General features: G+C 61.1%; 53 protein-coding genes and 1 pseudogene (2 of these 54 only partly in view). 27 read left to right on the top strand and 27 right to left on the bottom strand.

Annotation, left to right across the window (positions count from 1 at the left end):
• Positions 1-429: the 5' portion of a DoxX family protein gene (locus ACLEJU_RS08535; RefSeq protein WP_435421840.1), read on the bottom strand. The gene continues 6 nt to the left of window position 1, outside the view; only the first 429 of its 435 coding nucleotides appear in the window; the start codon lies at positions 427-429; its stop codon lies off the left edge, out of view.
• 327 nt (positions 430-756) lie between these two features.
• On the opposite strand from ACLEJU_RS08535, the gene ACLEJU_RS08530 reads away from it, so the two are divergent.
• Both ACLEJU_RS08530 and ACLEJU_RS08525 read left to right on the top strand, forming a co-directional pair.
• Positions 757-2,055, top strand: coding sequence for an MFS transporter (locus ACLEJU_RS08530; RefSeq protein ID WP_435421839.1), 1,299 nt, complete (start codon positions 757-759; stop codon positions 2,053-2,055).
• Positions 2,052-2,822, top strand: a complete 771-nt coding sequence (locus tag ACLEJU_RS08525; protein ID WP_435421838.1) for a substrate-binding domain-containing protein — start codon at positions 2,052-2,054, stop codon at positions 2,820-2,822. The genes ACLEJU_RS08530 and ACLEJU_RS08525 overlap by 4 nt, the downstream gene beginning before the upstream one ends.
• Here ACLEJU_RS08525 and ACLEJU_RS08520 read toward each other — a convergent pair.
• Together ACLEJU_RS08520 and lpdA are read right to left on the bottom strand one after the other, a co-directional pair.
• Positions 2,808-3,716, bottom strand: coding sequence for a LysR family transcriptional regulator (locus ACLEJU_RS08520; RefSeq protein WP_435421837.1), 909 nt, complete (start codon positions 3,714-3,716; stop codon positions 2,808-2,810). The genes ACLEJU_RS08525 and ACLEJU_RS08520 overlap by 15 nt on opposite strands.
• Before the next feature lie 73 nt (positions 3,717-3,789).
• Positions 3,790-5,190, bottom strand: a complete 1,401-nt coding sequence (gene lpdA, locus ACLEJU_RS08515) for a dihydrolipoyl dehydrogenase (protein WP_435421836.1) — start codon at positions 5,188-5,190, stop codon at positions 3,790-3,792.
• A 219-nt stretch (positions 5,191-5,409) separates the two neighbouring features.
• Here lpdA and cfaB point away from each other — a divergent pair, with 219 nt between their 5' ends.
• The gene (gene cfaB / locus ACLEJU_RS08510; RefSeq protein WP_435421835.1) at positions 5,410-6,594 is read left to right on the top strand and encodes a C17 cyclopropane fatty acid synthase CfaB; all 1,185 of its coding nucleotides are present in this window, start codon (positions 5,410-5,412) and stop codon (positions 6,592-6,594) included.
• A gap of 47 nt (positions 6,595-6,641) precedes the next feature.
• Here the strand turns inward: cfaB and cls are convergent, their stop codons facing one another.
• Positions 6,642-8,081: a cardiolipin synthase gene (gene cls, locus ACLEJU_RS08505; RefSeq protein WP_435421834.1), complete on the bottom strand. Its 1,440-nt coding sequence runs from the start codon at positions 8,079-8,081 to the stop codon at positions 6,642-6,644.
• Between the two features lie 130 nt (positions 8,082-8,211).
• Between cls and ACLEJU_RS08500 the strand changes: the two genes are divergently transcribed.
• Positions 8,212-8,739: a DUF3617 domain-containing protein gene (locus ACLEJU_RS08500; protein WP_435421833.1), complete on the top strand. Its 528-nt coding sequence runs from the start codon at positions 8,212-8,214 to the stop codon at positions 8,737-8,739.
• 3 nt (positions 8,740-8,742) lie between these two features.
• Here the strand turns inward: ACLEJU_RS08500 and folE2 are convergent, their stop codons facing one another.
• Both folE2 and ACLEJU_RS08490 read right to left on the bottom strand, forming a co-directional pair.
• Positions 8,743-9,630: a GTP cyclohydrolase FolE2 gene (folE2, locus tag ACLEJU_RS08495; protein WP_435421832.1), complete on the bottom strand. Its 888-nt coding sequence runs from the start codon at positions 9,628-9,630 to the stop codon at positions 8,743-8,745.
• A 21-nt stretch (positions 9,631-9,651) separates the two neighbouring features.
• Positions 9,652-10,029, bottom strand: coding sequence for a glutamine synthetase (locus ACLEJU_RS08490; protein WP_435421831.1), 378 nt, complete (start codon positions 10,027-10,029; stop codon positions 9,652-9,654).
• A 112-nt stretch (positions 10,030-10,141) separates the two neighbouring features.
• Here ACLEJU_RS08490 and zigA point away from each other — a divergent pair, with 112 nt between their 5' ends.
• The 3 genes from zigA to ACLEJU_RS08475 are packed head-to-tail and all read left to right on the top strand — an operon-like array spanning position 10,142 to position 12,984.
• The gene (gene zigA / locus ACLEJU_RS08485; protein ID WP_435421830.1) at positions 10,142-11,350 is read left to right on the top strand and encodes a zinc metallochaperone GTPase ZigA; all 1,209 of its coding nucleotides are present in this window, start codon (positions 10,142-10,144) and stop codon (positions 11,348-11,350) included.
• The gene (locus ACLEJU_RS08480; protein WP_435421829.1) at positions 11,347-11,973 is read left to right on the top strand and encodes a DUF1826 domain-containing protein; all 627 of its coding nucleotides are present in this window, start codon (positions 11,347-11,349) and stop codon (positions 11,971-11,973) included. Before zigA ends, ACLEJU_RS08480 begins: the two co-directional genes overlap by 4 nt.
• Positions 11,974-12,012: 39 nt before the next feature.
• Positions 12,013-12,984, top strand: a complete 972-nt coding sequence (locus tag ACLEJU_RS08475) for a CobW family GTP-binding protein (protein WP_435421828.1) — start codon at positions 12,013-12,015, stop codon at positions 12,982-12,984.
• Positions 12,985-13,125: 141 nt separating this feature from the next.
• On the opposite strand, the gene ACLEJU_RS08470 is transcribed toward ACLEJU_RS08475, so the two are convergent.
• Entirely contained in the window at positions 13,126-13,518 is a 393-nt protein-coding gene (locus tag ACLEJU_RS08470; protein ID WP_435421827.1) for a DUF3301 domain-containing protein, read from the bottom strand.
• A 120-nt stretch (positions 13,519-13,638) separates the two neighbouring features.
• Between ACLEJU_RS08470 and pdxY the strand changes: the two genes are divergently transcribed.
• Complete coding sequence (gene pdxY, locus ACLEJU_RS08465; RefSeq protein ID WP_435421826.1) at positions 13,639-14,511, top strand: pyridoxal kinase PdxY; 873 nt, start codon at positions 13,639-13,641, stop codon at positions 14,509-14,511.
• Here the strand turns inward: pdxY and ACLEJU_RS08460 are convergent.
• The gene (locus ACLEJU_RS08460) at positions 14,508-14,993 is read right to left on the bottom strand and encodes an acyl-CoA thioesterase (RefSeq protein WP_103448418.1); all 486 of its coding nucleotides are present in this window, start codon (positions 14,991-14,993) and stop codon (positions 14,508-14,510) included. The genes pdxY and ACLEJU_RS08460 overlap by 4 nt on opposite strands.
• A gap of 333 nt (positions 14,994-15,326) precedes the next feature.
• Here ACLEJU_RS08460 and ACLEJU_RS08455 point away from each other — a divergent pair, with 333 nt between their 5' ends.
• Positions 15,327-17,087 carry a cation:proton antiporter gene (locus ACLEJU_RS08455; protein ID WP_435421825.1) on the top strand — a complete coding sequence of 587 codons (1,761 nt, stop codon included), beginning with the start codon at positions 15,327-15,329 and terminating at the stop codon, positions 17,085-17,087.
• Between the two features lie 130 nt (positions 17,088-17,217).
• On the opposite strand, the gene ACLEJU_RS08450 is transcribed toward ACLEJU_RS08455, so the two are convergent.
• The 4 genes from ACLEJU_RS08450 to ACLEJU_RS08435 form a co-directional block, all read right to left on the bottom strand.
• Positions 17,218-17,625: an SMI1/KNR4 family protein gene (locus ACLEJU_RS08450; RefSeq protein WP_103448421.1), complete on the bottom strand. Its 408-nt coding sequence runs from the start codon at positions 17,623-17,625 to the stop codon at positions 17,218-17,220.
• A 114-nt stretch (positions 17,626-17,739) separates the two neighbouring features.
• A complete protein-coding gene (locus ACLEJU_RS08445) occupies positions 17,740-18,603 on the bottom strand; it encodes a Tim44 domain-containing protein (protein ID WP_435421824.1) in 864 nt (287 codons plus the stop codon).
• Positions 18,604-18,712: 109 nt separating this feature from the next.
• Positions 18,713-20,899: a DNA helicase II gene (uvrD, locus tag ACLEJU_RS08440; RefSeq protein WP_435421823.1), complete on the bottom strand. Its 2,187-nt coding sequence runs from the start codon at positions 20,897-20,899 to the stop codon at positions 18,713-18,715.
• Positions 20,900-21,035: 136 nt separating this feature from the next.
• Complete coding sequence (locus tag ACLEJU_RS08435; protein ID WP_435421822.1) at positions 21,036-21,359, bottom strand: hypothetical protein; 324 nt, start codon at positions 21,357-21,359, stop codon at positions 21,036-21,038.
• A 414-nt stretch (positions 21,360-21,773) separates the two neighbouring features.
• Between ACLEJU_RS08435 and ACLEJU_RS08430 the strand changes: the two genes are divergently transcribed.
• A complete protein-coding gene (locus ACLEJU_RS08430) occupies positions 21,774-23,942 on the top strand; it encodes a putative bifunctional diguanylate cyclase/phosphodiesterase (RefSeq protein WP_435421886.1) in 2,169 nt (722 codons plus the stop codon).
• 12 nt (positions 23,943-23,954) lie between these two features.
• On the opposite strand, the gene zwf is transcribed toward ACLEJU_RS08430, so the two are convergent.
• Positions 23,955-25,397 carry a glucose-6-phosphate dehydrogenase gene (zwf, locus tag ACLEJU_RS08425; protein WP_103448425.1) on the bottom strand — a complete coding sequence of 481 codons (1,443 nt, stop codon included), beginning with the start codon at positions 25,395-25,397 and terminating at the stop codon, positions 23,955-23,957.
• A 103-nt stretch (positions 25,398-25,500) separates the two neighbouring features.
• Between zwf and hexR the strand changes: the two genes are divergently transcribed.
• Entirely contained in the window at positions 25,501-26,367 is an 867-nt protein-coding gene (gene hexR, locus ACLEJU_RS08420; protein WP_027917078.1) for a transcriptional regulator HexR, read from the top strand.
• Between the two features lie 213 nt (positions 26,368-26,580).
• A complete protein-coding gene (locus tag ACLEJU_RS08415) occupies positions 26,581-26,799 on the top strand; it encodes a PA3496 family putative envelope integrity protein (RefSeq protein ID WP_103448427.1) in 219 nt (72 codons plus the stop codon).
• On the opposite strand, the gene ACLEJU_RS08410 is transcribed toward ACLEJU_RS08415, so the two are convergent.
• On the bottom strand, positions 26,741-27,688 hold the full coding sequence (locus ACLEJU_RS08410; RefSeq protein WP_435421885.1) for a LysR family transcriptional regulator: 948 nt from the start codon (positions 27,686-27,688) through the stop codon (positions 26,741-26,743). The two genes, ACLEJU_RS08415 and ACLEJU_RS08410, sit on opposite strands and share 59 nt — an antisense overlap.
• 204 nt (positions 27,689-27,892) lie before the next feature.
• Here ACLEJU_RS08410 and ACLEJU_RS08405 point away from each other — a divergent pair, with 204 nt between their 5' ends.
• The 3 genes and pseudogenes from ACLEJU_RS08405 to ACLEJU_RS08395 form a co-directional block, all read left to right on the top strand.
• A complete protein-coding gene (locus ACLEJU_RS08405) occupies positions 27,893-29,308 on the top strand; it encodes an acetyl-CoA carboxylase biotin carboxylase subunit (RefSeq protein ID WP_435421821.1) in 1,416 nt (471 codons plus the stop codon).
• Positions 29,309-29,319: 11 nt separating this feature from the next.
• Positions 29,320-31,128 (top strand): sodium-extruding oxaloacetate decarboxylase subunit alpha, encoded by a 1,809-nt coding sequence (gene oadA, locus ACLEJU_RS08400; RefSeq protein WP_435421820.1) that lies wholly within the window; start codon positions 29,320-29,322, stop codon positions 31,126-31,128.
• 75 nt (positions 31,129-31,203) lie between these two features.
• A pseudogene (locus ACLEJU_RS08395) lies at positions 31,204-31,332 on the top strand (transcriptional regulator); the annotation flags it as partial.
• Positions 31,333-31,381: 49 nt separating this feature from the next.
• Here ACLEJU_RS08395 and ACLEJU_RS08390 read toward each other — a convergent pair.
• The 3 genes from ACLEJU_RS08390 to ACLEJU_RS08380 are packed head-to-tail and all read right to left on the bottom strand — an operon-like array spanning position 31,382 to position 33,147.
• Complete coding sequence (locus tag ACLEJU_RS08390; protein ID WP_435421819.1) at positions 31,382-32,053, bottom strand: GNAT family N-acetyltransferase; 672 nt, start codon at positions 32,051-32,053, stop codon at positions 31,382-31,384.
• Positions 32,054-32,058: 5 nt separating this feature from the next.
• Positions 32,059-32,505, bottom strand: coding sequence for an N-acetyltransferase family protein (locus ACLEJU_RS08385; protein WP_435421818.1), 447 nt, complete (start codon positions 32,503-32,505; stop codon positions 32,059-32,061).
• Positions 32,506-32,517: 12 nt separating this feature from the next.
• A complete protein-coding gene (locus ACLEJU_RS08380; RefSeq protein WP_435421817.1) occupies positions 32,518-33,147 on the bottom strand; it encodes an FMN-binding negative transcriptional regulator in 630 nt (209 codons plus the stop codon).
• 90 nt (positions 33,148-33,237) lie between these two features.
• On the opposite strand from ACLEJU_RS08380, the gene pdxR reads away from it, so the two are divergent.
• Positions 33,238-34,767 (top strand): MocR-like pyridoxine biosynthesis transcription factor PdxR, encoded by a 1,530-nt coding sequence (gene pdxR, locus ACLEJU_RS08375; RefSeq protein ID WP_435421816.1) that lies wholly within the window; start codon positions 33,238-33,240, stop codon positions 34,765-34,767.
• Positions 34,768-34,797: 30 nt separating this feature from the next.
• On the opposite strand, the gene ACLEJU_RS08370 is transcribed toward pdxR, so the two are convergent.
• From ACLEJU_RS08370 to aspA, 4 genes are all read right to left on the bottom strand, one after another.
• Complete coding sequence (locus ACLEJU_RS08370; protein ID WP_103448436.1) at positions 34,798-35,901, bottom strand: polyamine ABC transporter substrate-binding protein; 1,104 nt, start codon at positions 35,899-35,901, stop codon at positions 34,798-34,800.
• 2 nt (positions 35,902-35,903) lie between these two features.
• Positions 35,904-36,944, bottom strand: a complete 1,041-nt coding sequence (locus ACLEJU_RS08365; RefSeq protein ID WP_435421815.1) for a histone deacetylase family protein — start codon at positions 36,942-36,944, stop codon at positions 35,904-35,906.
• A gap of 116 nt (positions 36,945-37,060) precedes the next feature.
• Positions 37,061-38,053, bottom strand: coding sequence for an AraC family transcriptional regulator (locus ACLEJU_RS08360; protein WP_435421814.1), 993 nt, complete (start codon positions 38,051-38,053; stop codon positions 37,061-37,063).
• Between the two features lie 182 nt (positions 38,054-38,235).
• Complete coding sequence (aspA, locus tag ACLEJU_RS08355; RefSeq protein ID WP_435421813.1) at positions 38,236-39,660, bottom strand: aspartate ammonia-lyase; 1,425 nt, start codon at positions 39,658-39,660, stop codon at positions 38,236-38,238.
• A 182-nt stretch (positions 39,661-39,842) separates the two neighbouring features.
• Here aspA and ACLEJU_RS08350 point away from each other — a divergent pair, with 182 nt between their 5' ends.
• On the top strand, positions 39,843-40,754 hold the full coding sequence (locus tag ACLEJU_RS08350; RefSeq protein ID WP_435421812.1) for a LysR substrate-binding domain-containing protein: 912 nt from the start codon (positions 39,843-39,845) through the stop codon (positions 40,752-40,754).
• Between the two features lie 3 nt (positions 40,755-40,757).
• Here ACLEJU_RS08350 and ACLEJU_RS08345 read toward each other — a convergent pair whose 3' ends face one another.
• Positions 40,758-41,399, bottom strand: a complete 642-nt coding sequence (locus tag ACLEJU_RS08345; RefSeq protein WP_435421811.1) for a hypothetical protein — start codon at positions 41,397-41,399, stop codon at positions 40,758-40,760.
• A gap of 292 nt (positions 41,400-41,691) precedes the next feature.
• Here ACLEJU_RS08345 and purE point away from each other — a divergent pair, with 292 nt between their 5' ends.
• From purE to ACLEJU_RS08325, 4 genes are all read left to right on the top strand, one after another.
• Positions 41,692-42,183: a 5-(carboxyamino)imidazole ribonucleotide mutase gene (purE, locus tag ACLEJU_RS08340; protein ID WP_003253304.1), complete on the top strand. Its 492-nt coding sequence runs from the start codon at positions 41,692-41,694 to the stop codon at positions 42,181-42,183.
• A gap of 10 nt (positions 42,184-42,193) precedes the next feature.
• Entirely contained in the window at positions 42,194-43,276 is a 1,083-nt protein-coding gene (locus ACLEJU_RS08335) for a 5-(carboxyamino)imidazole ribonucleotide synthase (protein ID WP_435421810.1), read from the top strand.
• A gap of 97 nt (positions 43,277-43,373) precedes the next feature.
• Positions 43,374-43,619 (top strand): GlsB/YeaQ/YmgE family stress response membrane protein, encoded by a 246-nt coding sequence (locus tag ACLEJU_RS08330; RefSeq protein ID WP_201199533.1) that lies wholly within the window; start codon positions 43,374-43,376, stop codon positions 43,617-43,619.
• 49 nt (positions 43,620-43,668) lie between these two features.
• Positions 43,669-44,202 carry a DUF3299 domain-containing protein gene (locus ACLEJU_RS08325; protein ID WP_435421809.1) on the top strand — a complete coding sequence of 178 codons (534 nt, stop codon included), beginning with the start codon at positions 43,669-43,671 and terminating at the stop codon, positions 44,200-44,202.
• Between the two features lie 57 nt (positions 44,203-44,259).
• Here ACLEJU_RS08325 and ACLEJU_RS08320 read toward each other — a convergent pair whose 3' ends face one another.
• Both ACLEJU_RS08320 and ACLEJU_RS08315 read right to left on the bottom strand, forming a co-directional pair.
• Positions 44,260-45,156: a D-hexose-6-phosphate mutarotase gene (locus ACLEJU_RS08320; protein ID WP_435421808.1), complete on the bottom strand. Its 897-nt coding sequence runs from the start codon at positions 45,154-45,156 to the stop codon at positions 44,260-44,262.
• 72 nt (positions 45,157-45,228) lie between these two features.
• Complete coding sequence (locus ACLEJU_RS08315; RefSeq protein ID WP_027917060.1) at positions 45,229-45,627, bottom strand: acyl-CoA thioesterase; 399 nt, start codon at positions 45,625-45,627, stop codon at positions 45,229-45,231.
• A 359-nt stretch (positions 45,628-45,986) separates the two neighbouring features.
• On the opposite strand from ACLEJU_RS08315, the gene ACLEJU_RS08310 reads away from it, so the two are divergent.
• Positions 45,987-47,276, top strand: a complete 1,290-nt coding sequence (locus ACLEJU_RS08310) for an MFS transporter (RefSeq protein ID WP_435421807.1) — start codon at positions 45,987-45,989, stop codon at positions 47,274-47,276.
• On the opposite strand, the gene ACLEJU_RS08305 is transcribed toward ACLEJU_RS08310, so the two are convergent.
• From ACLEJU_RS08305 to ACLEJU_RS08295, 3 genes are all read right to left on the bottom strand, one after another.
• The gene (locus ACLEJU_RS08305) at positions 47,252-47,761 is read right to left on the bottom strand and encodes a hypothetical protein (protein ID WP_435421806.1); all 510 of its coding nucleotides are present in this window, start codon (positions 47,759-47,761) and stop codon (positions 47,252-47,254) included. The two genes, ACLEJU_RS08310 and ACLEJU_RS08305, sit on opposite strands and share 25 nt — an antisense overlap.
• On the bottom strand, positions 47,749-48,105 hold the full coding sequence (locus ACLEJU_RS08300) for a hypothetical protein (RefSeq protein ID WP_435421805.1): 357 nt from the start codon (positions 48,103-48,105) through the stop codon (positions 47,749-47,751). The genes ACLEJU_RS08305 and ACLEJU_RS08300 overlap by 13 nt, the downstream gene beginning before the upstream one ends.
• A 334-nt stretch (positions 48,106-48,439) precedes the next feature.
• Entirely contained in the window at positions 48,440-48,739 is a 300-nt protein-coding gene (locus tag ACLEJU_RS08295) for a hypothetical protein (protein WP_435421804.1), read from the bottom strand.
• Here ACLEJU_RS08295 and ACLEJU_RS08290 point away from each other — a divergent pair.
• The 5 genes from ACLEJU_RS08290 to ACLEJU_RS08270 form a co-directional block, all read left to right on the top strand.
• Entirely contained in the window at positions 48,722-50,962 is a 2,241-nt protein-coding gene (locus ACLEJU_RS08290) for an S-type pyocin domain-containing protein (RefSeq protein ID WP_435421803.1), read from the top strand. The two genes, ACLEJU_RS08295 and ACLEJU_RS08290, sit on opposite strands and share 18 nt — an antisense overlap.
• On the top strand, positions 50,959-51,471 hold the full coding sequence (locus tag ACLEJU_RS08285; protein WP_435421802.1) for a DUF6392 family protein: 513 nt from the start codon (positions 50,959-50,961) through the stop codon (positions 51,469-51,471). The genes ACLEJU_RS08290 and ACLEJU_RS08285 overlap by 4 nt, the downstream gene beginning before the upstream one ends.
• 53 nt (positions 51,472-51,524) lie before the next feature.
• A complete protein-coding gene (locus ACLEJU_RS08280) occupies positions 51,525-53,024 on the top strand; it encodes an S-type pyocin domain-containing protein (protein WP_435421801.1) in 1,500 nt (499 codons plus the stop codon).
• Between the two features lie 151 nt (positions 53,025-53,175).
• On the top strand, positions 53,176-54,174 hold the full coding sequence (locus ACLEJU_RS08275) for a phosphate ABC transporter substrate-binding protein PstS (RefSeq protein ID WP_435421800.1): 999 nt from the start codon (positions 53,176-53,178) through the stop codon (positions 54,172-54,174).
• Positions 54,175-54,314: 140 nt separating this feature from the next.
• A protein-coding gene (locus ACLEJU_RS08270) for an ABC transporter permease subunit (RefSeq protein WP_435421799.1) crosses the window boundary here: on the top strand, positions 54,315-55,023 show its start. The gene runs 1,580 nt beyond the window's last position; only the first 709 of its 2,289 coding nucleotides appear in the window; the start codon lies at positions 54,315-54,317; its stop codon lies beyond the right edge, outside the window.

Below are 55,023 nucleotides of genomic sequence, written 5' to 3'. Positions count from 1 at the left end.
TGCTTTCAGTACAGTCTTCCCTGCCGCCCGCGCTTTGCTGTTGCCGATCAGCGCATCCACGCTCAGTGCACCACCGCCAAACGCTGCAATCTGCAAAAGGCCGCCTGCAATCGAGATGTTCTTGAAGAAGTTGATGAACTGCCCTTGGTCCGCCAGGTTGTTGTGGAAGGCGAAGGCGGCCATCACGGTGAACAGCGCCATGACCACCGCGACGATGCGGGTCTGAAAGCCGATGATCAGCAGTGCCGCGAGGCCGAGTTCAACACCCAGTGCCGCCAGGTAGCTCAGTACCGGGAAGGGCAGGCCGCTCGATTCGATGTAGGCGATGGTGCCCTCTGGCGAAGTCAGCTTGCTGAAGCCGCTGAGCAGGAACAGCACGGCCAGCAATACACGACCGACGGCTGCAGTTGTACCTTTGAAATTGTTCATCTTGTAGCTCCTGATGCTTGAGTTCGAATGGCTCACCGCGCTGTGCTCGGTGGCGTTGTCTGCGGTATGGAGGCCATTCTGAAGCGGAAGATAGGTCAAGACAATTAGGCTAAAAAGTGAATAATTGTTCCGTTGGTTGGGACAATTCATAAAGCCATCAAAGCGCCGAATTGTGCGTACTCCTTGCTCATGAAGCCGTAATACGCACTTCATTGATCGCATCCGTGCATCAATTAATGAAAAATGAACGATTATCTCCAGCCCCGCTTTCGACGATCATTCCAGAAATAAGCACTTACAATTATTAAGAAACGCTGGAGATCCACCATGAGTCTGCCGTCACGCTCGGTGCCCGAGGGCAAGTCCAAGGCCGGTATGGTCTTCCGGGTTACGTCCGGAAACTTCCTCGAACAGTTCGACTTTTTCCTGTTCGGCTTCTACGCCACGCACATCGCGGGGGCCTTCTTCCCCGCGTCCAATGAATTCGCCTCATTGATGATGACCTTCGCCGTGTTTGGCGCAGGCTTCCTCATGCGCCCGCTGGGTGCGGTGATCCTGGGTGCGTACATTGATGACGTAGGCCGACGCAAAGGACTGATCGTCACCCTGGCGATCATGGCCAGCGGGACCTTGCTGATCGTGCTGGTGCCCGGCTACGCCAGCATCGGGCTATTGGCCCCGGCGCTGGTGCTGATCGGGCGCTTGCTGCAAGGCTTCTCGGCGGGTGCTGAGCTGGGCGGTGTATCGGTCTACCTGGCCGAAATGGCAACGCCTGGACACAAGGGCTTCTACGCCAGCTGGCAGTCCGCCAGCCAGCAGGTTGCGATCGTCGTCGCCGCCGCGCTGGGCTTTGCGCTGAACGAATGGCTGTCTGCCGCCGAGATTGCCCAGTGGGGCTGGCGCGTGCCGTTCGGTGTGGGCTGCATGATCATCCCGGTGATCTTCCTGCTGCGGCGCAACCTGCAGGAAACCGAGGAGTTCGCCGCCCGCGAGCATCGCCCTACCATGAAGCAGGTGCTGGCGACGCTGGCAGCCAACTCCGGCGTAGTGCTGTTCGGCATGCTGATGGTGGCCATGACCACCACGGCCTTCTACATGATCACCGTGTACGCTCCGACCTTTGGCAAGACAGTGCTTCAGTTGAGTACCGGTGATGCACTGCTGGTGACCTTGCTGACGGCGGTGTCGAACTTCATCTGGCTGCCCATCGGCGGCACGCTCAGCGACCGCCTCGGGCGCAAGCCGCTGCTGCTGGCCATGTCGCTGATGACCGTGATCACCGCTTATCCTGCGCTGACCTATCTGGCCCAGTCGCCGACCTTTGGCCACATGCTCGAAGTGCTGCTGTGGTTCTCGTTCCTGTACGGCATGTACAACGGTGCGATGATCCCGGCGCTGACCGAAATCATGCCGGTGGAAGTGCGGGTGGCAGGTTTCTCGCTGGCCTATAGCCTGGCGACCGCACTGTTCGGTGGTTTCACCCCGGCGATCTCTACCTGGATGATCCACGTCACCAATGACAAGGCCGCACCGGCCTACTGGATGATGTTTGCCGCGCTCTGTGCATTCGTCGCCACCTGGATGCTCTATCGCCGCCTGGCCAACCGCGCAGCGGTGGCCGCATGAGGGCTGCGTTGAAAGCGTTGCTGGCAGCTACGTTGCTCGCTGGCTGCAGCCTTGCCCAGGCTGCCGAACTGACCGTGATGACCTCGGGCGGCTTCACCGCCGCCTACAAGCAGCTGGCGCCGCAGTATGCGGCGCAGAGCGGCGATACCCTGGTCACCGTACTGGGTCCGTCCATGGGCAAGGCCCCCGAGGCGATCCCCAATCGCCTCGCTCGTGGCGAGCACGCGGATGTGGTGATCATGGTCGGCTATGCACTGGACGAGCTGATCCGTCAGGGCAAGGTCGACCCGGCATCGCGGGTGGAGCTGGCGGACTCGCGCATTGGCCTGGTGGTCCGGGAAGGGCAGGCCAAACCTGCCATCGGCACTGCTGACGAATTGAAGCAGACCTTGCTGGCGGCACAGTCGGTGGCCTACTCCGACAGCGCCAGCGGCGTGTACATCGAGAAGGAGCTGTACAAGAAGCTGGGTATCCAGGACCAGCTGATCGGCAAGAGCACCATGGTGGAGCGTATTCCGGTGGCCTCGCAGGTAGCCAAGGGCACCTATCAGCTTGGCTTCCAGCAGGTTGCCGAGCTGCTGCCTGTGCCGGGTGTCACTTACGTTGGCAAGATCCCGGAAAGCCTGCAGTCGGTGACTCGCTTTGCCGCTGGCATCCCGAAAACCGCCGAGCACCCGGCCGAGGCGAAGCAGCTGCTGAACTACCTCGCGTCGCCCGATGTGCAGCCTGCCGTGCGCGCCACCGGGCTGGATTCAGTCGCCCGGTAATACGCCTGGCAGTTCGCGAATCAACCTGACCATCTCAAGTGCCGCCGGTGTCAGTGTGCGGCCGCGGCGCTTGAGCAGGCCCATCTTGCGGCTGACCTCCGGTTCCACCAGTGCAATGCTGGCCAGGATCGGATGCGGGGTCATCGGCAGTGCGATCGATGGCACCGCCGCGATACCCAGGCCCGCTTCGATCAGGCCGAGCAGGGTGGTCACATGCCTGGCTTCGCACACACTCTCCTTGCTGACCTGCATCCCAGCCAGCGCCCGATCCAGTACCAGACGGTTGCCTGACGATTTGCCCAGGGTGATGTAGTCATGCTCGTAGGCTTGTGCCCAGGTCACCTTGTCCAGTTTGGCAAGCGGGTGATCCTGGCGGCAGGCGATGACATAGCGCTCCTCGAGCAGGACGCTGAACTCGATCTCCGGGGCGAGGTTGCCAGTGAAGCTCAGGCCAAAGTCCGCTTCACCGGAGGCAACGGCGGCGCTGACTTCGTTGGCGGAGGCGTCGTACAGGTTGATCCGAACTTTCGGATACTGCGAATGGAAGGCGCGGATCGCGTGGGGCATGAAGTAGTAGGCAGCTGACGGCACGCAAGCGATGGTCAGGGTGCCGGTGCGCAGCGAGCCTCCATCACCGACGCTGAGCAGCGCCAGGTCCAGGTCGTCCAGCAGGCGTTCGACCTGGGGCAGGAAGGCGCGCCCGACATTGGTCAGCGACACCTTGCGCGTGGTGCGTTCGAGCAGCTTCACGCCCAGTGCCGACTCGAGTTTTTCGATGCGCCGGCTCAACGCCGACTGGGTAATGCGAATGGTATCGGCGGCGCGGCGGAAGCTGCCTTGCTCGACGACAGCGCGGAAAGCCTGTAGGTCGTTCAGATCGAAGTTGATGCTCACCCGGTGGGCTCCGCTGGTTTGATCGAAAGCGTGCATCAATGGTATTTCGAAAAAACCGGCGGAGCCAGCTGGGTCAGATCTGCATGGCCATGCCGTGCACGTTCATCGCGGCCTGGCGCAGGGCTTCGGAGCGGGTCGGGTGCGGGTGGCAGATCAGCGCAATGTCTTCAGCCGAGGCGGCGAACTCCATGGCCACGCAGAATTCGCCAATCATCTCGCTGACGCTCGGGCCGACCAGGTGCACGCCGAGGACCTCATCGGTGTTGGCGTCGGCGATGACCTTGGCGAAGCCTTCGGTCTCGTGGTTGATCTTGGCGCGGCTGTTGGCGGTGAAGGGGAACTTGCCGACCTTGTAGGCGCGGCCTTCGGCCTTCAGCTGCTCTTCGGTCTTGCCGACGGTAGCCAGTTCCGGACGGGTGTAGATCACGCCGGGGATCAGGTTGTAGTTCACCTCATGCGGCTTGCCAGCGATGCGCTCGATGCAGGCGACCGCTTCGTCCTCGGCTTTGTGCGCCAGCATCGGGCCGGAAGTGACGTCGCCGATCACCCACACGCCTGGGACAGAGGTGCGATGGTGCTCGTTGCTCAGCATGCCGCGCTTGTCGGTTTCCAGCCCTACGCTCTCAAGGTTCAAGCCCTTGGTGTAAGGGCGCCGGCCGATCGCGACCAGCACGTAGTCGGCCTGAAGGGTTTCGGCGACACCACCAGCTGCCGGCTCCAGGGTCAGGCTGACACCTTCGGCTTCAGTCTTCGCCTGGGTGACCTTGCTACCCAGCTTGAAGGCCATGCCTTGCTTGGCCAAGGCTTTCTGCAGGGTCTTGGCAGTTTCTTCATCGGTGCCCGGGCAGATGCGGTCGAGGTACTCGATGACGGTGACCTGTGCACCCAGGCGGCGCCATACCGAACCCAGTTCCAGGCCGATGACGCCCGCGCCGATCACCACCAAATGCTTGGGTACCTGCGGCAGGGCCAGGGCACCGGTGGAGTCGATGATGCGCTGGTTGTCGATGGTCACGCCGGGCAGGGGAGTGGGCTCGGAGCCTGTGGCGATGACGATGTCCTTGGCTTGCAGTGTGGTCTCGCTGCCATCTTCGGCCTTGACGATGACCTTGCCGACCCCATCCAGGCGGCCCCAGCCTTTGATCCAGTCAACCTTGTTCTTACGGAACAGGTATTCGATGCCCTTGGTCAGGCCGGTCACGCTCTCGTCCTTCTGTTTCATCATCTGGGCGAGGTTGAGCGTCGGCTTCACTTCGATGCCGAGATGGGCGAACTCTTCGCCGCTGGCCGCTTCGTAAAGCTCGGAGGCGTGCAGCAACGCTTTGGACGGCATGCAACCGACGTTGAGGCAGGTGCCACCGAGGGTCGAACGACCTTCCACGCAGGCAACGCTCAGGCCCAGTTGGCCAGCGCGGATCGCTGCGTTGTAGCCGCCAGGGCCGCCGCCGATGATCACCACGTCATAGGATTTCATGGGTTTTGTACTCCAGATGAGGAAGCGCGAGAGGGGCATAAGGTTAAGCTGAGAAGGATGGATTGTATACAATCCATTGCTTTCATCAGATCAGTTGGTTCTAGACCTTGGTCGCGTTTAGGTCTGATCTGGAGGAAACCTCCCACGAATGAACTACTCTGTTCCGGCGACGTTCGAAATATCAGGCGTCGTGGCCTTATAGGGATAGGAGGAGTGTTCATGCTTGCTCAACTTCCACCGGCGTTGCAAAGCCTTCATCTGCCACTGCGGTTTAAACTGTGGGACGGCAACCAGTTCGATCTGGGCCCAAGCCCGCAGGTCACCATCCTGGTCAAGGACCCACAGCTGATCGCTCAGTTGACGCATCCAAGCATGGACCAGCTGGGCACCGCGTTCGTTGAGGGCAAGCTGGAGCTGGAAGGCGACATCGGTGAAGCCATCCGCGTGTGCGACGAACTCAGCGAAGCACTGCTGACCGACGAGGACGAAGCTCCGCCGCAGCGTCTGGCCCACGACAAGAGCACCGACGCCCAGTCCATTTCCTACCACTATGATGTGTCCAATGAGTTCTACCAGCTGTGGCTGGATCAGGACTTGGCGTATTCCTGCGCCTACTTCCGCGAGCCGGACAATACCCTCGATCAGGCCCAGCAGGACAAGTTCGACCACTTGTGTCGCAAGCTCCGCCTGGATGCCGGTGACTATCTGCTGGACGTGGGCTGCGGCTGGGGCGGGTTGTCGCGTTTTGCCGCACGCGAATATGGCGCCAAGGTGTTCGGCATCACCTTGAGCAAGGAACAGCTGAAACTCGGACGCCAACGGGTCAAGGCCGAAGGCTTGGCCGAGCGGGTCGACCTGCAGATTCTCGACTACCGCGACTTGCCCCAGGATGGTCGTTTCGACAAGGTCGTAAGTGTTGGCATGTTCGAGCACGTTGGCCATGCCAACCTGCCCCTGTATTGCCAGAAGCTGTTCGGTGCGGTGCGCGAAGGTGGCCTGGTGATGAACCATGGCATCACTGCCAAGCACATTGATGGCCGCCCGGTCGGGCGAGGAGCGGGTGACTTCATCGACCGATATGTGTTCCCCAATGGCGAGCTGCCGCACCTGTCGATGATCACTGCCAGCATCTGTGAAGCGGGGTTGGAGGTGGTTGACGTGGAGAGCCTGCGCCTGCACTACGCCAAGACGCTGCATCACTGGAGCGAAAACCTGGAGAACCAGTTGCACAAGGCAGCGGCGCTGGTGCCGGATAAGACCCTGCGAATCTGGCGCTTGTACCTGGCCGGCTGTGCCTATGCCTTCCAGAAGGGCTGGATCAACCTGCATCAGATTCTGGCCGTGAAGCCGTATGCCGATGGGCACCATGATCTGCCGTGGACGCGGGAAGACCTTTATCGCTGATCATCCTCTGAACGAAGAAAGGGCCGCATAAGCGGCCCTTTCTTCGTTCAGAGGATGGGTGAAATCAGGCGCGCTATGCGCATCCCCAATTGCTGGACACGATGGGTATCGCGGCTGTCTTCGGCGGTGATCTCGAGCGCTTGTTCGAAGTCTCCCAGCAGCATCGCTTCCACCTGGTCGGCGAACGGGCGGTCCACCGTGAGCAAGGTGATCTCGAAATTGAGCCGGAATGAGCGGTTGTCCAGGTTGGCGCTGCCGATCGCGCTGACCTCGTCATCCACCAGCACCACCTTCTGGTGCAGGAAGCCAGGCTGATAACGGAACATCCTCACCCCTGCCCGTACCGCCTCGAACGCGAACAGGCTGGAGGCCGCATAGACGATCTTGTGATCGGGCCGAGACGGGATCAGCACGCGCACATCCACCCCGCGCAACACCGCCAGGCGCAAGGCGGCGAACACGGCTTCATCCGGAATGAAGTAAGGGCTGGTGATCCATACCCGTTTGCTCGCTGAATGGATGGCTTCGATGAAGAACAGCGAACAGGTTTCCTGCGGGTCTGCCGGGCCACTGGCCAGGGCTTGGCAGAGCACGCCGTTGTCGGGGTAGGTGTCCGGCAGGATCAAAGGTGGGAGCTGGCGCGTGGCCCAGTACCAGTCTTCGGCGAACGATTCCTGCAGGCAAGCCAGCACCGGCCCGCTGATTTGCACATGGGTATCGCGCCAAGGTGAGAGGTGTGGATTCTTGCCGAGGTACTCGTCCCCTACGTTATGCCCACCGATGAAGCCGAGCAGGCCATCGACCACGACGATCTTGCGGTGGTTGCGGAAGTTGACCTGGAAGCGGTTGAACCACCCGCGGCGGGTAGCGAAGGCATGGATCTGCACACCGCCATCGCGCAGTACCTGGCTGTAGCTGGCGGGTAGGGCATGGCTGCCGACACGGTCATACAGCACGAACACCTTCACCCCCTCGGCCGCCTTGCGCAGTAACAACTGCTGCAGATCATTGCCAAGGGCGTCGTCGTGGATGATGAAAAACTGCACCAGTACCGCTTCGCGTGCCTGCTCGATGGCGGCGAAGATGGCGTCAAAAGTGGCTTTGCCATTGATCAGCAGCTTCACTTGGTTATTGGCCAGGCAAGGCATTCGCCCGAGCTTCGGCATGGCACGCAAGGCGGCGTAGCTTTCCGACTCTCGGGCGGTGAGGGCTTCCTCAACCCACGGCCGCCAGTTGAGGTTGGCCATGGCCACGTGCATTTCCTGGTTGGCCTGGCGCCTGGCCTGGATGTAGGCGTAGAAGGATCGCGCACCAAAAATCAGGTAGGGAATCAGCGTGAAGTAGGGAATGAAGAACAGCGACATGGCCCAGGCAATTGCGCCTTGGGCGGTACGCACGGTGAACACTGCATGCAATGCGGCGATCATGCCGAGCAGATGAATCAGGCCGAGCACGTAGCCGAAAAAGTAGGGGCTGTGGTAATCCATACACATCCTGCTTGCCGAATACACAGCGGATAACAGAACACGTTCCACGTCCGCCTTGCAACCTGAAAGCGGATTTGGCGTCTAAGGCTGAGCCCGGCCCGTTGGCCGGTTTTTCGAGGAGCGTTCGTACATGAAGATTCGTCTGCCAATGTTGGCTCTGGCCCTGGGCCTGAGCAGCCCACTGGTGCATGCGCAGATGTTGCAGCCTGGTTTGTGGGAGCTGACTACCAGCAACATGCAGGTCGATGGCAAGCCGTTACCCGATATGCAGTTCATGCTCGGGCAGTTGAAGAACCTGCCACCGGAGCAGCGGGCCATGATGGAAGGGGTGCTGGCCAAGCAGGGCGTCACGATTGGTGGCAACGGTGTGCGTTCGTGCCTGACACCTGAGCAGGTCCAGACCAACGATATTCCGTTGCAGGACCCGAAGTCTGGTTGTACCCAGAAAATTACCGACCGCACCGGCAATGTCTGGAAGTTCCAGTTCAGCTGCCCGAAAGCCCAAGGTACTGGCCAGGCGACTTTCCTCAGCGACAAGGAATTCACCACGCAGGTGAACGGCACCTTCAATGCCTCGGGCGTTCAGCAGCAGGGCAGCATGAACACCCGGGCCGTATGGCTTGGCAACGACTGTGGAACAGTCAAGCCCCGTACCTGAGTTTCACCACCGCCATTGGCTGCTCGCTACCGCATCGTGGGCATGCAGGCTCTCTGCATGTTCCACGCGTAGCTTGAACGCGGTGGCCCACTGCAACTGCCGCAGCGACCGATGCAGTCGCCGGGCAGCGTCCTCACAGAACATCAGGTTCTGCCCATTGGCCAAGGCGAACGCCTGTTCGTCTGCACGCTTTACGGCGGTCTGCACAGCGGTACCCAGGCTGGCCTCAATCTGGTTGATCAATTCGATTATGGGTAACGACTCCAGATTGTCTTGCAGGCGCACGCTGATCAGCGCCTGGCTGCGCTGACTATGCGGCGTTGCGACGATGCCCTGGCTGCTGCCCAACCACTCCAGTACCGCGCTGCGCTCCAGGTGCTGCCCAGAGAAATCAGCAGCGAACTGCTGTTGAATCAGTTGCCTTGCCAGCGCTGCCGAGCAGGGGCAGGTCGAGGAGTAAGGCACACGAACTGATAGTTCCACGTGGAACATTTCATTTTCTATCTTCGCTTCGAGGGTGATCGGGTAGCTCTTCCAACCTGCGAGTGGGCTGATCAAGGCAGGTCGTTTCAGCAAGTGCTCGAAAGCCAGGTTGAGATAAGCGGCGTTGGAAAGCCCTTCGTGGCTGGCGATAAAGTCCGCCAGAAGATGGCGAATAGCCAATGGCGTCAATTGCTGCTGTTCAAGCGATTCCAGTGCGAGGTAGAGGCGAGACATATGAATGCCCCGCGAAGTGCCATCCACGAGGCTGACACCGGCATTGGCCATGGCCGGCACTTGACGACCATCGAGCTGGATGGGTGAGGCGATGCCACACATGCCGACCCAATCCAGTGGGACGGTGTGCTCTTGGGTCTGTGCGGCAATGTCGGGAAGCGTCAGGCTAGTCATGGGGGACACCAGTCAAAAGGGTCAGCGGCATCCGCCGACCAGGCTGCAATGCAAGTTGAAGCGTTGGCCACTGGAGCTGGACACGCGATTGAACGTGGTCCAGCCAACACGGCGGCTGTAGCCGAACCAGGCTTCACCATCGCTGGCCAAACCGGTGAAGAACGTCAGTGCGCCATAGCGGCTGCTGGTTTGCGACCAGAGCCGACGCGTCGTCGTGTCGAAGCCGCGCAGGTAGAGATAGCTGCCTTCGGTGCGCACGCTGTAGTAACTGCCTTTGCCATCTTGGCAGGCGAGCAGCGTTGCGCTACGAGTACACAGCGCGAGCGAACTGCCTTGTGCCACTGCCTGGGCTGGCAGAGGCGCGAGCAGCAGCAACAGGGCAGCACGTGACAGGCTCATTTCCATCTCCGAAGTACCCTTCCGACGAGTACAGCTTGGCGAAATTGTATTGTTACTTTATAACATTATGCAATGCATCGTTTCGAGTGCGTCCGCCTGAAGAGGTTTCACCATGTCCAATCGTCTCCCTGTTACCGTGCTTTCCGGCTTCCTCGGCGCCGGCAAGAGCACCTTGCTCAACCATGTGCTGCGTAATCGCGACAACCTTCGGGTCGCGGTGATCGTCAACGACATGAGTGAAATCAACATCGACGCCAGCGAAGTGCAGCGCAACGTCAGCCTCAACCGAGCAGAAGAAAAACTGGTCGAGATGAGCAACGGCTGCATCTGCTGCACCCTGCGTGAAGACCTGCTGGAGGAAGTCGCGCGACTGGCTGAGGAAGGCCGCTTTGACTATTTGCTGATCGAGTCCACCGGTATCTCGGAGCCGCTGCCGGTTGCCGAGACCTTCACCTTCCGCGATGAGCAAGGCCGTAGCCTGTCCGACATGGCGCGCCTGGACACCATGGTCACCGTGGTCGATGGCCTGAACTTCCTGCGCGACTATCAGCAAGCCGACAGCCTTGCCAGCCGTGGCGAGACGCTGGGTGAGGACGATGAGCGTTCCATCAGCGATCTGTTGATCGAACAGGTCGAGTTCGCCGATGTGCTGCTGCTCAGCAAGATCGACCTGATCAGCCAGCACGAGCGCGAAGAACTCACCGCCATTTTGCGCAGCCTCAATGCCCGCGCGCAGATCGTACCGATGGTCATGGGCCAGGTGCCGCTGGCGCGGATTCTCGATACCGGGCTGTTCGACTTCGACCAGGCTGCGCAGTCGCCAGGTTGGCTGCAGGAGTTGCGCGGTGCGCACATACCGGAAACCGAGGAGTACGGCATCGCGGCGACCACTTGGGAGGCACGCCGGCCACTGCACCCGCAACGCTTCTTCGACTTTATCCACAACAGCTGGAGCAACGGTCGGCTGCTTCGCTCCAAGGGCTTTTTCTGGCTGGCCAGCAAATTTCAGGAAGCCGGCAGCTGGTCGCAGGCCGGCGGAATGATGCGCCATGGCCTGGCCGGGCGTTGGTGGCGTTTTGTTCCACGGGAACACTGGCCGCAGGATGAGCAGAGCACAGCAGACATTCTCAAGCACTGGGACGTCGAAACAGGTGACTGCCGTCAGGAGCTGGTATTCATCGGGCAGAACATCGACTTCGCTCGGTTATCCACAGAGTTGGATGCCTGTCTCCTGAGCGATGAGGAAATGGAGCTCGGGCCGATGGGCTGGCTTCGCCTGCCGGATCCTTTTGGCCCCTGGCATGTCGAGGAAGCAGCATGAGCCTGGCGTTGCGCCCTGTGGATATCCGCCAGGCCTTTGCGGAATCGCCAAAGGTGCTCACCGAGATCTTTCAGGATGGCGTGAACCTGGCCGTCTGGCAGCGCCGTTTGCCAGCACAGGTGGAGGACTTTGCTGCCTTGGTAGTGAGCCGCGGACAGTCCCTGGCTGACCAGCGTGTACTCGATGTGAACGAGCACGAGCCACCGTTATTGCCTGGCTTGTTACAGGAGGCTGCCGACCTGCATGGCTACGAGGGGTTTGTTGCCGACGTGAAGTGGCTGGTATCCGCCTACACCTGCCTGCTCGGTGCACGGCGGGTGGGGCTGCGGTTGCGAGTGCTGCAAGGTGCCATGTGTCCGCGCTTCCATGTGGATAACGTGCCCTTGCGCCTGTTGACCACTTACGTGGGGCCTGGCAGCGAATGGCTGGAAGAGGGCGCAGTAGAGCGGGTTGGCCTGCATCTGGCGCCGGCACCTGTGGATAACATTCGCACCTTGCAGGCGGGAGAGGTGGCTGTCCTCAAAGGGGAAAAATGGCTGGGCAATGAAGGCGCGGGACTTATCCACCGCTCGCCAGCCGGTGAGCAGCGACGACTGTTGCTCAGCCTTGACTGGCTGGCATGACGGGGCATAGTGGGGTGAATTCCCCATAGAAGTCCTGGCATGCTGCAGAACATCCCCACCCACGTCATCGCCGGTCCCCTGGGAGCCGGCAAGACCAGCCTGATCCGCCAGCTGATGGCCCAGCGCCCGGCCAATGAACGCTGGGCCGTGCTGGTCAATGAATTTGGTCAGGTCGGTCTCGATGCGGCTTTGCTCAGCCGTGACGAGGACGGTATCGCCATCGGCGAGGTGGCCGGTGGCTGCCTGTGCTGCGTGAACGGCACACCGTTCCAGGTCGGGCTTGGTCGCCTACTGCGCAAGGCACGGCCCGACCGGTTGTTCATCGAGCCTTCCGGGCTTGGTCATCCTGTGCAATTGCTTCATCAGTTGCAGCAGGCACCCTGGGTGGGAGTGCTGGCGGTGCAGCCGTTGGTGATGGTACTGGATGCTCATGCACTGGCCCGAGATGAGCCGCTACCAGAGGCTCAGCAAGAGGCCTTGCAGGCGGCAGCGCTGGTTCTGCTGAACAAGGCAGACGCTGTGGATGAAGATATTAAGTTGTTGATAAATAATGAGTTTTTAAATATCCACAAGATTTGGACCCGGCAGGGCTGGGTCGAACTGAAAATGCTGCCTGTTTCATCCACAAGGCAAATCAGTGACAGATCTGTGAATAGTTTGCCTGAGGCAAGTTTATCAACAGCACCTTCAGCCCTGTGGATAGATTCTTCTCAGCCGATTTATTCGGCGCAGGAGGGCGAGGGGGGTTGGAGCATCGGCTGGCGCTGGCACCCAAGTCAGCGATTCGAGCCACAGCGCTTGCGGGCATTTCTCGCGGCCTGGCCATGGCGGCGCGCCAAGGGAGTTATCCACAGTGTCGATGGATGGCAGTCATTCAATGGGCTGGAAGGTGACTTGCCGCAGTGGCAGCCAAGCGCGTGGCGCAAGGACTCGCGCATCGAGCTGATCTTCGAGCAGGCGCAGCCAGAGCACCTGCTACAAGCTGCTCTGGCTGAATGCGTGATCTTGTAGGAGCGGCCTTGTGTTGCGAAAGGGCCGCAACGCGGCCCCAGAGTTTCAGCGCAAACACATAAATTGCTGGGGCTGCTTTGCAGCCCTTTCCGACCGGTCCGACGCCTCGGCAAGGCCGCTCCTACAACGATCAGCCAGGGTTCAGTTGCGCCAGCGGTTGTGCTCCTGGCGCCACTGCTGCATCTCGATCACATTGTCAGCCCGTGGCGGCGTCTTTATCTCGAACGGGTAGGGTGCCAGTTCGATCTGTGCGCTGTGGGCGCCGAACTGGGTCACGGTACCAGGGTGGCGTTGCTCCCCGGTCACGGTGAACTCGAAGGCATAGACCCGGGCCAGGCGCTTGCGGCCGTTGGAATCGCGGATGAACGCAATGCGTTTGAGCGCAACGGCGTCATCCAGCAGTTCCAGGTCGAGCTTTGTGCAGTGCTGTTTGACCCGCTCCAGGGCCTTCTCGCGCAGCCCATGGTTGTGCCATAACCAAGCGCCTGCCGTGGCCAACAACATCAGGACGAAGAGATTCTCCAGGGTCAACATTTACGTATGCTCCAAACAGGTCGAACCAGCTTAACTGCGTCCCTGGCCTGTCGTACAGGTGGCAATCGAGTCCATACTGCGCGCTGCACAATCCTTGAAACAGCTTTGGAACCCTCCCGCATGAAACGTACCCCGCATCTGCTCGCCATCCAGTCCCACGTGGTGTTCGGCCACGCCGGCAACAGCGCTGCGGTGTTCCCCATGCAGCGTATCGGGGTCAACGTCTGGCCCCTCAATACCGTACAGTTTTCCAATCACACTCAGTATGGACAGTGGGCTGGCGAAGTGCTCGCCCCAGCGCAAATTCCTGCGTTGGTGGAAGGTATTTCCAACATTGGCGAGCTGGGCCACTGCGACGCCGTGCTGTCTGGCTACCTGGGCAGCGCCGAGCAGGGCCGGGCGATTCTGGCTGGGGTCGAACGCATCAAGGCTGTGAACCCGAGGGCACTGTACCTGTGTGACCCGGTCATGGGCCATGCGGAAAAGGGCTGTATCGTTCCGCAGGAAGTCAGCGAGTTTCTGCTCAATGAAGCCGCGACCAAGGCGGATATCCTTTGCCCCAACCAGCTGGAACTGGACAGCTTTTGCGGCCGCCGTGCGCAATCGCTCGAGGATTGCGTGAGCATGGCGCGCAGCCTGCTCGAGCGCGGCCCGCAAGTGGTGCTGGTCAAGCACCTGTCGTATCCGGGGCGTGCTGAGGATATGTTCGAGATGTTGATGGTGACCCGCGAAGAGAGCTGGCACCTGCGTCGCCCGCTGCTGGCTTTCCCGCGGCAGCCGGTTGGCGTGGGTGACCTGACGTCGGGGTTGTTCCTGGCCCGGGTGCTGCTGGGCGACAGCTGGCTACAGGCCTTTGAATTCACTGCGGCGGCCGTGCATGAGGTGCTGCTGGAAACCCAGGCCTGCACCAGCTACGAACTGCAGCTGGTGCGGGCCCAGGATCGCATTGCCCACCCGCGCGTTTGCTTCGAGGCGCAGAGCCTGGCTTACTAGATCGCGTCGGTTTTAAGGTCCTGGTAGCGCTTTTCCAGTTCCTGACGGATCTGGCGGCGCTGCTGGCCCTGCAGGAAGCGGCGCTTCTCTTCGCTGGAGTGCGGCTGGCGCGGCGGCACCGGCACCGGGCGGCGGTTGTCATCGACTGCGACCATGGTGAAGAAGCAGCTGTTGGAATGGCGTACCGAACGCTCGCGGATGTTCTCGGTGACCACCTTGATACCCACTTCCATCGAGGTGTTACCGGTGTAGTTGACCGAGGCGAGGAACGTTACCAGCTCGCCGACATGAACCGGCTCGCGGAAGATCACCTGGTCGACCGACAGGGTCACCACATAGCTGCCGGCATAGCGGCTGGCACAGGCATAGGCCACTTCGTCGAGGTACTTGAGCAGGGTGCCGCCGTGTACGTTGCCAGAAAAGTTGGCCATGTCCGGTGTCATCAAGACGGTCATGCTCAGCTCGGCGTTTCCAGGTTCCATAGTGTGCTCACGGTGAGATTGCGCTGAATCGGGGCGGGTATCTGCTGACACTTCTGTTTCCCCTCTAGAAGGTTTGCCTTCCTGAATTACGGGACGTTGGCGGACGCTCCCTCGTCACGCCAATTACGTCATCAGAAGCGGCTGTTCGGCCGATCTGTTTCTACATATTGCACCGGCTTTTTGCGGCGGGGTGCGATGTTAACCTGAGTACGCCCATGCAACGTGGGCGTTTCTGCATTCAATACAGTATGTACTTGCTGCTCGCTCAGCTTTGCCTTGGCAGAGGAGCGGTCTGCCCGGGCATCCAGCAAAGTCGAAAAGGAGTATCGCGCCATGCATGCCATCAGCTTCATCCAGGATCTGGCAGTAATCATGCTGGTCGCCGGTGTGGTGACAATCCTCTTTCATCGCCTCAAGCAGCCTGTGGTACTGGGCTACATCGTCGCCGGCTTCATCATCGGCCCGCATACACCGCCGTTCGGCCTTATCCACGATGAAGACACGATCAAGACCCTGGCCGAGCTGGGAGTCATTTTCCTGATGTTCTGCCTGGGCCTGGAGTTCAGCCTGCGCAAGTTGTTCAAGGTCGGTGCCACGGCGTTCATCGCGGCATTCCTGGAAATCGTCCTGATGATCTGGATCGGTTTCGAGATTGGCCGCTGGTTCGGCTGGAGCACCATGGACTCGCTGTTCCTTGGCGCGATCCTGGCGATTTCCTCGACCACCATCATCGTCAAGGCGCTGAACGACCTGAAGATGAAGAACGAGCGTTTCGCCCAGCTGATCTTCGGTGTGCTGATCGTCGAGGACATCCTCGGCATCGGCATCATCGCCTTGCTGTCTGGCATCGCCGTCAGTGGCTCGGTCAGCTCCGGTGAGGTGTTCTCCACCGTCGGCAAGCTGTCGCTGTTCATGATCGTCGCGCTGGTAATCGGCATCCTGCTGGTGCCGCGGCTTCTGGCCTACGTGGCGAAATTCGAAAGCAACGAGATGTTGCTGATCACCGTACTGGGCCTGTGTTTCGGCTTCTGCTTGTTGGTGGTCAAGCTGGAATACAGCATGGTGCTGGGGGCCTTCCTGATCGGTGCGATCATGGCCGAGTCGCGCCAACTGCTGAAGATCGAACGCCTGATCGAGCCTGTGCGCGACCTGTTCAGCGCGATCTTCTTCGTCGCCATCGGCCTGATGATCGACCCACAGGTGCTGGTCGACTACGCCTGGCCGATCGTGGTCATCACCGTGGCGGTAGTGCTGGGCAAGATGCTGTCGTGCGGCATGGGCGCATTCATTGCCGGTAACGACGGGCGCACCTCGCTACGGGTGGGCATGGGCCTTTCGCAGATCGGCGAATTTTCCTTCATCATCGCGGCTCTGGGGATGACCCTGCAAGTCACCAGCGACTTCCTCTACCCGGTAGCAGTGGCGGTTTCGGCCATTACCACGCTGCTGACGCCTTACCTGATCCGCGCCGCCGATCCGCTGTCACTGAAGCTCGGCAGCATCGTGCCACGGCGCTTGGCGCGGGTGCTGTCACTGTATGGGGAATGGTTGCGCAACATTCAGCCGCAAGGTGAGAGCGCCATGCTGGCGGCAATGATCCGGCGCATCCTGCTGCAGGTGGGCGTCAACTTGGCGCTGGTGATCGCGATCTTCTTCAGCGGCGGCTACTTCGCCGGGCGCATCGGCACTTGGCTCAATGAGTGGGTGACCGATGTCAGCCAGCAGAAGGCGCTGATCTGGGGCGCGGCGCTACTGTTGTCCTTGCCGTTCCTGATTGCCGCCTATCGCAAGCTCAAGGCACTGTCGATGCTGTTGGCAGAGATGGGAGTGAAGCCGGAAATGGCCGGGCGGCACACCCAGCGCGTGCGTCGCGTGGTTGCCGAGGTGATTCCGCTGCTGTCGCTGCTGGTGATCTTCCTGCTGTTGTCGGCCTTGTCGGCGAGCATTCTGCCGACCAGCGAGCTGTTGCTGGTGATCGCGGTGGTAGCGGCGGGGGTGGTGGCGTTGCTTTGGCGCTGGTTCATCCGCGTGCATTCGCGTATGCAGATCGCCTTGCTGGAGACGTTGGAGAACAGTCGCGATCACTCGCACTGAGAGAGCATCGCCCTCTGCGCAAGGTTTCACCGTCGTCCGAGGGGATGGAGCGGCAGCGATGTCGCCAGGCGCAGAAAGCCTGGCGATTTTAACTACATTGATGGCACTAAGCCATTGATTTTCCTGTGTGTCAGCTTTCCAGCCACACATCGCGCGCCCAATGCCACACCGATTCCCAGTTGTCCTCGGCAGTAGCCTCTTCTTCCGCAACCCACAGCACCACGGTGCCGTCTTCTTCGACGCAGTAGTAGTCGTCGCCATCTTGGCACAGGGGAATCAAGTCGCGTGGCACGCCGGCATCCCAGGCATTGGCTGCGACATCGGGAAGGTAGGTGTGCGACTGGGGATCAGTAACGGTTACCGGCTCCAGCGAACCGTATACGACATCGCTGACGGTCAGCAGAAACTCTTTGAACACGAACGGAATGTTGATGAACAGCTCTTCCTCGATCTCTACCAGCTGGTCTTCGTCGGGAAGCTCCAAGGGCACCGGCACGGGTTCATTGGCTTCACGGAGTTGTTCGATCACTTCTTCCACGGCTTACATCCTCTGACCTTGATGACAACGCTGCGCGTTATACCCTAGTAGCCTGCTCTGGCAAAAGCAAAAACCCCGGGACAGGCCCGGGGTTTTTTGTGCAACGTGCGACGGTTAACCGTTTTGACGGATACCGGCGACCAGCCAAGGCTGGTTCTCGCCCTGGGCGCGAACCATGTGCCAGCTTTCGCTGAAGGCTTCGCCCTGGTCGAAGCGCGAGGTCTTCGACACGCCACGGAAGGTCAGGGTGGCGTCGGTGCGGTCGGCGCGATCGTCGACACCGTCCAATTGCACATCGAGGTCATCGATGTAGGTGGACTGGAAGCCATCACCCAGGTCGGCACGCTCGCGCTTGAGGAACTCGAGCATCTGCGGGGTCACGAACTCGGCGATCTTGTCCATTTCGTTGGCATCCCAGTGCTGCTGCAGCGACTGGAAGTGGCTGCGGGCCGCGGCCAGGAAGCTCTGCTCGTTGAACCAGGCCGGCGCGTTGATCACCGGAGCAGCTGCAGCTGCAGCGGCAGGCGCGGCCGAACCACCGAAGATCGACGGCTGGGCAGGCTGCTGGCCATGGGCTTCACGCTGGAACGGCGCGTGGCCAGGAGCTGCCATTTGCGGCTGCTGCTGGCGACGGCGCGCGGCAATGAAGCGGAACACCAGGAAGGCGATCAGGCCCATGATCAGGAAGTCCATGATCTGCATGCCCTGGAAGCCGTCACCCATGAACATGGAGGCCAGCAGGCCGCCGGCGGCGAGGCCGGCCAGTGGGCCCAGCCAGCGCGAAGCACCGCTGGCAGCAGCCGGGGCGCGGCCTGGAGCGGTCGGCGCGGCAGCAGGCGTGGTTGGCGTAGCCTGGCGGGTCTGATGGATAGGCGCGGCGCCCGAGCTCTTGCCGCCGCCAAAACGCTTGGCGTTGGCGTCCAGGCTCAGCGTCAGGCCGACGCAGAGCGCCAGTGCGATGCTAAGAAAACGTTGCATAAATGGGATTTCCCCTGTTGTGGATTGCACGCGCGTCATGGTGCACAGGTTCCTGTGCACATGACCAGCGACAAGATGTTTCCAGCTTTTGCCTGAATGTTACGAGGCCTTAGATAGCCTCGAGCTTGGCATACCCCAGCATGAGCCATTTGCTGCCTTCGGCAAAGTTCACCTGCACCCGTGCCTGGGCACCGGAACCCTCGAAGTTGAGGATGACCCCTTCGCCAAATACGGTGTGCTGCACGCGCTGGCCAAGGTTGAAGGCGGTCTGCGGAATATTGGCATTGGCAAACAGATTGCTGCTCGTGCTCGTCGAGCCGCCGAACGGTCGGCTGACACTGTTGGAAAGGCGTACTTCCTGAACCAGGCCGCTCGGAATCTCGCGTACGAATCGAGACACCTTGTTGTAGGTCTCGCTGCCATAGAGGCGGCGGGTCTCGGCATACGTCATGATCAGCTGGCGCATGGCACGGGTAATGCCCACGTAGGCCAGGCGGCGTTCCTCTTCCAGGCGGCCAGGCTCTTCCAGGCTCATCTTGTGCGGGAACAGGCCTTCTTCCATGCCGACCAGGAACACGTAGGGGAATTCCAGGCCCTTGGCGCTGTGCAGGGTCATCAGCTGGATGCTGTCTTCGTGTTCGTCCGCCTGGGCATCACCAGCCTCCAGCGAGGCATGGCCAAGGAAGGCTGACAGCGGCGACAGGTCAGCGTCGTCTTCGCTGGTTTCGAAGTTGCGTGCGGCGCTGACCAGTTCCTCAAGGTTTTCCACCCGTGCCTGGCCCTTTTCACCCTTCTCTTCCTGGTGATAGATGATCAGGCCGGACTGCTCGATGGCCGTCTGGGTCATGGTGTGCAGCGGCATGTCGGCGACCTTGCCGGCCAGGCCCTCGATCAACTCGATGAAGGCACCCAGGGCAGAAGCGGCACGGCCTTTCAGCGCCTTGGCGGCCAGCAGCTGGCACATGGCTTCCCACATCGACAGCTGGCTGTGGCGGGCATGTTCGCGAATGGCTTCGACGGTCTTCTCGCCGATACCACGGGGTGGCACGTTGATCACCCGTTCCAGCGCCGCATCGTTGCCGCGGCCTTCGATCAGCCGCAGGTAAGCCATGGCATTCTTGATTTCGGCGCGTTCGAAGAAGCGCTGACCGCCGTAAATGCGGTAGGGGATGCGTTCGCGCAGCAGGGCTTCTTCCAGCACCCGCGACTGGGCGTTGGAGCGATACAGGATGGCGATGTCGCTACGTGCGTTGCCTTGCTTGATCAGGCTCTCGATGGTCTCGACCACATAGCGCGCTTCATCGTGTTCGTTGTAGGCGGCGTACAGCGTCAGCGGCTCGCCGTCGCCCATGTCGGTCCACAGTTCCTTGCCCAGGCGCCCGCTGTTGTTGGCGATCAGCGCGTTCGCGGCCTTGAGGATGCCGCCGGTGGAGCGGTAGTTCTGCTCCAGGCGGATCATCTCGGCGTCGGGGAAGTCGGCCGTGTACTGGTGAATGTTCTCGATCTTGGCGCCGCGCCAGCCATAGATCGACTGGTCGTCGTCGCCCACCGCCATCAGGCTGCCACCGTTTTTGCCGGCCAGCAGGCGCAGCCAGGCGTACTGCACGGCGTTGGTATCCTGGAACTCGTCCACCAGCAGGTGGCGGAAGCGCCGCTGGTAATGTTCCAGCAGGCCGGGGTGGTCGCGCCACAGGTCGAGGGCGCGCAGCAGCAATTCGGAGAAATCGATAACCCCGGCGCGCTCGCAGGCCTGTTCATAGGCGCTGTAGACATCACGCATGGTCTGCAGGAACAGGTCACCGCTGGCCTGGATATGTTGCGGGCGCAGGCCCTCGTCCTTTTGCCCGTTGATGAACCACTGTGCCTGGCGCGCAGGCCACTTCTGCTCGTCCAGGCCGAGTTCGCGCATGACGCGCTTGATCAGCCGTTGCTGGTCATCGCTGTCGAGGATCTGGAAATTCTGCACCAGGCGTGCTTCCTGCCAGTGCGCCCTCAGCAGGCGGTGCGCCAGGCCGTGGAAGGTGCCCACCCACATGCCGGCCGGGTTGATGCCCAGCAATTGCTCGATCCGCTGGCGCATTTCGGCGGCAGCCTTGTTGGTGAAGGTCACCGACAGGATCGAGTGCGGCGAGGCCTGCTCGACCTGGATCAGCCAGGCGATGCGGTGCACCAGCACGCGTGTTTTACCGGAACCGGCGCCAGCAAGCACCAGCTGACGCCCAAGCGTGGCCGCGACGGCCTGACGTTGGGCATCGTTGAGGGAGTTCAGCAGGAGGGAGAGGTCATCTGTGTGCATCCGGCCATTCTAGGGGGAGGCCGGTTGCGGGGCAAACACCTACTGTATAAATATTCACCTCAGCGCTGTCGTTCATCGGGTTCTCTTGCTTGGCGTCGCCTGACCGCTGTGTGAGGCGTTCAGGTAGCGGGCCAAGTCACTCGCACTCGGTCGCCTGGCGATGGCCGATCTCGACCCTTTGCGAACCTGCAGGCTCGATCACCTCCAGATATTTCCACGAAGTACCGCCTTCGCGCCTGAATAACACGTCCTTCTGGGTGACGACCTGCAGGGCAATGCCTTCTTTTTCCACCAGTTGCAGTTCGAGCACTTCCCAGCCCCCGCGGTTACGGAACTTGGGTTCTACCAAGACAGGTTCGATACCCGTGTGGGCAACGGTCACCGTTCCCCGCACCTCAAAGTAAGTGGGCTCGCCGGGTACATCGCTGTTGTAGGCAACCAGATTTTTGATCGTATTCATGATGGAGTCCTTGGTTATTGAAAGTAGCGCCGTCAAGCGCGGTGCTACTTTCGCTTTCCATGAACGCTCATGGGATCTGGCAGCATTTCAGCTATACCAGAGTCTGCACGGCTACGACGTGGCGAAAGATGACTCAGAGCAGTTTGGCCAAGTCTGCCGTTTGTGTAAGATCGCAGCTCGTTTAGTGCCAACCATAACAAGAACTCTACAAGAACCAGCGCTATGACCCAGGACTGCACGGCGATCGGAGTATCGCTGGAGATGACAAGGAATGTGCGCAGGCAGTTCGCCACTCAGCTCTCCGTCGAGCGAACCCGTCTGCTGTATCAAGGCTCACTGTTGCCCACATTGTTCATGCTGCTCAATGGCCTACTGTGCGCCTGGCTGTTGTGGAGCCCTGGGCGTCATCTGCTGATGGCCGTGTGGCTGGTGTGGGTACTCGCGCTGGTGGCCCTGCGGGTTATCCAGGTGGCGGCGTTCGACGCAGCCACGGCGCAACGCCAGGCCAACCCCGGCTGGCGCCGTATGTTCCTGTTCGGTTCGGCGTTCAGCGGCCTGACCTTGGCCTGTGCCGCGATCGCGCTGGTGCCGGAAGACAATTTCTTGCAGCAGGCCTGGGTGTTCGGGCTGCTGGGGATGGCCACTTTGAGCGCAAGCATCGCCTATGCAGTCAGCCTGCCGGCTTTCCTCAGCTTTGCCTTGCCCTGCCTGTTGCCACCCATCGTGTTCCTGTTCCACTTCGAGGCGGGGCAGCAGCGCGGTTGGGGCTGGCTCGGCCTGATCCTGCTGGCAGCGCTGCTGGTGGTGGCCTGGCAGGTCAACCGGCTGCTCGACCGCAGCCTGCTGCGGCGTTTCCAGAATCAGGCGTTGAACCAGGACCTGCAACGGGTTTCGGCGCAGAAGGTGCTTGAGGAGCAGCAGCGCCTTGCTGCCACGGTGTTCGAGGCCTGTAATGAGGGTGTGGCAATTCTCAGTGCCGATTTCGTGGTACTGGCAGTGAATCAGGCTTACTGCCAGATGACTGGCTACAACCGCTCCGAGCTACTGGCGCGCGAACTGTTCGACCTGGCATGCCACAGTGATGCTCGCCGGCACAGCCAGGCCATCGAGTCGGCGCTGGCGCAGCAGGGCGGCTGGCAGGGTGAGCTGGTAGAGGCCCGTAAGCACGGCGAGTTGCATCCGCAAAGGTTGCAGCTGACGGCTGTGCGCGACCCTCAAGGCCAATTGAACCAGGTAGTCGGCTTTTTCACCGACCTATCGGCCCGTCGGGCATCCGAGGAGCGCCTGCGCTACCTGGCGCACTACGATGAACTGAGCGGGTTGGCCAACCGCACACTGTTCCGGCTGCGCCTGCAGGAAGCCGCGCAACGTGTGCGCAGCAACGGCCGCAGCCTCGCATTGCTGCATGTCGATCTGGACCGTTTCAAGCTGCTCAATGAAGGCCTGGGCCATGAACTGGCCGATCAGCTGATTCACAAGATTGCCCGGCGCATTGTCAGCACCGTTCCCGAGGCGGATACCGTGGCGCGGCTGTCCGGCGATGAGTTTGCCGTGCTGTTCGATGGTTATAGCAACCTGTCGAGCCTGGTGCGGGTCACCTCCCGCTTGTTGAACAAGTTGCGCAAGCCGCAACGGCTCGATGGGCATGAGGTCGTGGTCAGCGCTTCGGTGGGAATCAGTGTGCTGTCCGACGCCACGCTCGATGCCGATGCCCTGATCAGCCAGGCCGACATGGCCAAGCAGCATGCCAAGCACCTGGGGGGGGACAACTTCCAGTTCTATACCGAGAGCCTGCGCGCCAGCACCCTCGAGCGCCTGCAGCTGGAGAACCAGCTACGCAAGGCCATCGAAGAAGAACAACTGATGGTCTATTACCAGCCCAAGCTGTGCCTGCTCAGTGGGCGTTTGCATGCCGCCGAGGCGCTGGTGCGCTGGCAGCATCCACAGTGGGGCATGGTGCCGCCCGGGGAATTCATTGGCCTGGCGGAAGAAACCGGGTTGATCGCCCCTATCGGTGAGTTCGTGCTCCGCCATGCCTGCAGGCAGGCGCGCGAATGGCTTCATGAAGGGCTGGAGGTGCGGGTTTCGGTCAACCTGTCGGTCTACCAGCTGCGCCAAGGGAAGCTGGTCAGCCTGGTGCGTCAGGTGCTGGAGGAAACCGGGCTGGCGCCGCATCTGCTGGAGCTGGAGCTGACCGAAAGCCAGCTGCTGGACAGCGTCGAACACATCATCTCGACCTTCGAGCAACTGCACGCACTGGGGGTGAAACTTGCCATCGACGATTTTGGCACCGGCTATTCGTCATTGAGCTACCTCAAGCGCCTGCCGGTGGACTACGTGAAGATCGACCAGGCATTCATCCGTGGCTTGCACGAGGGTAGTCAGGATGCGGCCATCACCCGGGCGATCATCACTCTGTCCCGAACCCTGGGCCTGAAGGTGGTGGCGGAAGGGGTGGAAACGGCGGAACAGTTGGCGTTCCTGCGTGAACAGGCATGTGACGAGGCCCAGGGCTACCTGATCAGCAGGCCCGTCCCAGAGCCTGAGTTCAGGCAGATGATTGCCCGCCCGTGGGGCCATTGAGCACCCTGTCACTCAGCCATGCCAGTGCCTGCCATGCCTGGCCAGCAGGCTGTTGGCCTGTTCCGGGCCGTTGTTGCCGGCTGCATAGTGGCGGGGCGCCTGGAAGTGCTCTTCCCAACCCTCGATGATCGGGTCGATCCAGGCCCAGGCGGCCTCCACTTCGTCGCGGCGCATGAACAGCGTCGAATCGCCTTCCAGGATGTCCAGCAGCAGGCGTTCGTAGGCATCCCAGCGGCGGGTCTGGCCAAATACCTGGGCAAGGTTCAGGTCCAGATCGACGGGCTCCAGGCGCATGCCCTTGCCGGGGCTCTTGGTCATCATGCGCAGGCTGATGCGCTCCTCGGGCTGTAGCTGGATCAGCAACTGGTTGACCTGGCCGCCGCTAAACAGCTCGTGGGGCACCGGTTTGAACTGGATGACGATTTGCGATGAGCGCCGTGCCATGCGCTTGCCGGTCCGCAGGTAGAAAGGCACGCCGGCCCAGCGCCAGTTGTCGATGTGGGCGTGCACGGCGACGAAGGTTTCGGTGTCGGTGTCGTTGTCGACGTCCTTCTCGAAGTAGTAGGCCGGCACTTCCTGGCCGCCGATGTGGCCGGCACCGTACTGGCCGCGCACGGTCTTGTCCTGCACGTCCTGGCCGGTAATGGGCTTGAGGGCACGCAGGATCTTCACTTTCTCGTCGCGTACGGCTTCGGCCTCGAACTGCGCGGGCGGCTCCATGGCCACCAGGCACAGCAGCTGCAGCAGGTGATTCTGCAGCATGTCGCGGGTCGCCCCGGCGCGGTCGTAGTAACCGCCGCGATTTTCCACACCGAGGGTTTCGCAGACGCTGATCTGCACATGGTCGACCTGGCCGTTGCGCCACACCGGTTCCAGCAAGGCATTGGCGAAGCGCAGGGCCATCAGGTTCTGCACGGTTTCCTTGCCGAGGTAGTGGTCGATGCGAAACACCTGCGATTCGTCGAACACCGCGCCGATCGCTTCGTTGATGGCGGTGGCAGATGCCAGCGAGTGGCCGATCGGCTTCTCCAGCACGATGCGCGCTTCGCTGTCGGCCAGCCCGGCAATCCGCAAATGGTTGGCGATCGGCACGAAGAGGTTGGGCGCAGTGGCCAGGTAGTAGATGCGTGTCAGTCCTCCAGGCTCGCCGAGGTAGCGCGCCAGGCGGCCGAAATCGGCGCTTTGCGCGGCATCCATGGGGAAGTAGTCGAGGCGTGCGGAAAAGCGTTGCCACACATCTTCATCGAAATCGTGGCGGGCGATCTGAGCCCGGCAATGGCGCTCGGCGAGTTTGAGGTATTCGTCACGGCTTATGTGGCGGCGGGCGAGGGCAATGATGCGCACCGCGTTGTTCAAGCGTGCCTCGCGATACAGGTGATAGAGCGCCGGCAGCAGTTTGTGCAGGGCCAGATCACCGGTGCCACCGAACACCAGAATGTCGCAAGGAATAGTCAAACCACCACTCTCCACGTTCGTTTAACTGGGCGGGTTGGCGTCCATGTAGTATAACTACAAGAAAGCTACATCCCGGCCAGCCGATCATAACCGAGTCCAGCCCGTGAATCTGTTGCAACATATCGCCCAATCGCGCCACCTGCTGCGCAAATCGGAACTCAAAGTGGCCGACCACGTGCTGCTCGACCCGGCTGCCGTGATGCACAGCTCCATGGCTGACCTGGCGCACAGCGTGGGCATCAGTGAGCCGACCATTGTGCGTTTCTGCCGGGCGATCGGTTGTTCGGGCTTCCAGGATCTCAAGCTCAAGCTGGCGCAGAGCCTGGCGGCCGGTGCCAGTTTCGGCCAGTTCGCAATTCACGAAGACGACTCGGTTGCCGACTACAGCCTGAAGATTTTCGACACTACCCTGCACACGCTGATGGAAGTGCGTGAGCACCTGGACCCGCAGGCCCTGCAACAGGCCGTGAGTGCCATGGCTCAGGCTCAGCGCGTGGAGTTCTATGGCTTTGGTGCATCCGGCGCGGTAGCGGCCGATGCTCAGCACAAGTTCTTCCGCCTGCTGCTCAGCGCCGCGGCCTACTCCGACCCGCACATGCAGGCCATGTCGGCGGTGACGCTGAAACCGGGTGACGTGGCGGTGTGCATTTCCCAGTCGGGGCGTTCCAAGGATCTGCTGATAACCGCCAACCTGGTGCGCGAAAGCGGTGCCAACCTGATCACCTTGTGCCCGAGCGCGACGCCGCTGGCCGAGCTGTCGACGGTCAACCTGGCGATCGACGTGCATGAAGACACCGAAATCTACACCCCGCTGACTTCGCGCATCGCTCATCTGGTGGTGATCGACGTGCTGGCCATGGGGGTGGCCATGGCCCGTGGCCCGAGCCTGGTCAATCACCTCAAGAGCGTGAAGCGCAGCTTGCGCAGCCTGCGGTTGTCGCCCAAGTCGATCAAGGCTACCGACGACTGAGGTAAGCCTGTCCTGGCCTCTTCGCGGGCGAGCCCGCTGCCACAGGTACTGCACTGCTCTCAAGGGCGGCGATATTCCTGTGGGAGCGGGCTTGCCCGCGAAGAGGCCGGTATAGACAAAGCAGATTTCATGGTTTTGTCACCATTCCACAGCCAAACTGTAAACCCTCAAGGCCAGTCTGAAACTCCCGCATCCTATTTTGGGAGACAGGCAATGGCTCGTGACTTCGACGGTACGTACCAACCCAGCGCCAAGGCTCGCAAGCAGCAGGAAAAGGATCAGCGCCGCATGGAATACCGCCGCGCGATCGAGAGCTATTGCGACCAGCGTCAACTGCTCCGCGATCTGGCCGACTACCCCGAACTGCAAGCGCTCACGGTGTGGCAGGCGTCGGCGGCAACTTCCCCGAAAAACGCTCAACCAGCGCGCTGATCAGTGCACGTTCGCTGCGGATGAACGCCAGAAAGGCCAAGGCCACCGGCGATTGTCGCTTGGCCTTGGCCTGCACCACGCACCAGCTGCGGTACAGCGGCAACTCCTCCACCGGCAGCTCCCTCAGGACCCCCGTGGCCAGCTCCAGGTTCACGGCATGGCGGGTCAGCAGGGCGATACCCAGGCCGGCGATCACGCATTCGCGTTGGGCATCGGCCGACGCGACCTCCAGCGTCTGGGTGAAGTGCACGCGCTTGTCCTTGAAGTACTCCTCGCAGGCCTTGCGCGTTCCCGACCCCTGCTCGCGGACTAGCAATGTATGAGGCTCAAGGTCCTGCAGGCGCAGGTGCTCGAGCTTGCACAACGGGTGCTCCGGCGGTGCCACGGCAATGATCGGGTTGTTCAGGAACGGCAGAAACTCCAGCCCCATGTCCTGGGGCACCATCGACATGATGATCAGGTCGTCGCGATTGTCGGAAAGGCGGCGGATCGCCTGGGCACGGTTGACCACCGTGAGGGTCAGGTTGACCTCCGGGTGACGCTGCTTGAAGGCGGCGAACAGGTGTGGCACGAAGTACTTGGCACTGGACTCGATCGCCAGTTTCAGCTGCCCCTGCAGTGAGCCCTGCATATCCGAAAGCTGCATATCCAGGCTTTCAAGGCGCCCGAAAATATCGTGGCTGGCCCGCTGCAACGCTTCGGCGGCCTCTGTCAGGTAGAGCTTCTTGCCGACGTACTCGAATAGCGGTTGGCCGATCAGCTCCTCAAGCTGACGGATCTGTAGACTAACGGCGGGTTGCGTCAGTGCCATCTCCTCGGCCGCACGGCTGTAAGAGCGCAAATCGCACACCTCGTTGAAGATCTGCAATTGACGCAATGTCATACGCATCAAGGACTTACGCATTTTTATCGGCTCTTCGGCAATACCTTGTTACCGAACTATAAGCTTTTGCTAATACAGCCCCTAACAAATATTGATTTTTGTTTATCAACCTTCAGCGCTAGGGTGAATGTGCGACTGGCCAGCAACCTCTGGTCACGCGCCGACCGGTAGAACCGGATCGTCTGTTCCTACGGCTTTGGGAAGACTCCAGTGATAAAAAAAATCCTGATCGCCAACCGGGGTGAAATCGCAGTTCGGATCGTGCGTGCCTGCGCCGAGATGGGCATTCGCTCTGTCGCGATCTATTCCGATGCCGACCGTCATGCCTTGCACGTCAAGCGCGCTGACGAGGCCTATAGCATTGGTGCCGAGCCGCTGGCTGGCTACCTGAACCCGCGCAAGCTGGTCAACCTTGCTGTGGAAACCGGCTGTGACGCCCTGCACCCGGGTTATGGTTTCCTGTCGGAAAACGCTGAACTGGCAGAGATCTGCGCCGAGCGCGGGATCAAGTTCATCGGCCCGGCTGCCGAGGTCATCCGCCGCATGGGCGACAAGACCGAAGCGCGCCGCACCATGATCGCAGCCGGCGTGCCGGTAACCCCGGGCACCGAAGGCAACGTTGCCGACATTCACGAAGCCCTGAGCGAAGGCGAGCGCATCGGTTACCCGGTGATGCTCAAGGCTACTTCCGGTGGTGGCGGCCGTGGTATTCGCCGCTGCAACAGCCGCGAAGAGCTGGAACAGAACTTCCCGCGGGTCATTTCCGAGGCCACCAAGGCCTTCGGTTCGGCCGAAGTGTTCCTGGAAAAGTGCATCGTCAACCCCAAGCACATCGAGGCGCAGATCCTCGGTGACAGCTTAGGCAACGTCGTGCACCTGTTCGAGCGAGACTGTTCGATCCAGCGCCGCAACCAGAAGCTCATCGAAATCGCCCCGAGCCCACAGCTCACCCCCGAGCAGCGCGCGTATATCGGCGACCTGGCGGTGCGTGCGGCCAAGGCGGTGAACTACGAGAACGCCGGTACCGTGGAATTCCTGCTCGCCGATGGCGAGGTGTACTTCATGGAGATGAACACCCGGGTGCAGGTGGAACACACCATCACCGAGGAAATCACCGGTATCGACATCGTCCGCGAGCAGATCCGCATCGCATCGGGTCTGCCGCTGTCGGTGAAACAGGAAGACATCCAGCATCGTGGCTACGCGTTGCAGTTCCGCATCAACGCCGAAGATCCGAAGAACAACTTCCTGCCCAGCTTCGGCAAGATCACCCGTTACTACGCCCCCGGCGGCCCGGGCGTGCGCACCGACACGGCGATCTACACCGGCTACACCATTCCGCCGTTCTACGACTCGATGTGCCTGAAGCTGGTGGTCTGGGCGTTGACTTGGGAAGAAGCCATGGACCGCGGCCTGCGGGCCCTGGACGACATGCGCGTGCAAGGGGTGAAGACCACCGCCGCGTACTACCAGGAAATCCTGCGCAATCCGGAATTCCGTAGTGGCCAGTTCAATACCAGCTTCGTCGAAAGCCACCCGGAACTGACCAACTACTCGATCAAGCGCAAACCCGAAGAGCTGGCCCTGGCCATCGCCGCCGCCATCGCCGCCCACGCAGGCCTGTGAGGAACCCCATAATGTCCAAGAAAATTCACGTAACCGACACGATCCTGCGCGACGCCCACCAGTCCCTGCTGGCTACCCGCATGCGCACCGAAGACATGCTGCCGATCTGCGACAAGCTCGACAAGGTCGGCTACTGGTCGCTGGAAGTCTGGGGTGGTGCCACCTTCGACGCCTGTGTGCGCTTCCTCAAGGAAGACCCGTGGGAGCGCCTGCGCAAACTGCGTGCGGCCCTGCCGAACACCCGTCTGCAAATGCTGCTGCGCGGCCAGAACCTGCTGGGCTACCGCCACTACAGCGACGACGTGGTCAAGGCCTTCGTCGCCAAGGCCGCGGTCAATGGCATCGACGTGTTCCGCATCTTCGACGCCATGAACGACGTGCGTAACCTGCGTGTCGCCATCGAAGCAGTGAAAGCTGCCGGCAAACACGCCCAGGGCACCATCGCCTATACCGTCAGCCCCGTGCATACCATCGATGCCTTCGTGAAGCAGGCCCAGCAGATGGAGGCCATGGGTTGCGACTCGGTGGCGATCAAGGACATGGCCGGCCTGCTGACCCCGTTCGCTGCCGGTGAGCTGGTCAAGGCGCTGAAGGCCGAGCAGTCGCTGCCGGTGTTCATCCATTCCCACGACACCGCTGGCCTGGCCGCCATGTGCCAGCTCAAGGCCGTGGAAAACGGTGCCGACCACATCGACACCGCGATCTCCAGCTTCGCCTGGGGCACCAGCCACCCGGGTACCGAGTCGATGGTCGCCGCGCTCAAGGGCAGCGAGTTCGACACCGGCCTGGACCTGGAGCTGCTGCAGGAAATCGGCCTGTACTTCTATGCCGTGCGCAAGAAGTACCACCAGTTCGAGAGCGAGTTCACCGCCGTGGACACCCGCGTGCAGGTCAACCAGGTCCCGGGCGGGATGATTTCCAACCTGGCCAACCAGCTCAAGGAGCAGGGCGCGCTGAGCCGCATGAACGAAGTGCTGGCTGAAATCCCACGGGTGCGTGAAGACCTCGGCTTCCCGCCGCTGGTGACTCCGACCTCGCAGATCGTTGGTACCCAGGCGTTCTTCAACGTGTTGGCCGGTGAGCGCTACAAGACCATCACCAACGAGGTGAAACTGTACCTGCAGGGTGGTTACGGCAAGGCGCCGGGCGTGATCAATGAGCAGCTGCGCCGCCAGGCCATCGGTAACGAAGAAGTCATCGACGTGCGTCCGGCTGACCTGCTCAAGCCAGAGATGACCAAGCTGCGTGGCGACATCGGCGCCCTGGCCCGTTGCGAAGAAGATGTGCTGACCTTCGCCATGTTCCCGGACATTGGCCGCAAGTTCCTGGAAGAGCGCGAAGCCGGCACCCTGACCCCAGAAGCCCTGCTGCCGATTCCCGAGGCCGGTGCAGTGGCGTCCCATGGCGGTGAAGGTGTACCGACCGAGTTCGTCATCGACGTACACGGTGAAACCTACCGAGTCGACATCACCGGTGTCGGCGTCAAGGCCGAAGGCAAGCGTCACTTCTACCTGTCGATCGACGGCATGCCGGAAGAAGTGGTGTTCGAGCCGCTCAACGAATTCGTCGGCGGCGGTGGCAGCAAGCGCAAGCAGGCCAGTGCACCGGGCCATGTCAGCACCACCATGCCAGGCAACATCGTTGATGTGCTGGTCAAGGAAGGCGACGTGGTCAAGGCCGGCCAGGCCGTGCTGATCACCGAAGCGATGAAGATGGAGACCGAAGTGCAGGCGGCCATCGCCGGCAAAGTCGTCGCTATCCACGTGGCCAAGGGCGATCGCGTGACGCCGGGCGAAATCCTGATCGAGATCGAGGGCTGAGATAAGCCCTCATCTACAAGCGGTTAACCTCTGGGGAGCGGATGCTCCCCTTTTTTTATGGTTCGCCACGGCATTATTTCCGTGCGTACGCTCATTCAGATTGAGCAGGGTGATGGTAATCCCACGTTCAAGTCGTTGAACGCTGTATTCAAACCATTTGGTTTGCAGCTGGGCGTCGTCAGGCGCGCGAGCCAGATGAGGTAACCCCTCAGACCGATCACAGGCCCACTGGCCCGTGATCGGTTTCGATGAATCAGCCTCTGCGGCAGTCTTCAAGTGTTTGAGCTTGGCCTCCCGGCCTCTGATTCTCTGCGCTCAACCACCGTTCGAACCCGGCCGCCACCTGTGGCCATTCATCATCGGTAATCGAATACCACGCCGTATCGCGGTTATGGTCCTTCACCACCAAGTGCTTGCGGAACACCCCTTCAAAAGTGAAGCCGAACCGCTCCGCTGCGCGCTTGGAGCGGGCGTTGGCGTTGTTGCACTTCCACTCCAGGCGGCGGTTGCCCAGCGCGAAGCTGAGCTTGCCCAGCAGGTAGACGGCCTCGGTGCTTTTGGGCGTGCGCTGCATGGGGGCGCCGAAGGCGATGTGGCCGATCTCGATACGGCCGTGGTCGGGCACGATCGACATCAGGGTGAGTACGCCCTGGGCCTGGCCGCTGGCGCGGTCGATCACGGTGTAATACAGCGGGTCATGGCTGGCGGCATTACCTTGCAGCCAGCGGTCGAAGGCAGTGCGCTCGGTGAACGGGCCGTAGGGCAGGTAGTCCCACAGCACCGGGTCGGAATCGGGACCTTGCAGGACGAGCCAGAGGTCGTCGCCGTGGCGCGCCGGGTCGAGTTTCTCCAGGCGGATGAAGCGGCCGTCGATGGGCTCGGCCTTGGGCGATGCAGCAGGTTTCCAGTTCAGTGCGTCAGTCATGTGGCCTACAACCCTTTGCGGAATTGGATGAAGCCCGGGCGCTCGGCAACCTGCTCGTACAGGCTGATGGCGGTGGCGTTGGTTTCGTGGGTCAGCCAGTGCACCTTGATGCAGCCGGCGGCCTTGGCCGCGGCGTACACGTGTTCGATCAGCTGGCGGCCGATGCCCAGGCCCCGCTGGCTGTTGTCGACGTAGAGATCCTGCAGGTAGCAGGAGTTCTCGATGCTCCAGTTGGAACGATGGTAGATGAAGTTGACCATGCCAACCGCCTTGCCATCGACCCAGGCCAGGGTCGAAAGGGTTGGCTCGTTCGGGTCGAGCAGGCGTTGCCAGGTGCTGAGGCTTACTTCCTCTGCCAGCTCGGTCTGGTAGAAGCGCAGGTAGGCTTGCCACAGGGCGAGCCAGGCGGCGTGGTCTTGGGCGCTGACGGGGCGCAGGGTAACGCTGGGCATGGGACTTTTCCTTCAGAGTTGGCGCATGTGCGCCGCAAGTTGGTTGTCCAGGTAATCCGGGCTGGCGCCTAGGCCATCACGCACGCCGGCGATATCTTCGGCCGAGCGGTTCTGGCTGAGCTTGCGCGCGCCTTGCAGACGGGCGATAGGCAGGCGGATGCCGACGATGGCGCGCAACATGCCGTCGAGGTAGTCGGCGGGGGCGTCGGCGACCTTCCAGGGCACGTTGCGGCCCTGTTCGTGGCGATCGGTCAGGCGGCTGACGATCTGCAGCAGCGGCGTGGGGTCGTGGATCACTTCGGCCGTGCCGTAGGCGTGCACGGCAAGGTAGTTCCAGGTCGGCACCACCTTGGGGTTTTCGGCCTTGCTCGGGTAGTAGCTGGGGCTGACGTAGGCGTCGGCACCCGGGAACACCAGCAGTGCTTCGGCGCCTTGCTCCAGGTCCTGCCATTGGCGGTTTGCCCGCGCCAGGTGGGCATAGACGGTGCCGAACTCGCCCTCTTGGGTGTCGAGCAACACCGGCAGGTGCGTGGCCAGCAAGCCCTGTTCACCGTGGCTGACCAGCACGGCCAGACGGGTTTCGCGCATGTGCTGGTGCAAGCGCTCAAGGTCATGTTCCTGGTGGGGTTTGCTGTTGTACATGCGCAAGGTCCTTGTCGAATGGTTCCATCCTAGGCAGGCTATTGGTTCTGGGTAAGAGCCATTAATGACTGTTTTGATAGGTCCAATCTCATGAGCGAGCGCCCCCTCGTGTTGCCTTTCGATCCTGCGGGTATCGTTCTCGATCGTCGTCGTGGGCTCAGCCAGCAGCTGTACCAGGCCCTGCGTGCGCGGGTGCTGGATGGTCGGTTGAGCAGTGGCACGCGGTTGCCGGCCACACGGGATCTGGCGAACGTGCTGGCGCTGTCGCGCAACAGCGTGGTGCGTGCGTACGACCAGCTGTATGCCGAGGGCTACATCGAAAGCCGGGTGGGGGATGGTACTTATGTGACCCGGCTACCAAAACTATCCACACAACTGTCCACAGGGTTATCCCGGGGTTTATCAACAGGGTTATCCACATTTTCTTTGGAAAGCACTGAGGATTTATTCAGCAACACGCTGTCCAGTGCGCCATTGGAAAGGTTGAAAAGTAACCATCTGCCGCCGCCAAAAAGCGGTGCTCCGAAGGCATTTCGAGTCGGAATTCCAGCGTTCGATCTGTTCCCATTTGACGTGTGGGCCAAGCTGCAGGCGGGTTTCTGGCGCAATCCGTCGCCTGCGCAGCTGGGTTATGGCGACCCAGCGGGTGAACCAGTGCTACGCGAGCTAATAGCCGCCTATTTGCGCCGTTCGCGCGGCCTTTCCTGTACGGCTGAACAAATTGTGATCACCAGTGGTGCGCAACAGGCCATCAGCCTTTGTGCACAGTTGCTGTTGCAACCGGGCGACGGTGTGGCTGTGGAAAACCCGGGTTATCGTGCTGCTGGGCATACCTTCGCCGTAGCCGGTGGCAAGGTGACCGGCGTGCCGGTCGACGAGGAGGGCATGGATTGCCATTACCTGGAGCAGTTGACGGACTGCCGGTTGGCCTATGTCACGCCGGCGCACCAGTACCCGACCGGTGTGACCATGAGTCTGCCGCGGCGTCTGGCCTTGCTGGCCTGGGCCGAGCACAACGATGGCTGGATCATCGAGGATGACTACGACGGTGAGTACCGCTATAGCGGCGCGCCTTTGACCCCGCTGGCAGCGCTCGACCGCCAGGGGCGGGTGTTGTACGTCGGGACCTTCGGCAAGATCGCCTTTCCGGCATTGCGCCTGGGTTATCTGGTGCTGCCGCCACGGCTGGTCCAGGCGTTCAGTCAGGGGCGGGCGCTGGCGGTACGGCATTCGGAAGTGGGCACCCAGTGCGTGATGGCCGAATTCATGGCCCAAGGGCACTTCCAGCGGCACATCCGGCGCATGCGCAAGGCGGCGCTGAGCCGGCGCAATGTCCTCAAGGCCGGATGGCCTGTGGATGTGCCTGGGCTGGGTGCGATGCCTGAGGTGGCAGCGGGGCTGCATGTGAAGGTGGAGGTGGATAGCTTTGCGCGGGAGCAGGAGCTGGTGGCGAGGGCTGAGGCGGTGGGGGTGGAGGTGAACCCGCTGAGCAGTTATTGGCTGGAGGATAGCGATCTGCCTGTGGATAAGCGGGCAGGGCTGGTGCTCGGGTTTGCGGCGGTCCCTGAAGGGGAGATTGCCGAGTCCTTGTTGAAATTGCGCAGGGTGTGGAAAGTGTGAATGGGGCCGCGCAGCGGCCCCCGTTCTAAATCAGGTTCCGGACTTGATCCGTGTCCAGGCCCTGGTCCGCGCCCGCTCAGCCTCACGCGTCAACGGCTTGAGGGTATAAAGCTTGGCCATCGCCTCCGCCGTCGGGTACAGGTTCGGGTTGTTGCGAATCGCCGGGCTGACCTTGTCGGTGGCATCCTTGTTCGGGTTCGGGTAGCCGACGAAGTCGCTGATCGGCGCGATCACCTCAGGCCGCAGCAGGTAGTTGATGAATGCATGGGCATCCTCCGGGTTCGCCGCGTTCTTCGGGATCGCCAGCATGTCGAACCAGATCGGTGCACCTTCCTTGGGCAGGCGCATGTCCACCACCACGCCATTCTTCGCATCCTTCGCCCGGTTGGCGGCCTGCGAGAAGCTGCCGCTGTAGCCAACCGCCACGCAGATATCGCCGTTGGCGATGTCGGCCATGTACTTCGAGGAATGGAAGTAGGTGATGTACGGGCGGATCTTCAGCAACAGCGCTTCGGCCTTCTTGTAGTCGTCCGGCTTGTCGCTGTTGGGTGGCAAGCCCAGATGCTGCAGGGCTAGCGGCAGGATCTCTGACGGTGAGTCGAGCAACGCGACGCCGCACTGCTTCAACTTGGCGATGTTCTCTTCCTTGAAGATCAGGTCCCAGCTGTCGACCGGGGCCTTGTCACCGAGCACAGCCTTGACCTTGTCCGGGTTGAAGCCGATCAGGATCGTGCCGTACATGTACGGCACGGCGAACTTGTTGCCCGGGTCGTTGGCTTCGATCAGCTTCATCAGCGCCGGGTCCAGGTGCTGCCAGTTCGGCAGCTTGCTGCGGTCCAGCGGCTGGAACACCCCGGCTTCGATCTGCTTGGCGAGGAATACGTTGGACGGCACTACCACGTCGTAGCCGGAGTTGCCGGTGAGCAGCTTGGCTTCGAGCGCTTCGTTGGTGTCGAAGATGTCGTAGATCAGCTTGACGCCACTGTCCTTCTGGAAGTCGCTCAAGGTCTGCGGGGTGATGTAATCGAACCAGTTATACACACGCAGGGTGCGCTGCTCGGCGTGAGCCTGCAGGGCACCGGTGAACAGGGTGGCAGCGATGAACGGGGCGAGCAGACGCTTGAGTCGGACCATGATCAGGCTCCTGGCTGGGCGCGCTGGAAGCCTTCCAGCACATTGACTGCGTTGATACCGATTTCTTCCACAGCGTAGCCACCCTCCATCACGAACAGGGTGGGTTTGCCGAGCTGGGCGATGCGCTTGCCCATTTCCAGGTAGTCCGGGCTGTCCAGTTTGAACTGGGAGATAGGATCGTCCTTGAAGGTGTCCACGCCGAGGGAGATCACCAGCACGTCGGGGTCATAGGCGGCGATGCTTTGGCAGGCGTCCTCCAGTGCCGTGCTCCAGGCTGTCCAGTCACTGCCGGCGGGCAGCGGGTAATTGATGTTGCAGCCTTCGCCTGCGCCTTCACCCGTTTCATCGGCATAGCCGAGGAAGAACGGGAATTCATCCGTTGGATCGCCGTGGATCGAGGCGAAGAACACGTCGTTGCGCTGGTAGAAGATGTCCTGGGTGCCGTTGCCGTGGTGGTAGTCGACGTCGAGGATGGCCACCTTGGCGCGGCCCTGGTCGAGGAAGGCCTGGGCGGCGATCGCGGCATTGTTCAGGTAGCAATAGCCGCCCATGACTTCAGCGGCGGCGTGGTGCCCTGGTGGGCGGCACAGGGCGAAGGCAGAGTGAGCGCCTTGCTGGATGGCAGCCTGGGCGGTCAGGGCGACCTGCGCGGCGCTGTACGCGGCCTGCCAGGTGCCAGCGGTGATCGGTGCGCCGGCGTCGAAGCTGTAGTAGCCCAGTTCGCCATGCAGGCCGGTTGGTTTGACCTGGCGCAGGGTGCGCGCCGGCCAGGTGAATGGCAGCAGGTCGCCGTCGTGGCCGAGCGCGGCCCAACGCGCCCAGGCGCCCTGGAAGAAGTCGAGGTAGTCGGCGCTGTGAATGCGCTGCAGCGGTGCGCGGCCGAAATCGGTCGGTCCCTGAACGTCGCCGAGGTTGCGCTTTTTCACTTGTTCGAGGACATGGTCGGCGCGTGAAGGCATTTCGAAGCAAGGCATCAGCTTGCCGTCGATCAGCTCGCAGCGGCCATGGTGCAGGCGGTGATCATCGGAATAGATCGTCAGCATTTGTTGTTCTCCGGGGGTACTGGCGTAAGCCCATTTTCACGGGCGGCCCGGTGGCGGAGAACGACGCAAACGGCCAAAAGGGGATCGATGTGGCCAAGCTCGTTGGCCACCACAGGTCAACCGCGGAAGTGGCTGGGGGCGACACCGCTCCAGCGTTGGAATGCATGGCGAAAACTCGCAGTCTCGCTGAACCCCAGGGTCTCGGCGATGCGGTAGATCGGCATCTGCTCGTCGGCCAGCAGTTGCTTGGCCCGATCGAAGCGCAGCTCATCGAGCAGTTGTTGATAACTGCAGCCCAGTGCCTGCAGGTGCCGGCGCAAGGTCCGCGAGGAGCAGTTCATCTGCCGCGCCAGCCCCTCCAGGCCCGGCGCCGCATCCAGTTGTTGCAGCAAGAGCTGGCGGATTCGCCCAAGCCAGGCCTGGCGCCCGGTGAATTCCAGGTTCAGGCGCCGGCAGCGCTCGCTCATGGCCTTGTGGGTAATCGGATCGGCCAGCGGCAATGGCATGTCCAGCCAGCGCCGTTCGAAGGCAAAGGCGTTGTCCTCGGCGTCGAAGGCCAGTGGGCACTGGAAGGCGCCACTGTAGAGGCCATGGTAGCCGGGCCTTGGGTGCTCGAAGCGGGCGCCGAGCAGCGGCAGAGGGCGGCCGAGCAGGTCATCGCATATCACTTTCAACGACACCAGGCAGAACTCCGCATTGAAGGCGGCGAGGGCAGGGCTGTCATGGTATTCGCTGGCGCTGAACCAGACGCGCTGGCCATCATCGACCAAGCGCAGCTTGAAGACTGTTCCCAGCAGTGCCGGATAGTGCAGCGCCAGGCGCAAGGCGTCACCCAAAGTGGCACTGGAGAGCAGGGCGTAACCGAGCATGCCGTAGCACGACACATGCATGCGCCGGCCCAGTTCCAGGCCGATTTCTTCGCGCCGGGCCACGGCATTGGCGCAAACCTGCAACTCTTGCTGGGTGGTGATGCGTGCGTCGCTATGGCCCAGGTCGGCCGGGCCTATGCCGCTGCCGGCGAGCAACGTCGTCGCCTCGCAGCCTTCTTCCCGGAACAGGTTGAGGATCAGCGAAACCGCGTTGAGGGTGGTCAGGTGGCTGTGCAGCATGCTCGGTCATCCCGTGGGCCTGGGAGGCATTATGGAGCAAGTTGTGTGCCGATACCGGCACGGCATGGCTGGCGCGGTATTCATGAGGCGAAAAAAAAGGCCCGGAGCGTGCGCTCGGGCCTTTGAAAGGTTGAGAGGTGTCTAGTCCCTCGACCTGGTGAGACTGTTTGCAGCGGTCTGAGTTACGCCTTCAGCGGAACCAGACGTGGAGCGATCATGTTTTCCGGACGCAGGATGTCGTCGAGCATCGCGTCGTCCAGCAGCTTCTCTTCACGCACCAGTTCCAGTACGCCGCGGCCGGTTTCCAGGGCAACGCGAGCGATACGGGTGGCGTTTTCGTAGCCGATGTAAGGGTTCAGGGCGGTGACCAGGCCGATCGAGTGCTCGACCAGTTCACGGCAGCGCTGTTCGTTGGCAGTGATGCCGACGATGCAGTGCTCGCGCAGCATGTCCATGGCGCGCTGGAGCAGGCGGATCGAGTCGAAGATCTTGTAGGCGATCAGCGGCTCCATCACGTTCAGCTGCAGCTGACCACCTTCGGCGGCGACGGTCAGGGCCAGGTCGTTGCCCATGATGGCGAAGGCCACCTGGTTGACGGCTTCCGGGATAACCGGGTTGACCTTGCCTGGCATGATCGAGCTGCCTGGCTGACGTGCTGGCAGGTTGATCTCGTTGATGCCGGTGCGTGGGCCGCTGGACAGCAGGCGCAGGTCGTTGCAGATCTTCGACAGCTTGACCGCGGTACGCTTGAGCATGCCGGAGAACAGTACGAAGGCGCCCATGTCGGAGGTGGCTTCGATCAGGTCGGCAGCCGGTACCAACGGCTGGCCGCTGATGGTGGCCAAGCGTTGTACGGCCAGGGCCTGGTAGCCTGGGTCGGCGTTGATGCCGGTACCGATGGCGGTACCGCCCAGGTTGATTTCGGTCAGCAGTTCCGGAGCCAGCGAGCGCAGGCGCTGCAGGTCTTCGCTCATGGTGGTGGCGAAGGCACGGAATTCCTGGCCCAGGGTCATCGGCACAGCGTCCTGCAGCTGGGTACGGCCCATCTTCAGTACGTGGTCGAATTCCTTGCCTTTGGCAGCGAAGGCCTGGATCAGGCTGTCGAGGCTGGCCAGCAGGGCGTCGTGGCCCAGCAGCAGGCCCAGGCGGATAGCGGTCGGGTAGGCGTCGTTGGTCGACTGCGCCATGTTCACGTCGTTGTTCGGGTGCAGGTACTGGTACTCACCCTTCTGGTGGCCCATGGCCTCCAGCGCGACGTTGGCAATGACTTCGTTCGCGTTCATGTTGGTGGAAGTACCGGCACCACCCTGAATCATGTCCACCACGAACTGCTCGTGGTAATCGCCTTTGATCAGGCGGGCGCAGGCTGCACTGATGGCAGCGTGCTTGGCATCGCTCAGGTGACCCAGCTCACGGTTGGCGTCGGCAGCAGCCTGCTTGACCATGGCCAGGGCCACGACCAGCTTCGGGTAGTGCGACAGCGGAACACCGGAGAGATGGAAGTTGTTGGCAGCGCGCAGGGTCTGGATGCCGTAGTAGGCATCGGCAGGGACTTCAAGGGTACCAAGCAGATCTTTTTCGACGCGGAACGATGCAGCGGAGGACATGATGGATATCATCTCGATTTTGACCCGGCACATGCCGGAATGGCGCCAATCCTAGGCGTGAAGGGGATTTTGCGGCCAATGCTGTTGCACGCTAACCTATGCACAAACGGCATAGTGTTTCATGTGACGCCAATTGACATTCGAGCGTGTTCCATTTTGGTGCACGCCGGGAGATCTGCTTCATGAACCTCGAAAGCAAGTGGCTGGAGGACTTCAGTGCTCTGGCCTCCACCCGCAGTTTTTCCCAGGCGGCCGAGCGACGTTTCGTCACCCAACCCGCCTTCAGCCGGCGTATACGCAGCCTGGAAGCGGCGCTGGGGCTAACCTTGGTGAATCGTTCCCGCACACCGATCGAGCTGACCGAGGCAGGGCAGTTGTTTCTGGTCACTGCGCGTACCGTTGTCGACCAGTTGAGCGAAGTTCTCCGCCATTTGCATCACCTTGAAGGTGGCCAGGGTGAGGTGATCCAGGTGTCTGCCGCGCACTCCCTGGCATCTGGCTTTTTCCCTCGCTGGGTAGCCCAGTTGCGCAATGATGGTCTGAACATTGCCACCCGCCTGGTTGCGACTAACGTCGGGGACGCGGTGCATGCATTAAGGGAAGGGGGCTGCGACCTGATGCTGGCGTTCTATGACCCTGACGCCGCCCTGCAGATGGATGCCGAGATCTTCCCGTCGCTGCACATGGGCACCACCGAAATGCTTCCGGTGTGCGCAGTGGATACCGACGGCAAGCCGCTTTTCGACCTTGAGGCCGACAGCAGCGTGCCGTTGTTGGCCTATAGCGCTGGTGCCTTCCTTGGCCGTTCGGTGAACCTGCTCTTGCGCCAGCGCAACCTGCGCTATACCACCGTTTATGAAACCGCGATGGCCGATAGTCTGAAAAGCATGGCGCTCGAAGGGATGGGCATTGCCTGGGTGCCGCGCTTATCGATGCGCGGCGAACTGGAGCGTGGCGAACTGGCGATATGTGGTGGCACCCAATGGCATGTGCCGCTAGAGATCCGTCTATATCGTTGCGCCTTGGTGCGCAAGGCTAATGTCAGGCTGCTATGGCGCAAGCTCGAGTCGGCTGTCAGTCAGGGCGAGGCTTGACCGTCACTGTTGATGGCTACGCAGGTGCGCAACGATGTTCAGTCGATTGGCATCGCTGTAGTGGTAACAGTTTGATCGGTCCCAGGCGCGTTCCGGGTAGACATACGTCTCGCATTTGACCAGCAGCGGCGTCCTGATGGTTTCTGCGTGTTCATGAGTGGCCCCGAGCATGTGGCCGATCTCGTGTCCAAGGCTGGCGTAACTGGTGCGAGAGGCGATGGCGTAGTTGCCTTCGAACTGTGCCAGCCCTTGCAACGTGTTGCCGTTGTTGAGTAGCTCGTAGCCGTTCTCGGTCACCAGGATCGACTTGTTGATGCCTCCTGGATATTCCTGGAACCTGAGTTCGGCCACGGCGTTATGAAAGGCCTGAAGTGTCGATTGGGCATTGTTGCTTGCGGCGTATTCGATATCGGTGATGCCCGGAATATCGCGATGGTAGATCACCTCAATCGGCTGCGAGGTGAATGCGTGCATCTCGTCTTCCCAGTGTTTCAGGTAATCGCGGTACAGCGCTTGTTCACTGACCGATGCGAGTTCATCGTGCAGGTATACGTGGATGATCAGGGTTTCGCTGGCGATGGCTGCTGGCACGCGCAGGGCGCACGCCAGCAATATCAAGGTGGCGAGACTTTTGATGCAGGGCATGGTGGAACCTCCATTGTGGGAAGTGTTGAGATTCCGGCATCGCTGGCGCGAGAGGCACTTGGAAGGCCTGGCGCTTGGCTGGCGGACCGCAGAAAACTTGTCCCGCGAGACAGCTTGCCCTTTGATCTGACATGTGCTTATGGGGGTGGGCGGCCCGCCCAGAAATACGCTACAATCCCGCGCCTTCGACCGACCCGGTCGATTCAGAATCCGTATGACAAGCCACGCCGGTCCACCTGCGTGGCTTGTTGCTTTTAGCGCGCCAGAAGGCGCTTGCAGGAGAGGCTCGACGATGAGTGCACTGGTTGGCGTGATCATGGGCTCCAAGTCCGATTGGTCCACCCTTAGCCACACCGCCGATATGCTGGAAAAACTCGGCATTCCCTACGAAGTGAAGGTGGTTTCCGCCCACCGCACCCCGGACTTGCTGTTCCAGTACGCCGAAGAGGCCGAAGGGCGTGGCATCGAGGTGATCATTGCGGGTGCCGGTGGCGCTGCCCACCTGCCAGGCATGTGTGCCGCCAAGACCCACCTGCCGGTGCTGGGCGTGCCAGTCCAGTCGTCGATGCTGTCGGGCGTCGATTCACTGCTGTCGATCGTGCAGATGCCTGCTGGCGTGCCGGTTGCCACCCTGGCCATCGGCCGTGCTGGCGCCGTCAACGCCGCACTGCTGTCGGCGAGCATCCTCGGTGCAAAGTACCCGCAGTATCACGCGGCACTGAAGCAGTTCCGCACCGAGCAGACCGACACCGTGCTGGACAATCCAGACCCGCGCCAGGCTTGAGGCTGAACCCATGAAGATCGGTGTAATCGGTGGCGGCCAGCTGGGCCGCATGCTGGCCCTGGCGGGTACCCCGCTGGGCATGAACTTCGCCTTCCTCGACCCGGCGCCAGACGCCTGTGCCGCCGCGCTGGGCGAGCACCTGCGTGCCGACTATGGCGACCAGGACCACCTGCGTCAGCTGGCCGACGAAGTCGACCTGGTGACCTTCGAATTCGAGAGCGTCCCGGCCGAGACCGTGGCTTTCCTGTCGCAGTTCGTCCCGGTTTACCCGAGTGCCGAGGCCCTGCGCATCGCCCGCGATCGCCTGTTCGAGAAGAGCATGTTCCGCGACCTGGGCATCCCGACCCCGGCCTTCGCCGACATCCTCTCGCAGGCAGACCTTGACGCGGCAGTCGCCAGCATCGGTCTGCCGGCCGTGCTGAAAACCCGTACCCTGGGCTACGACGGCAAGGGCCAGAAGGTGCTGCGCAAGCCTGAAGACGTGGTCGGTACCTTCGCCGAACTGGGCAGCGTGCCTTGCCTGCTGGAAGGCTTCGTGCCGTTCACTGGCGAAGTATCGCTGGTGGCCGTGCGTGCCCGCGATGGCGAAACCCGCTTCTACCCGCTGGTGCACAACACCCACGAGAGCGGCATCCTGAAACTGTCGGTGGCCAGCCAGGCACACCCACTGCAGAGCCTGGCCGAAGATTATGTTGGTCGCGTGCTCAAGCAACTGGATTATGTCGGCGTGATGGCCTTCGAGTTCTTCGAGGTCGATGGTGGCCTGAAGGCCAACGAAATCGCCCCGCGCGTGCACAACTCCGGGCACTGGACCATCGAAGGCGCCGAGTGCAGCCAGTTCGAGAACCACCTGCGCGCCGTGGCCGGCCTGCCGCTGGGTTCGACCGCCAAGGTCGGCGAAAGCGCCATGCTCAACTTCATCGGCGAAGTGCCGGCGGTTGAAAAAGTCGTGGCCATCGACGGCTGCCACTTGCACCACTACGGCAAGGCCTTCAAGGTCGGGCGCAAGGTCGGCCACGCCACCCTGCGCTGCCAGGACATGGTCAGCCTGACGGCCAAGATTGCCGAAGTAGAAGCCCTGATCAGCAACTGATCGAACTTCTGCCTGGGGTCTGCTCTCTGAAAATGGCAACAACCCAAAGCGCTGTCTAGGCTTTGGCTTGTTCCATTTTCACTGCAGAGGGATTGCCATGGGCATCATTGGAACCATCTTCATCGGTCTTATCGTTGGCCTGCTGGCCCGCTTCATCAAGCCGGGCGACGACAGCATGGGCTGGATCATGACCATTCTGCTGGGTATCGCCGGTTCCCTGCTCGCCACCTATGGCGGCCAGGCGCTGGGGATCTACCAGGCAGGCCAGGCCGCAGGATTCATCGGTGCGCTGGTCGGTGCGGTCATCCTTCTGGTGATCTACGGATTCATCAAGAAACGCTGAATACTGGTTAGAATGCCCGGCAATTCATCCCGAGTTGCCGAGCATTTCCATGCGTGCCCTTTTCCTCATTCCGTTGCTTCTGGCCAGCACCCTGGCCCATGCCGAACTGCCCGAAACCGACTGGCTCGAGCTGATGCCCAAGTCGGACCAGAAGGCGCTCGAAGAGATGCCCGAAATCGACCACAACTCGCCGGAAGCCAATGGCACTTTCACTACCAAGGGCGGCCTCAAGCAGAGCAAGGGCCTGCCGGCGGTGATGTATTCGACCAAGACCGTGGCCGCCATGAACGGCAAGGACATTCGCCTGGGCGGCTACCCGGTGCCGCTGGAAAGCGACGCCAAGGGCAACAGCACCTTGTTCTTCCTCGTACCCTACCCGGGCGCGTGCATCCACGTGCCGCCGCCGCCGCCCAACCAGCTGGTGCTGGTGCGGTATCCGAAGGGCTTGAAGATCGATGACATCTACACACCGCTTTGGGTCAGCGGCAAGTTGAAGGTGGAGAAGGTCAGCAATGACCTGGCCGATGCGGCTTATGCGCTGGATGCGGGGAAGGTGAGGGTGGTGGAAGACGCCGACCTCTGATCGCCAGTACCGGCCTCTTCGCGGGCTTGCCCGCCCGCGACGAAGTTAATGCGGGAGTCAGATCTCAGCGCTGCCAATCCGGACCTGCAGCGATCGGCCGGCACCGGGTTTTAGCTCCACCACATCATCCCAGACATTTGCCGTCTCGATGCACAGCATCCGCTGCCAGCCGTCATCGGCCATGTCCGCCAGCTCCTTGGCCCGCTCGGTCCAGGGGTTCCAGATCACCGCCGAGCGCGACCCGCTGCAGGTCAAGGTGATCCGCCGCTTCCAGTGCGGATCGACAATGCTCAGAGTCTGCGGCGTATCCAGGTAGATCCGGTCGGTTTCCCCGGCAAACGTCAGCGCACCCTGCTGCTGGCGCTGTTCCCAGTCGGCGAGGGTCTCGATGTACTGCAGCCCCTCGACCCCTTCGACCCGCGCCTGGCGGACGTCGCTGACGGCAAAGTAACTGTGCAGGGCCTGGCTGATGGTCACGGGGCTGTTACCCGTGTTGCGGCTGGTCAGGGATATGGTGAGCGCGTCACCTAGGACGACCTGCAGCTTCAGCTCGACATCGTGCGGCCAACCCGGCAGGTCACCCTGGGCCTCTGGCAGCTCGAATTCGATGTGCAGGTCATCGTCTTTTTGTTCGACGCCCAGCAATTGCCAGTCACGCGTACGCGCCAAACCATGGGCGGGAGCTTGCTCGCCACGGTACATGGCCTGCACTGATGCGGGATTGCGCTGCAAGTTGCCAAACCATGGCCAGCACACCGGCACACCGGCTCGCACCGATTTGCCCTGGCGGAAGATGGCCTGGTCGCTCAGCCACAGCAGCGGTGGCTCGCCAACACGCTGGTAGCTGAGGATCTGCGCGCCCTGCTGGGCGATCAGTAGTTCGGCGTGGTCGCTGCTGATGCGCCAGCAGTTGAGTTCGCCGTGTTGCTCGGATTCGACCTTGAAGGTAGCCATTTCGCTCGTCTCATTGATTGCCTGTGGGCCCTTGGACCCGGTGACGTGCAATGAGTTTACCGCTCGCGAGGCTCAGCGACGAGGCACCGAGCGGGTTCGGCCACTGCCATCGATGGCGACGAACACGAATGTCGCTTCGGTAACCTTGCGCCACTCGCTGGACAGCGGGTCGTCACTCCACACCTCGACCATCATGCGGATCGAGCTGCGGCCGATTTCCAGGGTCTGGGTATAGAACGACAGTTGTGCGCCCACGGCCACCGGCACCAGGAAGGCCATGCGGTCGATGGATACCGTCGCCACCCGGCCGCCAGCGACGCGGCTGGCCATGGCGGTGCCGGCCAGGTCCATCTGTGCGACCAGCCAGCCGCCGAAGATGTCGCCGAAGCCATTGGTTTCGCGCGGCAGTGCGGTGATCTGCAAGGCCAGGTCGCCTTGCGGGATAGGATCTTCTTGTTCGAGCTCAATCATGCGATGGGGCCTCTGACCCGTGACGCTTTCGTTGGTGTGGCGCAAGGCCGGGAAAACGATTCAGCTGACAACATACTACGCCGATTCCGTTTTGCTGGGCGGCCATAGGGAAACTCTGCGAAACCGTCTGACATCACGACCGGCGTTTTCGCACAACTTCCCACAGTTAAAGCAACCTTTTCCTACGAGCGGCCAGTATATATAGCCAATCGTCCAGCGACGACCGCGTATTTATGAATATGTGTATGGATTTTGTATCGCTTTCAGCGCAGCTCGGCAATTTGCTATCTTCGCTCCTCGCCCCAATCCAGAAGCCGCGTGCCAAGCGGCCTGCATGACCTACAAGAGAAAGACGAGCGATGACCTCCGTGCCGAGCAGTATCGAGCAGCCCTCGCGGCCGCTGACCCGCAGTGACTACAAGACCCTCTCACTGTCCGCCCTGGGCGGAGCCCTGGAGTTCTACGACTTCATCATCTTCGTGTTCTTCGCCACGGTGGTCGGCAAGCTGTTCTTCCCCGCCGACATGCCTGAGTGGCTACGCCTGATGCAGACCTTCGGCATTTTCGCCGCCGGCTATCTGGCACGACCGCTGGGGGGCATCGTCATGGCCCACTTCGGCGACCTGCTCGGGCGCAAGAAGATGTTCACCCTGAGCATCTTCATGATGGCCCTGCCGACCCTGATCATGGGCCTGCTGCCGACGTATGCACAGGTCGGCCTGTGGGCGCCGATCCTGTTGCTGCTGATGCGGGTGATCCAGGGCGCGGCCATCGGTGGCGAGGTGCCGGGCGCCTGGGTGTTCGTTTCCGAGCACGTGCCAGCGCGCAACACTGGCTACGCCTGCGGCACCCTGACCGCCGGCCTGACGGCGGGCATCCTGCTCGGCTCGCTGGTGGCGACCCTGATCAACACCCTCTACAGCGCCGAAGAAGTAGCCGATTACGCCTGGCGTATTCCGTTCCTGCTCGGCGGCGTGTTCGGCCTGTTCTCGGTGTACCTGCGCCGCTGGCTGCACGAAACCCCGGTGTTCGCCGAGATGCAGCAGCGCAAGGCGCTGGCCGAGGAGCTGCCGCTGCGCGCGGTGCTGCGCGACCACCGTGGCCCGATCATCCTGTCGATGCTGCTGACCTGGATGCTCTCGGCGGGCATCGTGGTGGTGATCCTGATGACCCCGGCACTGCTGCAGAGCATCTACCACGTCAGCCCCACCGACTCGCTCAAGGCCAACAGCCTGGCGATCGTGCTGCTCAGCTTCGGCTGCATCGGCGCCGGCAGCCTGGCCGACCGCTTCGGGGCGGGCCGGGTGTTCGTGATCGGCAGCCTGCTGCTGCTGGCCAGCTCCTGGACCTTCTATCACAGCTTGCCGACCCATCCTGAGCTGCTGTTCCCGCTGTATGCGGTGACCGGATTGTGCGTGGGTGTGATCGGCGCAGTGCCGTACGTGATGGTCAAGGCGTTCCCGGCGGTGGTGCGCTTCAGCGGGTTGTCGTTCTCCTACAACGTGGCCTACGCCATCTTTGGTGGCTTGACGCCGATGGTGGTGACGGCCTTGCTGAAGGTGAGCCCGATGGCGCCGGCCTACTATGTGGCTGGCTTGTGTGTGCTCGGCTTGCTGGTTGGCCTCTATTTGCTGGCGAAGAAGCGTTGAGTTTCAGACCCGACGCCCTCCCTGAAGAAGGCCAAGTCGCAAACCTGTAACTCGGCGTTGTATTGGAACATCACGAAAGTGGGGGCGTTGTTTGTGTTTTCCCAGACAAACACGTCCCAGCCTCCGGTATCGCCCAAGGGCGAGGGCATTCGCAGGGGAGGCTGTGACAAGGACGAAGGTCCGAACCTCTCGGTGACTTTTTTTCTGGTTGTAAGTCCTTGTAATCGTTCGGGTAGCGTACCTTGATAGGGATGATCCTGAGGGATTGTTCTTATCACGTTGATGTGCACGCATTTCAATATTGACGGTTCCGTTGAAAACTCCAGTTCGAGACCGGGGAGAGGAGTGGCAGTTTCTGACGTTTGCCCCATAAATGCCACTTCAAGAGGTATATCTGGCAAATGGCCCAGCGTCACTAAAGAAGCGTGCGGGTGGTCAAGGCGCTCTATCCAGATATCAATTATTGATCGGTTCAATTTACCCATCCCCCGTTCTGATAAAGGCGAATTACTTCCAGCTTGGAGCATTCGAGTTCTGTGGCTTTGTCCGGCCAAGCCATTTTTAAAGCGATGAAAAACAGGTCGACCTCAGCCAATATATCCCCAGGCTGAGCGTCTGAGGCGTGCCTCTTGTTCCTGACGAGATGAAACGCCAAATCGAATTTTGGCAATAGGGATTCGGGCAAAACGATCGAGGGTGTTCCAAGTAGTATTTCCTTGGTCTTGGCAAAGCTGAGCCTTGGGTGCTTCTTTATTAAGGTCTCGATGAGGATTTCTGGCCAAATGGTTGGCAGGGTGAAAGTGTTCTCGTGAATGTATTTATCAGGCATGGATTTCGCTGCTAATGATCAAGTGTGATTGGTAAATGCTTCACCCATAGAATTGCATTCGACAGAGTCCTGTGCCAGTGCGGATTTGTTTCATTGTGTGCTGTTTTTGTCGCTGTAAGAAGCTTCAATTCAACTAGTAGGAAATATCTATTTTGGTATCAGTGAATATAAAGAGGGGATTGGTCTTCGGCTGGGTATATATAAACAAGTAACGCAGCGTCATACCGCTTTTTCACAACGATCGGCCATACAGACAAGGAGACTCTGTATGGCTCAGGACACTTTTAACGACAATTCAACAGGTGAAGTTGTCATCACCCCAGGCTCTTCCGGTTCAAGCGCTGGCGGGGGTGGCTTCTTCAGCATTGGTGGTGGCGGTGGCTTCGGTGGTGGCTTTGGCGGTTCCAGCCGACGTCGCCGAAAAAAGCGGGCGAGAGCACGCGCTGCTGCGCTGGCCAAGGCGCAGGCCGAACAGCAAGCACGCCAGGCCGCGGCTGCGGCTGCAAGCGCCGAAGCACAAGCGCTCGCCCATCGACAGCGAGTGGCTGCCTACAGCCAGGCACGAGAAGGCCGGCGCGTGCAGCTTGACGCCCATTTCGCAGGCCAGGCTCAGGGGTTGACCCAGGCGCTTCAAGGCGAAATCGATGCAGCACGCAAGCGCCCGGAACATGACGGTAGCGAACGCTGGCAGCTTTATCAGATCACCAAGGCACGTAACGAGACAGAAGGGCTCATTGCGGCAAAGCAAGGCGCGCTGGCCGAGTATCAGGCACGAGCGGCTGCTTTCGCTGGCCCGGGTGCAAGCGCGGACGCCTATGCCGCGCGGCTGTCAGGCCTGGCGACCGCAGAGCATATGCAGCAACTGCATCGCGATTGGGAAGCGGCCTATCTGGCAGTCCAGGAAGCGCAGTTGCTGGAAGAGGCCATCAGGCAGTTGTCGCAGCGTTCGGCTGCATTGCTGGCCGAGCATGCTACGCAGCAACAGCTATGGAGGGAGAGGGAGGCACGCTGGGAAGAGCAGCGCCAATACGCTGAACAGCGCGAAGCACGGGTTCGTTACAAGCAACAGGCGGATGAAGATCGGCGCCTGCAACGGCTGAAAGATGCCGCCACGCTGACGGCTCCGGTGGCCGCAGCCCAGGCCGGTGGTGTGTTGCTCACCCAGGGCGGCGCACAGGTTGCGTTGGAAGTGGCCACTGCCATCCAGCAGGCCATCGCCAATGCGGCGAAGGAAGTGTTCAGGGTTGCAGCGATCCGTGCCGGTCAGGCCGTGAGCCTGGCGGTTACCGCCATGGTGCATTCGCCGATGCTCGGCGATGGCGAGTTGACTGCCGACCAGCGTCGGCGACGACTCGAAGGGCTGGGGGTACGTGCTGATCTGCTGGGCGTTGAGGCTGGGCAGGACCTTCAGGCTATCGCCAATGCTGGTGGTTCGGCCCGTCTCTCGAGTCGCATCAAGATCGAGCACCTGCCGGGAGGCAGTGGTGTCGCGGTGGCGTCGACAGGCGCCGGGATCGCGTCCGAGGTACGGGTCAGAAATGCCGTTTTCGATCCTCTGACCGAAACCTACCAACTCCAGGCTGAGACACCCACTGGCAAGACCATCGTCCTCGGTGGTTATACCGTGCCAGTAGAAGCTGGGTCGACGGGGAGAGTGCTGTCACTTGCGCCGGAGGTGGTCCCAGTAGGTGCGGGTGTGGACCTGCGCTTTGACGACTGCATTGTCTGTATTCCTGGCCACCCCCCTCAGTATTTCTCTTTCGTGGTGCCGCCAGCCGGTACTGGAGTGGTCAGCGGAAGAGGGCAGGCGGTTGCTGGCAACTGGTGGTCCGGCAATGCGGCCGCTGCTGGCGTGGCAGTGCCGGCACAGGTTGGCAACCAGCTGCGCGGCCGCCAGTTCACCAGTATGCCGGCTTTCGAAAGTGCGGTATGGCGGGCTATAGCAGCGGAGCAGGCGTTGCTCGGGCAGTTCGATGAACTGAACCAACGACGCATCCTCAGCGGTTTTCCTCCCATCGCGCAGAAGGCGAGTTGGAGCGGGGCGCGGCAGTCGTACGAACTGCGGCATGCAACTGGCGCCGGTGTTGGCTCTGACCTCTATAACCTCGACCAGCTGAGTATCCACAGGCCCAGCGATACCCAGGGCGTGCTGACGGTGGTCCAGCCGTTCCAGCCCTGGTTTGCCTCCAGTGTGGCGCTGGCCTTTGACCCGGCAGTTGTACAAGGCCAGCCAACGCGCACCTGGACACCTCTAGTGGTCCCAGGTGCAGAACTGCTCGGCCCGACGCGTTTGCCGGAGGCGCCGTCGCTACCGGGCATCCTGCCAGGCGCGCCCACCGACCCCGTGGGGCCAAGTCTTGAAATACTTCCGGGCGAAAATCCAAGTGAAACTGGGGCCATAATTCCTGGGTTTGGCAGCGATACAGATCTGCCCGAACCAGGGCTGGTCAACTACGAACCAGCCAGGCCTCTTGAGGTTGGTGAGTACAAGGATCTACGACGCCGAAGCATCAATGATCGAATGGATGTGGATCATATCGTTTCACGAAAAGCCTATGAACGGTTCTTGATCCAGAATAAGCCTGGATTGAGGTCGCATGAGCTTAAAGCTTTACTGGAAGCAGCTCCGAGCATAGTGATTCCTGCAGAAGTGCACAGAAAGTTTAGTCAGACCTATGGCGGTAGAAATACTGTGGCGCGGCAACTTAAAGATGCATCGGACTTGCGTGCGGCTGTTGATAGTAACATGGATGCATTAAAGCCTGGGCTGCTTGAATATGGTTTCGATGAAATTAAAATAGAAGAGGCTCGGCAGAAATTGCATGCTCTTCATCAGCAGATAGGACTTTACAAATGAATGCAAAGCGATTGAATGCTTATCTCACGGGCCTTGGTCAGTCGCATGATGAGCTTGTAAGCGGGGATGTTATACCTCCTGGCGATTTCATAGAGGTTTACCCCGGTGCTTTATCTATTTATAGAGAGCTGATGCCAGGCTTGGAGCTGCGCTTTTGGGCAGAAGATCAAAATTTTGAATCGGTGATGATTGCGCTGGCCGAGACGGCGACGTCAAAAGTTGTCTATCAGCAAGGACTCCCTGAGCCCTATGATATGTGTGTAAGTCGTAAGGTAACCTTGAATATTTTAGGGGAGCCCATTGAGTCGAAAGGTCCCCATAAAATGCCATCGCCCTTAGGCGAAAGCGGTGGCTGGGACAAGTTTGATCTTGCGAGTTTTGGTTTTGAAAATATATATGTCCTCTTTGAATATGATGTGGGCATGAATGTGACTGGTCTGATGTTTTCGCTGAAGAAAACAGGCTACGACCGCAGTAATAATGAACTTCAACAGCAAGCTGATGAGTGAGTAGTTCATCGTGCATAGATTATGAGGTAATAATTATGGAGCTTAGGTCTCAATTGGGTCAGTACGAAGAGCATTCCTTTCTCGGTTTTGTCGAAGCTATATGGCATCACAATGCCGACAAGGCCTCGCATGACGCGTGGATCGCCCACTTCAACAGCATTGTCGGCCATCCCGCTGGCAGCGATCTCTTGTTCTATTCAGATGCTGACGAAGCTGGCAACGTCAACTCACCTACGTACGTCGTTCAAACGGTAAAGGCGTGGCACCAGCAAAACGGCCGCCCGGCCTTCATGGGCCAGATTTTGCAGCCACCACCGCCTCGGCAGACTCTGACCCGCGAGCAGCGCGCCAGTCAGTCGTCCAACCTAAATCTGGAGAAAGTGCGCAAACTGGTGGCAGAAGTTCATTCCGCCGAACAGCAGTCAGTGCAGCAACTTGCCGTACTGGAGCAGCAACTGGCCACCGACCCTATTGCCGACACGCCAGAGCAGCAACTGGCTGTCAGCCTAGCCACGTTGCGTGCACTGGAAACCACCCAGCACCAGGCCAAGCGCGCAGTAAACCAGCTTGAGCGGTTGCAGATGTCGGTCAAGTTCGCACGGGATGGCGCCGCGCGCGATGCCACCAATTCATTCCTCAACGCGCCGATTCAGGCCGTGGTGCTGCAGGAGATCAGCGCTGGCAGCCAGCGGCATGCGGCAGCGCTGGCGGCGGTACAGGCGCGCCATCCCGGCTTGTACGCCCGAGCGGTGACGCTGATCGAAACCCTCGAGGCGCGTATCGCCCAACTGGCCAGAACCACGCTGACCGGGCCAGGCCATGGGCCGCTGACGTTGCAGGCGCATGCACCTGCGGCAGGCCTGCATCCGGCATTGCTGACGGCGCAGGGCCTGAGCCGCGAAGTGGCCCAACAGCAGCATCACCTGACCAAAAGTATCCGTTCTGCAATAGCTGAACTGGAGTGGCAATCGACCTCCGTGCAAGGCGAGCATCCTGGCACTTATGCGGATGTTGTCGAGTTCGTGCTGGGTACGCCAAGCGATGACCCACGTTTTGCCATGACGGTGCCGTTGGATGAGCTATTCACCGGCGAGGATCTGGACTGGGCAGCCCTGGCTGCAGAAAGGGCCGAGGTGGATTTGCCCGTACGCTTGTGCTCCACGGTTAGCGGCGTTGGCTCTCTCACCAGCACGGGCGTCAAGCCATTCAGCCGTTACTCCCATGTGGTCATGACGCTCACCCAGGGGGCTGTCGTCCCTTCGAGGGTGCGCGTACGGCCGGCTGCCTGGGATGGTACGCGGCAGGTGTTTTCCTTTACCAGCGAGGGGCAGTCGCCTGTGACCGTGTTGTGGTACACGGAGCGTGCGCCCTATGTACTCAGGGACCAGGCAAAGCCACCGAGCATTGGCTTCCTGCACATGCCAAAGGTGCCGCTGATCGAACGCTTCGCCGATCTGTCTCAGGTGCAATTCGATGACTACGTCGTGGTGTTTCCGCCCGACACCGGCTTGCCACCTGTATATATCGCGTTCAGAGACCGTCGTGAGCTATAGCATGGAGTCGCATCCGCGAAGGCCATGCTCAAAATTCGAGTGATGGCCTTTCATCCATTTGTCACAATTGAGTCATATCGTATTCATGCGGCCTGCAGATACTTGGCCCCGTTCCATCCAACACCCCAAATATTCCTGCTAGGAGCAAGGCATGAAACTGAAGCGTTTGATGGCGGCCCTCACCTTTGCCGCCGCTGGCGTTGCGACCGCCAACGCGGTAGCCGCTGTCGACCCTGCAATCCCGACCTACACCAAGACCACCGGTGTATCGGGCAACCTCTCCAGCGTCGGTTCCGACACCCTCGCGAACCTGATGACTCTGTGGGCCGAGGCCTACAAGAAGGAATATCCGAACGTAAACATCCAGATTCAGGCTGCCGGTTCCTCGACTGCGCCACCCGCGCTGACCGAAGGCACCGCCAACCTCGGCCCGATGAGCCGCAAGATGAAGGACGTCGAGCTGCAGGCCTTCGAGCAGAAGTACGGCTACAAGCCAACCGCGATCCCGGTCGCCGTCGACGCCCTGGCCGTGTTCGTGCACAAGGACAACCCGATCAAAGGCCTGACCATGGCCCAGGTTGATGCCATCTTCTCGTCCACCCGCCTGTGCGGCGCCAAAGCCGAAGTCAAGACTTGGGGTGACCTGGGCGTGACCGGCGACCTGGCCAACAAGCCGGTTCAGCTGTTCGGCCGCAACTCGGTATCGGGCACCTACGGCTACTTCAAGGAAGAAGCCCTGTGCAAAGGCGACTTCAAGCCTAGCGTCAACGAACAACCTGGCTCGGCTTCGGTCGTGCAGTCGATCAGCTCCTCGCTGAACGGCATTGGCTACTCGGGCATCGGCTACAAGACTGCCAGCGTCAAGACCGTGGCACTGGCCAAGAAAGAAGGCGGCGAGTTCATTGAGGATAACGAAGCCAACGCCCTGAACGGCTCGTACCCGCTGTCGCGCTTCCTGTACGTGTACGTCAACAAGGCACCGAACAAGCCTCTGGCCCCGCTGGAAGCCGAGTTCGTCAAGCTGGTGCTGTCGCAAGCTGGCCAGCAGGTCGTGGTGAAGGATGGCTACATCCCGCTGCCGGCCAAAGTGGTCGACAAGACCCTGGCTGACCTGGGCCTGTCCCACAGCGACAATGTTGCAAAGAAGTAAGTAACTGAGAAGAGGCCGGAACCCCAAGGCCGGCCTCTTCCACGCTTTTCCGAGTCCGAAGCCAGGGTTCCTGCGCGGCGGGCTTTGTCACGTCAACACACTGTCATGTTTTTGTCATACGGGACCGCTAGGGTGTGCGCATGAATGATCTGGCCAATTCCACAATGACCCCAAATTCACCGCCCGTGCGGATTGACTTCAATACGCCCGAGTTGCAACGCAAGCGCCGGATGCGCGCCCTCAAGGACCGGCTGACACGCTGGTATGTACTGGTGGGCGGGCTTGCCGTATTGGCAGCCATCACGCTGATCTTCTTCTACCTGGCTTATGTGGTGCTGCCATTGTTCCAGGGCGCTGAGCTGACCAGCAAGCAGGCCCTGGAGCCGACCTGGCTGCAACAGGATGCCGGCAAGCCAATGATGATCGCCCTTGAAGAGCAGAACCTGGTTGGCATGCGCGTTTCGGACAAGGGTCAGGCCATTTTCTTCGACACCAAGGGCGGTAAAGAGCTCAAGCGTGTCGACCTGCCGGTGCCGGCAGGTACCCAGGTCACTTCGATCAGCGCCGACCAGCCGGGTAGCCCGCTGATCGTGCTCGGTCTGTCCAATGGTCAGGCACTGGTGTTCCACCACGCCTACAAGATCACCTACCCGGACAACAAGAAGACCATCACTCCAGGCATCGACTACCCGTACGGCCAGGCGCCGTTTGTGCTCGACGAGCAGGGCCGTGCGCTGGAGCACGTGAGTGTCAACGTCAACGGCGAAACCCTGGTGCTGGCCGGTTCGACCGGTGCGCACCTGCAAGTGGTCGAGCTGTCGCGGACTGAAAACATGCTGACCGGTGAGA

Source organism: Pseudomonas sp. SMN11 (assembly GCF_052041945.1).
GTDB lineage: Bacteria > Pseudomonadota > Gammaproteobacteria > Pseudomonadales > Pseudomonadaceae > Aquipseudomonas.
Note: the sequence above shows the minus strand (reverse complement) of the source record. Positions and strands in the feature narration are given on the sequence as shown.

What these genes read in the sequence shown, in the direction of transcription:
- ACLEJU_RS08500 (WP_435421833.1), top strand. Translation starts at nt 8,212, where the DNA reads ATGAAGATTCGTCTGCCAATGTTGGCTCTGGCCCTGGGCCTGAGCAGC.
- ACLEJU_RS08435 (WP_435421822.1), bottom strand. Translation starts at nt 21,359, where the DNA reads ATGAATACGATCAAAAATCTGGTTGCCTACAACAGCGATGTACCCGGC.
- ACLEJU_RS08360 (WP_435421814.1), bottom strand. Translation starts at nt 38,053, where the DNA reads ATGCTGCACAGCCACCTGACCACCCTCAACGCGGTTTCGCTGATCCTC.
- ACLEJU_RS08415 (WP_103448427.1), top strand. Translation starts at nt 26,581, where the DNA reads ATGGCTCGTGACTTCGACGGTACGTACCAACCCAGCGCCAAGGCTCGC.
- ACLEJU_RS08390 (WP_435421819.1), bottom strand. Translation starts at nt 32,053, where the DNA reads ATGACTGACGCACTGAACTGGAAACCTGCTGCATCGCCCAAGGCCGAG.
- ACLEJU_RS08345 (WP_435421811.1), bottom strand. Translation starts at nt 41,399, where the DNA reads ATGCCCTGCATCAAAAGTCTCGCCACCTTGATATTGCTGGCGTGCGCC.
- ACLEJU_RS08330 (WP_201199533.1), top strand. Translation starts at nt 43,374, where the DNA reads ATGGGCATCATTGGAACCATCTTCATCGGTCTTATCGTTGGCCTGCTG.
- cfaB (WP_435421835.1), top strand. Translation starts at nt 5,410, where the DNA reads ATGCTTGCTCAACTTCCACCGGCGTTGCAAAGCCTTCATCTGCCACTG.
- ACLEJU_RS08275 (WP_435421800.1), top strand. Translation starts at nt 53,176, where the DNA reads ATGAAACTGAAGCGTTTGATGGCGGCCCTCACCTTTGCCGCCGCTGGC.
- ACLEJU_RS08475 (WP_435421828.1), top strand. Translation starts at nt 12,013, where the DNA reads ATGCTGCAGAACATCCCCACCCACGTCATCGCCGGTCCCCTGGGAGCC.
- ACLEJU_RS08490 (WP_435421831.1), bottom strand. Translation starts at nt 10,029, where the DNA reads ATGAGCCTGTCACGTGCTGCCCTGTTGCTGCTGCTCGCGCCTCTGCCA.
- ACLEJU_RS08350 (WP_435421812.1), top strand. Translation starts at nt 39,843, where the DNA reads ATGAACCTCGAAAGCAAGTGGCTGGAGGACTTCAGTGCTCTGGCCTCC.
- ACLEJU_RS08320 (WP_435421808.1), bottom strand. Translation starts at nt 45,156, where the DNA reads ATGGCTACCTTCAAGGTCGAATCCGAGCAACACGGCGAACTCAACTGC.
- ACLEJU_RS08480 (WP_435421829.1), top strand. Translation starts at nt 11,347, where the DNA reads ATGAGCCTGGCGTTGCGCCCTGTGGATATCCGCCAGGCCTTTGCGGAA.
- aspA (WP_435421813.1), bottom strand. Translation starts at nt 39,660, where the DNA reads ATGTCCTCCGCTGCATCGTTCCGCGTCGAAAAAGATCTGCTTGGTACC.
- ACLEJU_RS08305 (WP_435421806.1), bottom strand. Translation starts at nt 47,761, where the DNA reads ATGGGTAAATTGAACCGATCAATAATTGATATCTGGATAGAGCGCCTT.
- zigA (WP_435421830.1), top strand. Translation starts at nt 10,142, where the DNA reads ATGTCCAATCGTCTCCCTGTTACCGTGCTTTCCGGCTTCCTCGGCGCC.
- ACLEJU_RS08445 (WP_435421824.1), bottom strand. Translation starts at nt 18,603, where the DNA reads ATGCAACGTTTTCTTAGCATCGCACTGGCGCTCTGCGTCGGCCTGACG.
- lpdA (WP_435421836.1), bottom strand. Translation starts at nt 5,190, where the DNA reads ATGAAATCCTATGACGTGGTGATCATCGGCGGCGGCCCTGGCGGCTAC.
- ACLEJU_RS08310 (WP_435421807.1), top strand. Translation starts at nt 45,987, where the DNA reads ATGACCTCCGTGCCGAGCAGTATCGAGCAGCCCTCGCGGCCGCTGACC.
- uvrD (WP_435421823.1), bottom strand. Translation starts at nt 20,899, where the DNA reads ATGCACACAGATGACCTCTCCCTCCTGCTGAACTCCCTCAACGATGCC.
- ACLEJU_RS08365 (WP_435421815.1), bottom strand. Translation starts at nt 36,944, where the DNA reads ATGCTGACGATCTATTCCGATGATCACCGCCTGCACCATGGCCGCTGC.
- ACLEJU_RS08470 (WP_435421827.1), bottom strand. Translation starts at nt 13,518, where the DNA reads ATGTTGACCCTGGAGAATCTCTTCGTCCTGATGTTGTTGGCCACGGCA.
- ACLEJU_RS08300 (WP_435421805.1), bottom strand. Translation starts at nt 48,105, where the DNA reads ATGCCTGATAAATACATTCACGAGAACACTTTCACCCTGCCAACCATT.
- ACLEJU_RS08325 (WP_435421809.1), top strand. Translation starts at nt 43,669, where the DNA reads ATGCGTGCCCTTTTCCTCATTCCGTTGCTTCTGGCCAGCACCCTGGCC.
- ACLEJU_RS08380 (WP_435421817.1), bottom strand. Translation starts at nt 33,147, where the DNA reads ATGTACAACAGCAAACCCCACCAGGAACATGACCTTGAGCGCTTGCAC.
- ACLEJU_RS08525 (WP_435421838.1), top strand. Translation starts at nt 2,052, where the DNA reads ATGAGGGCTGCGTTGAAAGCGTTGCTGGCAGCTACGTTGCTCGCTGGC.
- ACLEJU_RS08385 (WP_435421818.1), bottom strand. Translation starts at nt 32,505, where the DNA reads ATGCCCAGCGTTACCCTGCGCCCCGTCAGCGCCCAAGACCACGCCGCC.
- ACLEJU_RS08460 (WP_103448418.1), bottom strand. Translation starts at nt 14,993, where the DNA reads ATGGAACCTGGAAACGCCGAGCTGAGCATGACCGTCTTGATGACACCG.
- ACLEJU_RS08455 (WP_435421825.1), top strand. Translation starts at nt 15,327, where the DNA reads ATGCATGCCATCAGCTTCATCCAGGATCTGGCAGTAATCATGCTGGTC.
- ACLEJU_RS08410 (WP_435421885.1), bottom strand. Translation starts at nt 27,688, where the DNA reads ATGCGTATGACATTGCGTCAATTGCAGATCTTCAACGAGGTGTGCGAT.
- pdxR (WP_435421816.1), top strand. Translation starts at nt 33,238, where the DNA reads ATGAGCGAGCGCCCCCTCGTGTTGCCTTTCGATCCTGCGGGTATCGTT.
- cls (WP_435421834.1), bottom strand. Translation starts at nt 8,081, where the DNA reads ATGGATTACCACAGCCCCTACTTTTTCGGCTACGTGCTCGGCCTGATT.
- oadA (WP_435421820.1), top strand. Translation starts at nt 29,320, where the DNA reads ATGTCCAAGAAAATTCACGTAACCGACACGATCCTGCGCGACGCCCAC.
- ACLEJU_RS08285 (WP_435421802.1), top strand. Translation starts at nt 50,959, where the DNA reads ATGAATGCAAAGCGATTGAATGCTTATCTCACGGGCCTTGGTCAGTCG.
- ACLEJU_RS08370 (WP_103448436.1), bottom strand. Translation starts at nt 35,901, where the DNA reads ATGGTCCGACTCAAGCGTCTGCTCGCCCCGTTCATCGCTGCCACCCTG.
- ACLEJU_RS08430 (WP_435421886.1), top strand. Translation starts at nt 21,774, where the DNA reads ATGGCCGTGTGGCTGGTGTGGGTACTCGCGCTGGTGGCCCTGCGGGTT.
- pdxY (WP_435421826.1), top strand. Translation starts at nt 13,639, where the DNA reads ATGAAACGTACCCCGCATCTGCTCGCCATCCAGTCCCACGTGGTGTTC.
- folE2 (WP_435421832.1), bottom strand. Translation starts at nt 9,630, where the DNA reads ATGACTAGCCTGACGCTTCCCGACATTGCCGCACAGACCCAAGAGCAC.
- purE (WP_003253304.1), top strand. Translation starts at nt 41,692, where the DNA reads ATGAGTGCACTGGTTGGCGTGATCATGGGCTCCAAGTCCGATTGGTCC.
- ACLEJU_RS08315 (WP_027917060.1), bottom strand. Translation starts at nt 45,627, where the DNA reads ATGATTGAGCTCGAACAAGAAGATCCTATCCCGCAAGGCGACCTGGCC.
- ACLEJU_RS08530 (WP_435421839.1), top strand. Translation starts at nt 757, where the DNA reads ATGAGTCTGCCGTCACGCTCGGTGCCCGAGGGCAAGTCCAAGGCCGGT.
- ACLEJU_RS08335 (WP_435421810.1), top strand. Translation starts at nt 42,194, where the DNA reads ATGAAGATCGGTGTAATCGGTGGCGGCCAGCTGGGCCGCATGCTGGCC.